Below are 45,552 nucleotides of genomic sequence, written 5' to 3'. Positions count from 1 at the left end.
TACTATGGCAATTATAGACATAGTCGCAGATATAAAGAACACTATTTTCATAAAATTTTCAATGGATTTAGACTTCATATATTTCACCTTCATTTCTATTTTTGATGATTTAAATTTTGAAATCAATATAGCCTAGTTAACTAGGCTATATTGATTGAAAGGGAGAGTGTCTTATTTAATTTCACTCCAATTAGTGGTTTCACCTATATAAATTGATTTTATATCATCGATACTTAAATCTTCTACAGGGTTATTATTATTCACTATAACTGCAATTCCATCTAAAGCTATGACTACAGGATTTAATTCAGCAAGTTCTGAATCCTTCAGTTCTCTTGAAGCCATACCAATATCAGCAGTGCCTTCCATTGCAGATTGCATTCCAGCTGAAGAACCAGTAGATTGAACTTCTATGGATACGCCTGAGTTTAATTCTTGATATGCTTCAACTAATTTTTCCATTAAAGGAGATATAGAAGTGGAACCTGCTATAACTAAAGTACCTTCTTCTGTGCCATTGCTTTCATAATTTGAGGCTTGAGTATCTACTTGCACATACCCTTCTTTTGTAACAATATCTTGTCCTTCAGAGCTAAGTATGAAATTAAGAAAGTCTTGAGCTAATGGATTTAAATCCCCCTTATATGCTAAATTGAATGGCCTTGCTACTTCATAAGAGTTATTTAATATATTTTCAGCAGTAGCTTCTACTCCATTTACTTTTACTGCTTTTACAGTGTCATTCAATGAACCAAGAGAAATATATCCTATACTATATTCATCACCAGCCACTGTAGTCATAACTGCGTTGGTACCATTTTGTACAATTGCCTCAGAATAAGTTCTATCCTCCTCATTTCCATTTGCATCTTTCTCTAGTATTCCTACAATTTCAATAAAGGCTCCCCTAGTTCCAGATCCTTCTTCCCTAGTAACTACATTGATAATTTTACCAGTATCAAAACCGTCTCCATTGCTAGAATCAGATTCAATAGTATTGCCATTACTACTATCGTTCGTACAACCAGCTAATATAACCATTACCATAATAACGATTAAAAATATACTCATAAATTTTTTCATAAATTAATTACCTACCTTTCTTTTACAAATTTTATCTTTAATATAAGCATATCTGGGAAATGTAAAATCTGTAGTATCCCAAATGTAAAATCTATGTAAAATAAATATTATAATTTTATTTTGAATAAATTTTTTGAAATCGAATCAATAGTCAATTTTCTATTGCATAAAAATTACATTAATGATATAATTCTATAGATATATCCTTGCTCTATATATAATAGAGCCGTTAGTCCAGAAGGAGGTGAAAGATATGAGAAAATATGAAGGTGTTCTTATCTTTGTACCAAGTCTTGAAGATGAGGCAAGAAACCAGTTATTCGACAGATTGAAAGGTATCATAGAATCAAATGGTACTATTTCAAATGTAGATGAATGGGGAGTTAGAAAACTAGCTTATGAAATCAATGATATATCAGAAGGATATTATATAGTAGTTAATTTTGAAACTACCCCAGAAACTGTAGAAGAGCTAGACAGAGTATGTAAGATTTCCGACAGTATAATGAGACATATGATAATAAGAGAAGATGAATAGAATTTAAGGTGGTGTTTTGGTTGAATAATGTTGTGTTAATTGGAAGGCTTACGAGAGATCCGGAATTAAGGTATATTCCCAATACAGGAACTCCAGTATCGACTTTTAGTTTAGCTGTAGACAAACAGCTATCTAAAGAAAAAAAACAAGAAATGGAAGCAAAAGGACAACCAACAGCCGATTTTATAAATATTGTCGTATGGGGAAAACAAGCGGAAAACTGTGCAAATTATCTAGCAAAAGGAAGACTTACTGCTGTTCAGGGAAGAATTCAATCTAGATCCTATGATGCTAAGGATGGTACTAGAAGGTATGTAACTGAAGTTGTAGCAGAAAGAGTACAGTTTCTAGAATGGGGAAATGAAAACAATACCAATTTTGGTAGTTCAGATTCTGACTTTTCAGGAATAGATGGTTTTGAGCCAATTGATGACGATAATATTCCATTCTAAGAAGGAGGGAAAAGACGGTGCAAAGAAGATTTAAACCAAGAAAAAGAGTTTGTAATTTTTGTGTAGATAAAGTTGAACACATAGATTATAAAGATATTAACAAATTGAAAAAATATGTTACTGAAAGAGGAAAAATTCTTCCTAGAAGAATCTCTGGTAACTGCGCAAAGCATCAAAGAGAGCTAACAAGAGCTATAAAACGAGCAAGACAAATAGCACTACTACCATATAGTGCAGATTAAGAGAGGAATAACCTCTCTTTTTTGTTTGACATATAATATTATACTCTGTATTATTTTAATAAGACTAATTTTAATAAACAATTATTTAGATGGTCATTATGATTAAAAGGGTGAAAATATGGACGAGAAAAAAGAGATGGATATAATAAAAAACTTAAGAACTATAGAATGGTTAAAAGGTGAAATATTGGCTTCTGTTGCAAGTTTATATCAATTATTAGCTAAAGGAGAAGATGACACCAAAGATGATTTGGAAGATTTAATTTCCAATATAATGTTATTGTCTTTTTTATTAAGTAAAAGATTGGGAATAAACTATGAAGATATAATTTCTAATCTAAAAGATAAGGTAAAATTAAATATATTAGAAGGACATAAAATTGAGAAATGGTATGGAGATTTGAGCGAATTAATGGAGTTTATAAGAACTAAATAGGAACGAGGTGGAAGATTTGAAAATAGATCCAAAAAGGAAGGTTATGGAAACAATATTTGCTATAGCAGTATCAACAATACTAATGTTAATAGGAATATATTATTTGCCTTGGGCTATTTTCCTATATCCTATTCTCTTCGTTATATTAGGGGTTAGGTATGGAATGAATTATGCTATATTGGCTTTGATAGTATCAACTTTTTCTATTGGGTTGATGGTAGACATGATATCAGGTATATTTATATTAATAGCATTTGCCCCTTTGAGCATATCATTAATCCATACCATGAAGATGAGGAAAAATTCGTTAGTGGTTTTGTCCGTTTCAGCTATAGTATTTCTCATTTCAGTTGTTTTCATAATGAGTATAATGAAGAATATGACTGGTGTAAGCATTATCAATCAATTAGAAGATGCTTTTAATCAAGTAATAAATTATAGAATAGAAATATTAAAAGATACAGGTTTAACAAAGAATGAAATTTTAGAGGTTAAGGATTTTTTAGAAAATCAGTCTGAGTATATTCTTTTAATTACACCGTCTATAGTAATGGTATTTTCTTTAGTAATAGCATACTTGAATTATTTGTTATCTTCTTTATCTCTTAGAAAGCTAGGTTACGGGATAGTATCTATTCCTAAATTTTCAAGATTTAAATTACCCAATAATATTCTGTTAGGGACTGCAATTATGTTTTTAGGTGCATTCATAATAAAAAAATTACAATTATTTTATTATGAAACCATATTAATAAATATAACTGTAATTATTTCTTTTCTATTTCTCATTCAGGGTTTAGCAGTTATAGATTACAAACTAATTAAGAGGAATCTAAAGACTATTCCGAGAATACTTATTGGCGGATTGTTAATCATACCCTTTGGAGGGTTTCTACCCTTTGTTGGAGTGCTGGATACCATATTTGACTTGAGAAAATTTAGGAAATCTATTTAATTTCCACTAGGAGGATAACTATGGATAATAATAATTTGTTTAAGTGGAAAGATGGAAAGACTTATTTAATAATGATAGGGGGGCTTATAGCTATAATTGCCTATTATCAACCTATATTAGCATTATTATTGACTATAGCCTTAGCATATTTAATCTATCAATATATTATTACCCTTAGGGATAAGGAAAGGGAATGGACTAAATATATTGAAGGATTGTCAGAAGAATTTGATTCAGCTACTAAACATGCTGTTTTTAATATGCCTTTTCCTTTGGTCATGCTTGAAATGGATGGTACTATATCTTGGTATAATACTAGATTCAAGGATATGATGGAAGACGAGGATATCTTAAATGAGAATATAGAGGATTTATTACCGAAAATAAAGATAGAAGATATTTTAAAAAACACAAAGAAAGAGCCTTTGAATATAGAATATAATAATAAATATTATGAGGTCCATTATAATATAGTTGATGGGAAAAAATCTATTAGCACAAAAGGTAATGTTATAATGTTATACTGGGTTAACAAAACTGAGCAAGCCCTTCTTTATAATAAATATAGAGGGGAAAAGATGGCAGTTTGTTTAGCATATATAGATAATTATGACGAGGTAAAAAGTACTACTCCCGAGATAAATAGACCTTTGGTGTTAGCGGAAATAGACAAAACTATAAATGCCTATGCTACCATGAACAATGGATTGGTACGGAAATATGAAAATGATAAATATATACTCATATTTGAAAATAAAAATTTGCAACAGATTCAAAGCAGAAAATTTGATTTATTAGATCAAATTAGAGAGATAGATGAGGGTAACACAATATCTATAACTTTAAGTATGGGTGTAGGAGTAAATGGAAAGAATCCAAATGAAAACTACGAATATGCTAGATCAGCCATAGATATTGCTTTAGGTAGGGGTGGAGATCAAGCTGTTGTAAAGGAAAATAATAATCTAAGTTTCTATGGAGGCAAGACCAAAGCCATAGAAAAGAGAAATAAAGTTAGATCTAGGGTTATATCCCATGCTCTAATGCAGCTTATTGACCAATCAGACCAAGTATTTGTAATGGGCCATAAAAACCCAGATATGGATTCTTTCGGTGCTAGTATAGGGATAATTAGAGCTGTAAAAAACAGAAATAAAAAAGCATATTTTGTTTTAGGAGGGACAAATCCATCTATTAAAAACATATACGATAGAATGCAAGAAGAACAACCGGAATATTTGGATTTAGTATTGGAACCAGAAGAAGCTATAAACATGGTAGATAGGTCCTCTCTATTGGTGGTAGTAGACAATCATAAACCTAGCTTTACAGAGGTTCCAGAGCTTTTAAATTTAACGGATAAGGTGGTCCTAATAGATCATCACAGAAGAGGTGCTGAGTTTATTAAAGATACAGTTTTGACCTATTTAGAACCTTATGCATCATCAACATGTGAGCTAGTTACAGAAATACTTTACTATATGTCAGATAAGATGGAGATGACAAAATTTGAAGCAGATGCATTATTAGCTGGAATAACTGTGGATACTAAGAATTTTACATTCCAAACAGGCGTAAGAACCTTTGAAGCTGCATCTATACTGAAAAGGGCAGGTGCTGATACTACTAGCGTAAGACAACTTTTTAGAGATGATTTTGACACATTTTTGCATAAAGCAGAAGTGGTTAAAAATTCTAAAATTGTATTTGAAAAAGTTGCTATTGGTAAATTAGAAAGGGATATGGAAGATTCCATATTAATAGCAGCTCAATCTGCCAATGATCTATTGAATATAAATGGGGTAGAAGCCACTTTCGTTCTAACTTTATGGGGAGGGAAAGTTCATATTAGTGGTAGATCTTTAGGTAATATTTCTGTTCAACTGATACTCGAGAAGCTAGGCGGAGGAGGTCACTTAACTAGTGCTGGTACTCAAATAGAAGGTAGAACTCTAGAACAAGTTGAAGATATGCTGGTTGAAGCTATAGATGAATATTTAAAGGAAGGTGAAGAAGAATGAAAGTAATTTTATTAAAAGATGTCAAAGGATTAGGAAAAGCAGGAGAACTGGTTAATGCTAAGGACGGATATGCAAGAAATTTTTTGTTTCCAAGAAACTTAGCTATTGAGGCAACACCTGCAAATATGAAGAAATGGGAAGAAAGGAAGAAGGTTGAAGAAGCAAAAGAAAAAGCAGAATATGAGAAAGCTCTTAAATTAAAAGAAAAGATTGAAGGCCTAACAATTGAGTTAAAGGGAAAGGCAGGGGAAGGAGGTAAACTCTTTGGTTCAATTACATCTAAGGATATTTCTCAAGCATTGAAAAAACAACATAAAATTGATATTGATAGAAGAAAGATAGAAATGAAAGATAATATTAAGTCCATAGGTGTAACTACAGTTGAAGTTAGAGTTTATCCCGAAATTTCTGCTAGTCTAAAAATAGAAGTAATAGAAGGATAATGGGGTGATTTAAATAGAAGCATATGCATTGGGAAAAATCCCACCTCATAGTTTAGAAGCAGAACAATCGGTTTTAGGAGCTATGATATTAAATAAAGAAGCTATAAATACAGCAATAGAGCAGCTTCATCCTGATGATTTTTATAAAGAGGCAAATAAAGAAATTTTTCAAGCTATAATAGAATTATTCAATAGGAATGAGCCGGTAGATATTATTACTTTATCAGAAGAACTAAGGAAAAGAGGTACCTTAGAAAGTTTAGGAGGAGTTACCTACCTTGCTGAATTATCAGGAGGAGTGGCTATAACTTCAAATGTAAAATACTATTGCGATATAGTAGAGGAAAAGTCCATACTGAGACGGTTGATAAAGTCCTGTGATGATATAATGGCAAAGAGCTATGAAGGTAGCGAAGAAGTTAATAGTATCATTGAAGAAGCAGAAAAAAACATATTTGATATTACACAAGGCCGCCATAGAGAGGGGTTTGCCCCCATAAAACAAGTGTTATTAGACAGTTTTACAAAGATTGAGGAAATGGCAGCCCATCAGGGTGAATTAACGGGACTTACTACTGGGTTTATTGATATAGACCAGAAATTATCTGGAATGCAAAGTTCAGATCTTATACTTTTGGCAGCAAGACCTTCCATGGGAAAAACTGCCTTAGGAATAAATATAGCCACCAATTCAGCTATTAAAGCAGATGCCAGTGTAGCTATATTTTCTTTAGAAATGTCTAAAGAACAATTAGTTCAAAGAATGATAAGCTCAGTATCCCATGTAGACCTACAAAAGATAATTAGTGGAAAATTAGATGAAGATGAATGGATTAGAATAATAGATGCCATGGGTCCTTTGTCCCAAGCTAAAATATTTATAGATGATACTGCCGGAATATCATTAACAGAGATGAAGGCAAAATGTAGAAGGTTAAAAATTGAAAAAGGCCTAGATTTAGTTGTTATAGACTATTTGCAGCTGATGCAGTCTGATGGTAGACAAGAAAATAGACAACAAGAGATTTCTGCTATATCCAGAGGACTTAAAGCTTTGGCAAAGGAAATGGATTGTCCTGTAATAGCCTTGTCACAACTTTCCCGTGCACCAGAGCTCCGTTCTGACCATAGGCCTATTCTTTCAGACTTAAGGGAATCTGGAGCTATAGAGCAAGATGCTGACGTAGTACTTTTCCTATATAGGGATGAATACTACCATGAAGATTCGGATAAGAAAAATATTGGAGAAGTAATAATTGCAAAGCATAGAAATGGGCCAACTGGAATTGTAGAGCTAGTGTGGAAAAAAGAATTTACTAAATTCTTAAACAAGGAGAATATAAGGGGATAGTTAATTAACAGTAAGTTTGGGTAAATATACTACTACAAGAATTATACTGAGTAGTAGGGAGGTTTATTATATGGACGACAAGATTTTAACTATAAATGATAGTGTAAAATGGGTCGGCATATTGGATCCGGGCTTAATAACCTTTGACGTAGTTATGGAAACAAAATATGGTACCACTTACAATTCCTATTTTATTGATGCAGATAAAAAAACTATTATAGAAACATCTAAAGAGCCTTTTAAAGAAGTATATTTAGACAAAATAAAAAGGGTAGTAGATTTTGAGGACATAGAGTATATAGTTTTAAACCATACAGAACCAGATCATTCAGGTAATTTAACTCATTTATTAGATCTAGCAATTAATGCTACAGTAGTTGGAAGTAGGTCTGCTATAAACTTCTTAAAAAATATGGTAGATAAGGAATTTAAGTATATGATAGTTTCCCATGGAGATAAATTAAACCTTGGGAACAAAACCCTTAAATTCATATCTGCTCCATTTTTACACTGGCCGGACACTATGTTTACCTATCTTGAAGAAGACAACATATTATTTACATGTGATGTATTTGGATGTCACTATTGTGACGAAAGAATGTTTGATGATATAGTAGATAATTTTGATGACGCTTTTGAATACTATTTTAGAGTAATACTAAAGCCCTTTAGTAACTATATGTTAGAAGCAATAGACAAAATAAAGGACTTAGATATTAAAACTATTTGTCCAGGCCATGGGCCTATATTACGTTCCAATTGGCAAAAATATGTAGACTGGTCTAAAAAAATGGCAGAAGATACAGAAGAAAGGGCTGAGAAACATAAAGTATTTATGCCCTATGTATCCGCCTATGGAAATACTGGGAAAATAGGAGAAAAGATAGCAGAAGGTATAAAGATGGCAGGAGATATTGATGTAGAACTAATGGATATAGAGTTAGTTGATGTAAGTAGTTTAGAAGAAAAGATAGATAAAAGCACTGCTATAATAATTGGCTCTCCAACTATTAACCAAAATACTTTAAGACCAATATACGATTTATTCGCAGTAATAAATCCTATTAGAAATAGGGGTAAATTAGCAGGAGCTTACGGTTCCTATGGATGGAGCGGAGAAGCCGTAAAAATTATACAAGAAAACCTTAAAAATTTAAAATTGAAAGTATATGATAATGGTTTAAAGTGTTGCTTTATACCTTTTGAGGATTCCTTCAATGAGGCTATAGAATATGGAAAAGCCTTTGGGGAAAAATTATTAGAAAATAGTAGATAAAAAATATACTTCGAAGAAGATTAACCTTCTTCGAAGTATTAATTTCTCACACTTACAAATGGAAAGAGGAGTTTTATATGGAGATAATAGGGAAAAGGATAAAAATGGCTCCTTTAAAATTGGAGGATGTCTATTTCATGAGAATTTGGGGGACCCACGACAATCCTTTACTTTCTGACTATAATCTACCTTTTATAAGTGATGAAGAATTAACAGAATGGTATTACTATAAAACAGGAGATAAAAGCAGAAGGTACTATGGTGTATTCAATGAAGAAAATAGGTTTATCGGTTATATGGGTATTAAAAATATAAGGAGAATTTGGAAAGATGCAGTATTAGGAATAGTCTTCGATCCTAATTATGTAAACCAGGGTTATGGTACTGAAGCAATTACTACCTTTTTAGATTATTATTTTAAAGAAATGAAAATGAGAAAGTTGTTCTTAGAGGTAGCTCAATTTAATAAAAGGGCTTTACGATGTTATGAAAAAAGTGGATTTAAAATAATAGATAGATATTTAGATGAATTTTTTGATCAAAGAATCGATTTTAGGGATCCTTACTTCGTATCTGAAAAATCTTCTTTTGTAATAAAAAGGGGAAAGGTATATAATTATATTTACAAAATGAAGATAGATAAGAATACATATATAAAAATGGGGGAAAAAATAGATGGAGCAAAGGTTAAAGATAAAACTAGGACAATTATTGACTAGTTTGTCGTTTGCATTAGATGTAGCAGAAAATAGATATTTTAACCATTCTAGGAGGACCGCTTATATTGCTTATTGCATAGCTAAGGAGATGAATCTAAATGAAGATGATATAATTGATATATATTATACAGCTCTTATCCATGATATAGGTATGGCAGGTCATCTATCAAGTCACAGTGTAAGGGAAATTCATTTTCATGAGGATTTAAAAAAGGAGCATTGTATTAATGGTTATAAAATACTAGAAAAATTGCCATTGAAGGATAGAATAAAAGAATACATATTATATCACCATGAGGAATGGGAAGGAACAGGCCCCTTTGGGTTACAAGGTGATGAGATTCCTTTAGCTGCTCAAATAATCCATTTAGCAGATTATTTTGAACTATTTTTCCTAAGGAAAGTTGAAGACGAGATACAATTTAAGAACCTAGACAGTATACATAGATGGTTAAATATATATATAAACAAAATGTTTAGTAATGAAATATGTGAGGCTTTTTCCACCGTTTTATTAAAAGAGAAATTTTGGTTTGATCTAGTATCAACTAATACAGAGAAAGCAATTCAAATAATCGAACCAGGTAAAGATGTATTTATAGATATAGATGATTTACATAAAATATCAGAGGCTTTTTCTATGCTAATAGATGCTAAAAGTAAATTTACTTGTGAGCACTCAAAACAAATTTCTATCATTACTGGTAATTTTGCTACCTATTTAGGATATAATCCTTTAATGATAGAAAAATTAACTATTGCAGCAAATTTACACGATATTGGAAAATTTGTTGTCCCTTTAAATATACTAGAAAAACCAAGCAAATTAAATTTATCTGAATTTGAAATAATTAAATCCCATGTTTATTATACAAAACTAATATTGAAACAAATAAAAGGCTTAGAGGATATAGCAGAATGGGCTGGCAACCATCATGAAAAGCTAAATGGAAAAGGCTATCCTGAAAAGCTAGACGAAAGAACTTTGACCAAAGAGGATCAAATTATAACTTTGGCAGATATCTATCAAGCTTTAACGGAAGATAGACCTTATAGGAAGGGAATGAAACCAAAGGATGCTATATCCATAATGGAAGATATGGCCCATAGGGGAGAAATTTGTAATAATATGTTGTCCGATTTTAAACAGGTAGTATTATATTAGGGGTGGAAAGATGGATTTTATAATTGAAACTACGGATATTGATTTAGGGGATACACCTATTGAAAATATATTTATAAATGATTTTATGCCTATGGCCAATGGTACCTATGTAAAGGTATATTTATTAGGTTATAAATATGCCTATGATAAAGATAATAAAATTGAAGTAGACAATAAAACTATAGCTAAACATTTAGATATACCATTGTCCGATGTATTAAATGCATGGGATTTCTGGGAAAACAAGGGGATAATCGAAAAAATATGGATAGATAAAGATAGTAAGTTCGATTATAAGGTTAAATTTTTAAATTTAAAACAATTATATATAAAGAACAACTATAAACCAATAACAATGGGAGAAGAGATAGCCACAAAATCCTATACCTGTTCAGTTGAGGATTTAGTAGATGCTAATCAAATACCTGCTATAAATGAAATGTTTAATCAAATCGATTATATTATGAGAAGACAGTTAGTACCTAATGAAAAGCAAAAAGTGTTAGAATGGATATATAACTATAATATGAATCCAGACATAATAGTAAAAGCATTTTTTTATGGGGTAGAAAAAAAAGGCAAACGAAACATTAATTATATAGGAGGTATAATTAGAAACTGGTATGATCAAGGAATAACTAATGTAGAAGCTTTACAAGAGCATTTTAAGGAGACAAATCAAAAATATTCTAGATACGAACAGGTTATGAAATATTTAGGATATGGAAACAGATTACCTAGTGTAGGGGAAATGAAAGTTATAGATAAATGGTTTGAAGATTATAAGTTTACTATGGAAATAGTACTTAGAGGGTGTGAAAACTCTAAAAAGACTTCTAATCCTAGTATTAATTATATAGATGGAATCTTGACCTCCTGGCACCATAAAGGAATCAAAACTGTTGATGAAATAGAAGAAAAGGATAAGCCTTTGGAAAAGAAAGAACAAAGATATTATAAAACGGATAAAAGGCCAAGATCAACAAAAACTAAGTTTCATAATTTTGAACAGAGAACCTCTAATTATACTGCCGAACAATTAGAGGAGATTGCACGAAGAAAGCGAGAAGAATATTATTTTAAAACAAAAGGAGAAAGTAAGTGATGTATAATCAAATATTAAGGGATATTTTAATGGAGTATGAAAAGAAAAGGGATAGAGCAGTTTATGAACAGAAAATCAGGACTCAAAGGGTTTATAAAAAGGTTCCTCAGATAAGAAAAATAGATAGAGCTATATTAGAAACTGGGTTACTCATGTCTAAGGCAGTAATTGAAAATCCTGAGAACTATGAAGAAAATATTAAAAAAGTAAAAAAAGAAATAGAGAAATTAAAAATGGAAAAAGCTTATCTCCTTACGGAGAACAATATTCCTTTAGATTATCTAGACACTTACTATGAATGTGGCCAATGTAATGATACAGGTTATCTACCCAATGGAGATAAATGTAACTGTTTGAAACAAGCTCTTATTAGTCGTGCTTATAAAATGTCCAATATTGAGAATGTATTAAAGAAAGAAAATTTCCAGACTTTTAATATAAATATCTTTCCAGATGAGCCAATAGAAGATGAAACCATGACACCCAGGGAAAATATAGCAAATATTACCAGTATATGTGAAGGATTTGTTAGTAATTTTGATGAAAACAATGAGGAAAATTTACTATTCTATGGTTCTACCGGATTAGGAAAAACCTTTATGTGCAATTGTATCGCAAAAGCTTTATTAGATAAAAATAAAATTGTAATATACCAAACTGCTTTCAAAATACTAGAGATTATCGAAAAACGAAGATTTGGCAGAGAAATAGATAGATTTAATCATTGGGAATATGATTTATTATTTCAGGCAGATCTTTTAATTATAGATGATTTAGGAACTGAATTATCTAATGCCTTTACAAATGCAGAAATATTTAATATTGTAAATACAAGGTTAATAAATAATACTAAAACCATTATTTCTACCAATTTAACTCCAAAAGAAATTTCTGAGATATATACAGATAGGGTATTTTCTAGAATATTAGAAAGGTTTATACCTTTAAGATTTTTTGGACCAGATTTAAGATATTATAGGTGGGAAGCCAAGTAGAAGCGTCTATTGATTTCAATAGGCGTTTTTTTATTATAAAAGAATCTTATTATGTATAATTGTTATTTATTATACATGGTTCTATGGGCATGTTAGAATATAAACGAATGGATATTATTTTAACAATAAATTACAAATTAAAGGCTTATGCCAATTAAAAGGGGGATTATTGATGAAAAAGAGTCAGATATTTATCGGCATTTTAGTCTTAGTATTAATGATTATTTTTGGAGTTTATCAGTACTCAAAGAGTAGCAACCTAGCCTTATTTTTAATCACAGGGTTAGCATTAGGTTACATATTTACTAGATCTAGATATGGATTTGCAGGGGGTGTTAAAAAGCTCTACCTTACAGGAGATGGATCTTTGACAAAAGCATTATTGTTAATGTTTGCTCTTTCTATGATAGCTACTGCTGGAATTCATTTTGGAGCAGCTCAAGATGGTGCAGTCCCGGCATTTAAGGCAGCGGAGGGTGATGTAGTAATACCAGGCACTGGGTTTGTTAGAGTTGCAAGTCTTTCCACAATTATCGGAGGAATTTTATTTGGAATAGGAATGATATTTGGAGGTGGTTGTGCTTCAGGTACTTTGACCGACTCGGGAGAAGGTGAAGGAAGGGGTTGGATTGTATTACTATTTTTCTGCATTGGAGGAATCTTTGGGACAGCTATGGATTCATGGTGGAAAGAAAGCCTTTTTTCCAAAGTTGGAGTTAGAATATACTTACCAGATGTTTTTGGATATGTGGGAACTGTTGTAGTTTCTTTATTATTATTACTAATAATTTATATAATTACTAATAAGTATGAAGATAAGAGAAAAAAGGAAGGAACTCAAATAAAAGAAGTTTATGAAAATTGGCAAAAGCCTCTTCCACAACCTGAAGAGTATAAATTTTTTAGCAAGGAAACCTATCATAAATTATTTGTGGAAAGATGGTCCTTCTATACAGGGGCAGTTTTGACAGCTTTAATATTTGTATTTATTATTAATACAACGGGAACAAGTTGGGGAGTTTCTGGCCCATATACATTGTGGGGTGTATGGCTTTTTCATAAAATAGGAATAGATTTTGGATCTATTTCTGGGTTTAAGGGAATTGTGGATACAGTAAATAATGGACTTTTAAATCATCCAGTTACAATAAGAAATATAGGTATGATATTTGGCTCTGCTATAGCATTATTGCTAGCTGGTAATTTTAAATTCAATTTTAAAATGAAACTAAAAGATGTAGCTTTTTATGCTTTAGGTGGTTTATTAATGGGATATGGAGCCAAAGTAGCTGGAGGTTGTAATGCTGGCGCCCTTTACTCAGGTTTAAGCAATTTTTCTCTTTCAGGTTGGTTTTTCTTGGTAGCTATGACCATAGGAGGAATTATTGGATCTAAAATATTTAAGAAAGTATTTATGAAATTAGAAAAAGAAATAGAAGCTTAAATATATAAAAGATGGTGATAATCACCATCTTTTATATATTTAATAACAGAAGCATCTTTTGCTAGAAGTGATAAATTTCTTAAATATCTTTTCGTAGCCTGTAAATTCATAGTTTTTCCTATAAGCTAAATAATAGCTAAACTTTGAATCAAAATCTTTAATATTGATTTTTTTTAAATTACCTCTTCTTAAATCTTGCTTTACTACAATATTAGGTAAAAAAGCAAAACCTTTTCCAGAAGAAACTGCAGATTTAATAGATTCTGGAGAGTTAAAAGATAGAACAATATTTAAATTATCGATATCTATTAAATGTTTTGCTAATATATTAGATAATAAAAACCTATTAGTTGAGTTTTCTTCCCTTAGGATTAAGGGGATATCCATCATATCATCTATAGTTATATTGTCAAAATCTGTTTTAGGACCTCCTACTAGTACTAGTTCATCAGAATGTATCGGGATAGTAGCAATACTTTCAAAAACATAAGAACCAGTAATTATACCTATATTAGCTTCATGAGATAATAATTTTTCTATAACTGTAGTAGAATTATATACTTCTAAGCGAACATTTACATCTGTATATATTTCTTTAAAAGTATACAGGCTACAAGGTAGTACATACTCTCCTAAACTTTTACAAGCTACAATAAAAAGGGTTTTCTTTGTTTTTTCTAAATCCTTTATGGATTTTTTAATATTTTTTTGTATGGAAAGCATGGTAGTAGCATGTTCAAATACTATCTTTCCTTCTTCAGTAAGCTCTACCCCTTTATTACTTCTTGTTAATAGTTGAGCCCCTACCTCATCTTCTAGATTTTGGATTTGCATACTTAACCCTGGTTGGGTAAGGTGTAGCTGCTTTGCTGCTTTAGATATGCTGTTACATTTTACAGTAACATAAAAGGATTTTAAATAATCTAAGTTCATTATTTTCCCACCCCAATATTATTTTTTAAGTGTAAGATTATGGGAGAAATTAGTATATAAAAAAAGGTTATCATGTATAATGACTATTTATTAGATAAAATGCTATTTATGCATTAATATATAAAGTAAGTTAATTAAATATCTAACTATTTAATAAGCTTATAAAGTAGGCTTGTATATATTATATCATATATTAAAATAAAGTTTTAAATATTCAATAAATATTTAAAATACAAGACAAAATATTTTAGCGTTTAACCAATTTAAGTTATTAGTAAAATGTAAAGATTAAGGGGGAATTTTATATGGTAAAAAAACCTAAGAGAGTTTTAGTAATTGGCGGTGTAGCAGGTGGTGCTTCTGCAGCAGCTAGGATTCGGAGACTAGATGAAGAATGTGAAATAATAATGTTTGAAAGAGGACCTCATGTATCCTTTTCAAATTGTGCATTACCTTTCCATTTAAGTGGTTTAATTAAGGACCATGAAGATTTAGTTTTAATGAAACCAGACGACTTCTATAATCAGTACAGAATTGATGCAAGAGTATATAATGAAGTTATTGATATCGATAGACAAAATAAGGAAGTAAAGGTAAGAAATATAGTAACAGGGGAGGAATATACTGAGTCTTATGATAAGCTTATTCTTTCTCCAGGAGCAAATCCTATAGTTCCACCTTTTGAAGGAATGGATGAAGTAAATGTATTCACCATTAGAAATGTAGTGGACATAGCTAAATTGAATGTATTTATAAAAGAAAACCATTCTAATGATGTGACGGTAATAGGTGGAGGATTTATTGGAATCGAAGCAGCGGAAAATTTAAAGTTGGCTGGATATAATGTAACTATTGTTGAAGCTATGCCTCAAATAATGAGACCTTTTGACTATGATATGGTGCAGATATTACATAAAGAATTAATAGATAACGGAATAGAATTAATAGTTAACGATAAGGTTGAAAGGTTTGAAAAAGATACTGTTGTCTTAGAATCGGGTAGAAAAATTCATGCTGAAGCAGTAGTAATGGCTATAGGTGTAAGTCCAGAAACTACTTTAGCCAAAAAAGCTGGTTTAGAATTAGGGAAAACTGGTGCCATAGCTGTGAATCAAAACTTTAGAACTTCTGACCCTGATATATACGCTGTAGGAGATGCTATTGAAGTATACAATAGGCTTCTTCATACCCAAAGTAAATTAGCTTTAGCAGGGCCTGCCCAAAAGCAGGCTAGGGCAGCAGCAGACCATATCTACGGAAGACCGGTAAACAATACAGGGGTAATAGGATCTTCTGTAATAAAGGTATTCAATTATAATGGTGCATCTACTGGTTTAACAGAAGGTTTGATTAAAGCTACTAATATGCAGATAGATTATGATACGGTAATGATAATACCAAATGATAAGGTAGGTATAATGCCAGATAGCGAACCTTTACATTTCAAACTCATATTTGAAGTTCCTACAGGAAGAGTATTAGGGGCTCAGGCCATAGGCAAAGGTAATGTAGATAAGAGGATAGATGTTATTGCTACCTTAATAAAGTTTAACGGTACCTTAGAAGATTTAAAGGATTTAGAACTATGCTATGCACCACCATTTGGAACTGCTAGAGATGTGGTAAATTTTGCAGCACTAGTGGGTTTAAATATACTTCATAGCTGTTTTAAACAAGTTCATGTAGATGAAGTAAGGGATCTTGTAGAAAGTGGAGCTTATATAATAGATGTAAGAGAAAAAGAAGAGTTTGAAAAAGGACATATAATTAATGCTGTAAACATACCTTTAGGTGAAATAAGAGATAGGATAGATGAAATTCCAAAAGATAGGCCTGTTTATTTACACTGTAGATCAGGGCAAAGGTCCTATAATGCAGTTATGGCATTGCAACATCTAGGTTTTGACAATGTATATAATGTATCAGGAAGCTTTATGGGCTTATCTTTCTTTGAATATTATAATGATAAAGTAACGGGAAGGAAACCAATAGTGACTGAATATAATTTTGAATAATTTAGAGTATATAATGATAACCTTTGTTAAAGGCTATGCAGAAATATTTAATATTTCTGCATAACCTATTTTATCAAATGGAAAAGGTGAAATAAAAATGAAATCAAATTTGAGTAAATTAGATGTGTTCTCAATAGTTTTAGGTTCTATAATTGGTTGGGGTTCTTTTATGTTGCCTGGAACTAAGTTTTTGAAAGAGGCAGGAGTAATAAATACAACTATAGGACTAATCTTAGGTGCATTGTTTATAATAATAATCCAAAGTTCCTATCATATTATGCTAGAAAATCATAATGATGAAGGAGGAGAATTTTCCTTCACTTATAAATACTGTGGTAGAAATCATGGATTTATAGTTGGCTGGTTTTTGTTATTGGCTTATCTAACTATAATCCCCCTAAATGGCACTGCTTTTCCACTAGTAATAAGAAAAATATTTGGAGATATTTTTCAATTTGGATATTTGTATAGTATCGCAGGATATGAAGTTTATATTGGAGAAGTTCTTATATCTAGTCTAATAGTCATATTATTTTCCTATATCAATATTAAGGGAATAAAGGAATCTGCAAGAGTACAAAATATAATTGCTCTAACCTTGGTTTCACTAGTATTTATTGTATTTATTGCCATGTTTATAAAGGTAGATAGGGCAAATTTCTTAAGGAATTATATATATGATTATAAATTTAATTTAGGAGAAGTATTAAAAATATTTGCTATAACTCCATTTGCTTTTGTAGGATTTGATAATATACCTCAGATTTGTAAAGAATTCAATTTTGGTGCTAAAAAAGCTTCCTTGATAGCAATAGCATCTGTATCTATTGGAAGCCTAATATATTCTATACTCAATATGACTACAGGTTTAGTCTATTCTCCAGAAGAAGCAGTTAATCTTGATTGGGCATTAGGTGCAGGGGTTTTAACTGTTTTAGGCAGGATCGGATTTCTTTTACTAGTCATAGCCTTAACAGCAGCAGTAACATCAGGTATTAATGGTTTTATGATATCTACTAGCAAATTAATGGGTGCTATATCTAATCACCATATGGTACCTAAAAAATATGCCTATGTAAATAAAAATGGTGTATTTAAAAATGCAATTCTATTTGCAACAGTTATAAGTTTGATAGCTCCTTGGTTTGGGAGAGAAGTTATCCTATGGATAGTGGATATGTCTTCCTTAGGAGCAGCCATAGCTTACTTTTATGTATGTTTCATAGCTTTTAGACTTGGTAAAACTAGATTTAAAAGGGCAATGTCCTTACTAGGTATAGTAGCTTCCTTATTAACAGTAGCACTATTGTTAGTACCCACATCTCCTGCGGCTTTAGGTGCAGAGTCAAGGATTGCCTTAATTCTTTGGGTAGCCTTAGGAATTATTTTCTACATGAAGGTAATTTCTGGATATAAAGTCGAATCCTCTAAGGACAGTATATAATTTCAATAAAAAAGCTGTAGAATATTCTACAGCTTTTTCTTATGGTGACCCTACCGGGACTCGAACCCGGGTTACCGCCGTGAAAGGGCGGTGTCTTAACCGCTTGACCATAGGGCCATTATTTAGGACAAGTCGAATTTTATTTTACTATATAAAATAGGGTTTGTCAACCTTTTATGGTAAAATAATAGTATGACTATATACACTAGGGAAGGAGAATATTAATGGATGCAGGACAAAGAAGAGAAAAAATTCTAAACAAACTAAATAAAAGCATAAAACCTGTAAAGGGTACAGAACTTTCTAAAGAGTTTAATGTGAGTAGACAAGTAATAGTTCAGGATATTGCCTTATTAAGAGCTAGAGGAGAAGATATACTAGCTACACCTCAGGGATATATAATACCTAGAGCTTATAAAGAGAATAAGCTGACTAAAAAAATAGTATGTAAACACGAAGGTTATGATGAAATAGAAGATGAATTGAAAACTATAGTGGATTTAGGCGGTAAAATAGTAGATGTAATAGTAGAACATCCTTTATATGGAGAAATAAAAAGTCCTCTGGAAATTAGTTCTAGATTAGATTTAAAGGAATTTATGGATAATATAAGAAAGACAAAAGCAGAACCTTTATCCTCCCTTACTGAAGGTATCCACATTCATACTATAGAAGTAGATGATGAAAAGAGTTTGGAAAAAATAAGAAAAGCTCTTATTAAGAAAAAATACTTGATAAATGGAGACTAAGGTGATATATTTGTATAGTAAGCTGACAAGACAGGAGTCTTTACAGTGTATATAAAATGGAAAAGGAGTGGCTAGATTGGAAAACAAAAAAACAGAAGTAAAAGGGAGAATTAAAAATTATTTTGTTAAAATATTTAATGGAATGGCTTTAGGTCTTTTTTCTTCTTTATTAATTGGTCTTATAATAAAACAATTAGGTACTCTTTTGAATATTGAATTGATGGTTCGTTTTGGTCAAATTGCCCAAATGCTTATGGGACCAGCTATTGGAGCAGGCGTTGCATATAGTGTAGGTGCTCCACCCTTAGCTATATTTGCTTCTGTTGTAACTGGAGCTATTGGAGCAGGAACAGTTACCTTTCAAGAGGGTGTTGCAATGGTAAAGGTTGGGGAACCAGTTGGTGCTCTAGTTGCTTCTCTTATAGGAGCTGAGTTTTCAAAAATAATTAAAGGCAAGACTAAGGTAGATATCGTTTTGGTACCATTGGCGACTATTTTAGTTGGAGGGCTAGCAGGAAACTATATAGGACCCGTTATGAGCTCTTTTATGACTATAATAGGAAGCGTCATTAATAGAGCTACTGAATTACATCCTTTCCCTATGGGTATAATCGTATCTGTATTAATGGGTATAATTTTGACATTACCGATTAGTAGTGCAGCTTTAGCCATTTCTTTAGGACTTAGTGGTTTAGCTGCAGGGGCAAGTACTGTTGGCTGTTCTGCTCAGATGATAGGTTTTGCAATTTCTTCTTTTAGAGAGAATGGATTTGGTGGATTTATTGCACAAGGAATAGGGACTTCCATGCTACAAATTTCAAATATTATTAAGAATCCTAAGATATGGATACCCCCTATTATAACCTCTGCTATTCTTGGCCCTGTTTCCACAATTCTTTTTAAAATGGAAAGTAATATGATTGGGGCAGGAATGGGGACTAGTGGCCTTGTAGGTCAGTTTGCAACCATAGAGGTAATGGGTTCAGGAGGGAAAGTTTTAATTGGAGTACTTTTACTCCATTTTGTTTTGCCTGGAATTTTATCTTTTACAATATCAGAATGGATGAGAAAAGCTGGACATATAAAAGAAGGAGATATGAAATTATAAATTATAATTAAATGTTATAAATTTTTATAGACGGGTATATAGTAGTTAGTCAAAAAAATTATATTTTTGGCAATCTCCCACAAAAGACAAAATTATAATAAACAAAAGATAAGGCTAAAGTAAAATAGCACTAACATTAGATAATGTTAGTGCTATTTTACTTAGTTTCACCTTGATTTTAATCTTTTATCTAATTTTGTAAACATTGTTCTATATTCTGCCTTAATTCCTACTAAAGTACTAATTATCATATTAGATTCCCTTGAAATTTCAATTAGTTAAGGACTTTTCAATATAAGATACTGTTCTATAGTTTTCAATTCAATAAATCCGCTTCTATAATGTATTTTACAGTTTTTTAATTGAATCTTTAAGATGAATAAAATAATTGGAACTTAAAATACAGAGTATTGACTCATCCAAAAAAATAGGATATAATACTACAAAGTAAATATATTTACTTTTAATAAATATAATGAAATAATTTCAAGGGGGTGCAAAGGGTAGAATTTTTAAACGATTTACATATAAATATTGTACAAGCAATTAATATGGTTATGAAGCTTCCTGAAAGACAAATTCATTTTTTTGAAGAAATTAGAAAAAGAAATATAGAAAAACCAAAGGATTATGAATTGATGCTTTCTTATGGTTTTCTAAGATATTATGAAATTACCCATATCATTCAGGGGGAAGATTTAGCAAATACAGGTATACTTGATGTAGTTAAAATCTATGATGAAATATTAGAGATTAGACCAAACGATTGGTTTGTCCGTTTATTAAAAATCTTGTTATATATTAAGTTGCCACAAAAGATGAGAAAAGAAGAGGATTTTAAAACTACGATTAGGTGGATGCTAGAAGCACAAAGTAAATCGATTAAAAAGGAATCATATTTTATATTGCCCTATATCTATTATTCGGAATATTGGTACGAAAAAAAAGATATGGCTCTTGCCAAAAAGTATTTGGACGATGGATTAAAACAAGTGCCACTAAAACCAATTAATTATCTTTATTTCAACCCTCACATCTTTATACCAATAAAAGAATTCTATTATTGCCTTTATAGATCTGAAGATTTTGAATTAGCCAAATCAATTAAGACAATCAGTTCCATATACTTTCCATTAGAATCAAAAGCCATGAACCAGTTTAGTAATTCTATATTATAAATTTTATGCAAACTTAAATACTCTAAAAATTTAGTTAACTACAATATACTAGAATATTTGATATTGATAAAATCCATAGGATTTATTTATGGAAATGAAGATGTTACTTTTTTATGAAATGGAAGGAAGGATATTAAATGAGAATTCGCCAGGCATTAAAAAACATACCTAAGGTTCTATCTATAGAGGTTACTACGAGATGTAATCTGGACTGTGTCTATTGTACGAGAAAGGCTCAACAAGTTGGGAATATAGATATATCAGAGGAGTTAATACAACAGATTGATAAGGAGATTGACAAATTCGATAGAATTATTATTTGTGGTATTGGTGAAAGTTTTTTATATCCGGAGATTTATAAAATAATTGAAGAGTTTAAAGAACAGAAGTTTTGTATAGTTACTAATGGTACGGTACCCATTGATTTTGAAAAACTAAACAAGAATTATAATGTCGAAATGCTGATATTCTCCGTAGATGCTATTGATAAAGAAAAAATAAATAGAATAAGCAGAAATTATAATTTTGGAAATTTAATTAAGAACTTTGAAGAATATGAACTCTATTATAGAAAAACAAGGAGAAGGATTCAACGGGTACTAAACTGTACATTGAATGAATACAATACCTGCCAGGTTCTTAAATTAGTTGGTTTTGCTGCTCGGTATAAATTTGACACTATTCACTTTTCACTGCCAAGGGGAAAAGAGGCATATATTAAGGAAAACCAGGAGGAATTAAAAGACATTCTTTCAATGGCATCAAAAAAAGCCACTGAAAATGGTATATATTTTGTTGATCCTTTTGAAACATGTTGTATCTATTTAAAATGGATTACTCCCTATATTTCTATAAATGGCGATATCTTTCCATGTTCTGAAACCTTATATACTAATAAGAAACTAGGAAATCTATTTAATCAAAAATTTAGTGAAATTTGGACCTCTAATGAATATAAAGAATTTCAAACTGGTGCAGCTTGTGTAGATTGTAAATTCCTTTCAAATTGTAGATTAGAATTTAGTTAATAAATATAAAGGGAAGGAGATTTTCTATGTTAGAGAATTCAAAGGGGTTTAGTAAGGGGCTAAGTCAAAATGAACTTATGAAAATAATAACTTCTAGCGTTTACATAAGTATTACAAACAGATGTAATGCTGCTTGTCGCCACTGTATCGTAATGAATGATGATATAGATCTAATTGATGCAGATTATGAAGATGTAATTAACTGGATTGAGCAATTAAATGATTCTGGCATTAAAGCTGTGCATTTGGTTGGTGGAGAACCATTTATTGTAAGGAAAGAACTCAACTCCTATGTAAGAAAACTAGGGGAGTTAGGGATGTATGCAGGTGTCGTTACCAATGGTTTATGGGCAAAAACCGTTGAAGAAGGAATTGCTGTATTAGAAGAGATGCCTGATTTAATGGGATTGATTATTAGCTCTGATAAATATCATTTAGAGTATATTGATGCACAAATAGTAAAAAATGCTATAGAAGCAGGCCTAGCTACTGGTAAGTTTGTTAATGTCAATGTAACCTATGTGGAAAGTGAAGAAGTTAAAGTAATTAATGAATTATATAAAGAGTATCGTAATAGGATTTTAATACATCCTGTAAAGGCTATGCCTTTTGATGGGGAGGATTCAAAAAAGATAAAGCGTTCCAAGCTTTTCAAAAATCCACGGCGAATTGCAAATTATTGTGGAATAGGGAATTACTTTATAGATGTTGATGGGAAAATGGATGCCTGTTGTCAAGCTGCCCGTTCCAAAGAAACTCAATATCTTCATTTAGGAAATATAAATGAAGAAAGACTATCGGACATGCTTAAGAAGTTTAAAGAAAAAGAAGTATATAAGTATATTCATAAATACGGACCTAAGGGTATAGCCCAATTATTCTTAGAAAGTCCATATGCTAAAGAATTAAAAGAAAGGGAGTTTACCAGTGATTGTGAAATATGCTGTGAACTGTTGGATAACCCTAGTATGTACGACTATTTCATAACCCAGGTAATGAAAAGGGTTGACTGATTATGAATAATTCTAAATATAATAAGGGATTTATTGAAAAATATATTGAACCAGTTAGGAAGATTGCCAGCAATATGCCTCAAACTGTTTCAATAGAAGTAACTACCCGTTGTCAATTAGATTGTACTTATTGTACCAGGGATAAGAATAATCCAAAAGATTTAACTCTTGAAAATTTAGATAGATTATTAGAACACCTAAAGGGGATCAAAAAAATTGTAATATGTGGTATGGGGGAATCCTTCTGTTTTCCAAATCTTTATGAAGCAATCTTCAAACTAAAGTCATTCAAAATATCCATAATTACCAATGGAGCCGTTCCTATTAACTATGACAAATTAAATCGTGAAGGAAATGTAGAATTATTAGTTTTTTCAATAGATGCCACAACAGAAGAAAAAATGGAATCTATTTGTAGATCTTATAATTTTAAAGTTTTAGAAAATAATATAACAAATTTAAGAAAATATCCCAATATAATAGGAATAATCAATACAACTATAAATGAAAGTAATATAGATGAAATTCCCAAACTAGTTGAGCTGGCATGGAAATACAATTTACAGGCAGTAAATTATGAACTACCAATTGGAGATGAAGAATTTGTTTTAAAAAATAAAAGTTTAATAAGAAAACGAATAAGACAAGCAGCTGAATCTGCTAAAAAATATAATATAATTTTTAACAATTTTTATCGTCTAAACTGCAATGCAAATGGTAGTATAATTCCTAATATTAGAATTAATGGAGATATGTTCTCCTGTTGTAATGGCATGAATCAAAACAAAAAGATAGGTAATATCTATGAGAAATATTTTGATGATATCTGGAGGGATAGGGCAGTATCATTACTCCATAGCCAAGATTTTTGTTTAGAATGCAAGCTTACCAAAAATTTAATGAGCATAGTTGAATAAATACTAAAAAGAGGAGATTTGAAAAATGAAGGCAATAAGTGTACATTTAACGGATCAGTGCAACAACTCCTGTATCTTTTGTGTAGTAAATTCCCATAAGGATAGACGGGAAGGAGTAAATAAAAAGGTTTTATATAAATTTTTAGAGGAAAATTCAAACAAGGGGTACGAATCTGTCAATATTCATGGTGGTGAAGCAACTGTACTAGAGGATTTTGAAGAAATTCTTATAAAAATTAAAGAACTAGGCTATAAAGAAGTAAGCCTACAGACAAATGGCCGAAAACTAGCTGATTACCAATATGCTAAGAGATTGTATGATTATGGTGTAAAATTATTTGTAATATCTTTACATGGGAAGGATGAGACACAACATGATTTTGTGACACAAGAGCCAGGTAGTTTCAATGAAACCATAGAAGGTATTCGAAATGTAAAATCCCTTGGTGGGAAGGTTCGTACTAATACCGTTGTTTATAAAGGGAATGTAGATAGTTTAGTTGATATTGCCCGATTAATTATAAAATGTGAAGTTGACCATATAAATATTTCTGCCATGCATCCAGTAGGTAAGGCATATCAAAATTTCCATAGGGTAACTCCACAATATTCAGCTATTATGCCTGAAGTTTTTAGGATGGTAGATGAATGTGTTGCTATGAATAAGATAGTTACTTTAGAAGGATTTCCACCTTGTATGGTTAAGGGATATGAAAAGTATCAGATACAATGGGATGATATCCATTTTAAGTTACTTTTTCATAATTTCATTATTGAAGATTATGCAGATTTTATGGAAGAAGAAACTAAGCGTCAAGGAGATGTGTGTAAGGCTTGTATATATAGAAAGACCTGCGGTGGTGTTTATAAGGAGTATCTTGAATTTTATGGTTGGGATGAATTTTATGCTATTGGGGATTAAAAGGAGTAAAGTTTATGGTTATACTTTTTATAGTCACTAGCTTTTGGGCATATGGAGAGATTACTATTGCATGTGAATTTGCTCTTCGTGTAAAAAATGCTGGATATAAACCATATTTTTTAATTCCACCTTCTCATGACAATATAATTAAAAGGTATGGATTCAACTATACTACATTAATACCAAGGCATGGGAAAATAAATAGGATATTACTAGTAGATTTAGAGCACAGATTAAATCCGCAATTAATAATATTGGCTGACTTTTTAAATTACAATTTTTGTGAGAGGCACTATGGATTAACACCTGAAGATTTATCCATCTTCTCAGGCAAGCTTGGGACTTTTGATAACTTTGATTGGGCAATTACATCAAATAAGATGGATACATATGGATTTAAAGCAAAAAAGTTTGGAGAAATAGATATTAGGCGATATGGATTTAGCCTATGTCCTTGCCCTATTGTTAATCCAAAGAATGGAATACGTGAAAATACTTATCATTATAGCCTAACTAATAATTTATTACCCTACAAAGAAGATGCTACAGATAAATGGAAACAAAAACTTGGATTACCAACTAACAAAAAGCTAATTTTATTTACCCATGCTACTTGGCAAGAATCCTATAAACAGTATCCAGATGTTGATGCTTTTGTTAAAGCCAGCAATAAGGTTTTCTATTATGTAATGAAACAACTAGCTAAAGATCATACCGTATTGTGTATTGGAGCTAAAGGTTATTTTTCCCAACTAGAAGAAGATGAGATTATGTATAAAGAACCATTATTACCAGAAATTTTTGATCAACATTTACTTGCTACAGATCTTTTTATATCAAGAAATATTGTGTCAACTTCCTTAGCTAGAGCAGTTTTATCAGGAATACCATCTGTTAATTTTGAGAACTCTATTTATTTTTCAAAAAAAAGACCTTTAAGCATGGAAAAAATACCATTTGAACTTACAGGTTATACAAAAAATATAATTGGAAAGCTAGACAGAAGTTATCCCTATAGGATGTTTCCAGTGGGGTGGTATAAGTTTTTATCACCAGTAATTAAGAATAATCCATATGTAAACACATTTATTTCTATTGAGCAGTTTGATACCATAATAGCAGTTGAAACAATTAACCGGTTAGTAGAAAACCAATCTATAAGAGATTCATTAAAGCAAAAAACATTAGAATATAGAGATATGATAAGTGAGTTACCTAATGTTGAAAAAATAATTGAAGATTTAATATTAAAATGAAATCTAATAGAATTTATGAATGTAATTTCCTTATATTATTATAGTGGTTATATATGGATTAAGTAAGGAGGTTTTACGATTGATAAAAAAAGTAACGTTTTTATTAGCACCTAGTGAAAAGGGAATTCAATTTGAAAATTATACATATCTTCCACCATTAAGTTTAGGTACCCTAGGGGGATATCTGAAGCAAAAGGGTTTTGATGTCCAGTTATATGATCTAAATATCAACTCTTTCCATGCCTATAAGGAGCCAAAAGATAAATTTAATTTTATATATCATAAAGATATAATTTTGTCCTATATTAATGGAGATACCCATTCAGAAATAGAGCAGTTTGCTGAATATATTTTAAGAGAAATTTCATTTGACGATTCTAATATAGTTGGTATCTCATGTGGTGCAGATTTTTCTTTTTTCCAGCTTCATAGTGCTTTTATAATAGGCAAGTATATTGAAAGAAAATACAATATACCCGTTGTTATAGGTGGTAATAATATAAGTTATATAACAATTTTTAAAGATACCTTTAAGGAACTTATTGAAACAGTACTTAATAATTTTAAATATGTAATAAAGGGACCTGGTGCAGTAGTTATGGAAGAATTGATTCATATATTAAACAAGACAAGCAATAAATCTATTTATGATTTAAATGGTTTAATTTATATAAAGAATGGAGAAATTTATGAAAATCCAGAACAAGAACCATGTGTTATTAGGCCTAATTGGTTAAATTTAAATATGGAACCATACTACTCATTCATAAAAAGGTCCAATGATGATACTAAGAAAGATTTGAATTCTGAAAAAGAAAACGACATACATTTGTTTAAATGGCCTTTCTATCTAAGTCAATATGTTAACAATGTAAGAAAGAAACAAAACAACCCTGAATATACAACAAAATTAGTATTACCATATATTTTTAATTATCGTTGTCCATATGCATGTGCCTTTTGTTCAGAAAGCGATGAAGTTAGAAAAAAGGTGATCATAGGGGATGTTAATAAGGTAATAGAAGATATTTCTTATCTAATGGAGAAGTATGATACCAACTATTTTTATTTTTTTAATAACGCAACTAATGCTTCTGGTAAATTCATAGACGAATTTTGTAAACAGATAATTAATAAAAATATTAATATTAAATGGTCAGATTGTGCTCGCTTTAACAATATGACTTTTGAAAGGTTAAAACTCATAAAAGAGGCAGGCTGCCGTAAACTTGTTTTTGGTTTTGAAACAGCCAGCCAAAAACTAATTGATTTAGTGGATAAAAAGATTGATCTTTCCCATGGAGAACAGGTTATGAAATGGTGTAATGAGCTTGGAATTTTAGTTGATTTGGAAGTAATAATAGGATTACCTCAAGAACGGGATGAAGACTTTGAAGCAACTATTAAATATATAAATAAAAATAAGGAATATATTAATTATATGACAATAAATGAATTTTTTGTTGTACCCAATAGTAAGATTGGACGTTATCCAAAAAATTATGGAATCGAGTTAGTTCCGACTCTAATTACTTATGATAAGATGCTTAAAAGAAATTTGAACAATTTTATATCTTCAAAATCTAGCTATCAAGGAAATTTTAAAATATATAAATATAATGAGATCAATGGAAGAAATTACAGGGAAGTTGCAGAAAAAAACAGAATATATCTAAAGAAAATCAATGGTTTACAAAATAAAGAATTTGATGAAGTTGAGTATGTTTACAGAATTATAGAGGGACTATTCTAAATAAGTGGAAGGAGGGAAGTCATAGGGAGTTTATTGATATAACTAAAAGCTAAATTAAATTAACCAATAAAAATAAGAAAAGGGGATGTTAATTATGTCAAAAGAAAAAAATTTAAAAGGAATGAATGAAAATAATTCTGAAATAAAAATGGTAATATTAAGACTTTTATCAGATGCAGATTTTAAGGAAGAATTAATAGAAGACCCAGATAAGGCATTAGAAGGCTATGAGTTAAGCGAAGTTCAAAAAATACTAATTAAATCTCTAAGCCCTGAGGATATAGAAAATTTAACTCCTGAAAACATAGAAGAATACTTCTCAGCAGATGCAGCAGTTTATACACCTGATGAGACCGTTGATTTAGATGAATATGATACCTTCGAAGATGATGATTTTTTTGATGAAGAATAGGTGGTTTCAATGAGGTATATTACTAAAAAAGACGAGGAATTAATCAAAACCATCAATTTAATGATTAATATGCCCATAGATGTTGAAAAAAATTTCAAGCAACTTAAAGATTATTATGACAAAAATCCTAATGATCCTGATGCTGCCTTCAGTTTTGGTTTTTATAATTTTTTGGTGACTTCTAAAATTGTTGATTCTAATATTAGTGCAGAGAAAATAGAATTAATTATTGATGCTTATAACCATGCGCTTAAAGTTGAGCCTGGTTTCTGGCTGGTTAAAATGTTCAAATCCATACTTTTGTTAGCCTTACCAGAGATTATGCAAGATGAGAATGAACTAGTAAAGACTCTAGAAGATATGATTAATTCCCAAAATACAGCAAAGGAAAAAAAACCATATTTTATAGTGCCCTATATTATCTATGCTGACTATAAATTTTCTAGAAATGATCCAAAGAAAGCCCTGGCTTTAATTGAAGAAGCTGAGAAAAATGCAATACAAGAATCGGTAAATTTTAGATATTTAAATGATTATTTTAGAAAACCATTAAAAGATTTTTCAAATCGCTTAATGAGATCTGGTGAGGATTTGGCAGCGACAAAGGTTAAGACATTGAACCATATATGTTTTCCAATACAATAAAATTTAATTATTTGATAGAAATGGGATGATTATGAAAAAAATATTATTTGTCACACTGGGACATTTATCATCAGGTGAATTCACTATTGCTTTTGAATTTTGCAAAGGATTACCAAAAGAGGAATTTGATATTTGCTTTTTAACTTCCTCTAAAGGCGCAAAGTATCTGGAAGAAAATAAAATTAAGCATGTTGTACTAGAACAATCTATTAATGGCTCAGATACAGATGACAAGATTAGAAACAGAAAGATTACTGATAAGCTAATGAAGGATTTTCGTCCTGATTATGTTATAGCTTCTGATGTATATACATTATGGTATTCTTACACTTGGACTGGTTTAAACATGGAGGTTTTTAAAACTTATGGAGTACCTTTTGGGAGTTTTGATAGTTATGAATTTAATTCAACAAATTTTGTCCAAGATTATTATGGAGGGTATAAAGCTACAATTCCTGATTATATTAATCAATGTGATTTTGTTATCCGTTACTGTCCAATAAACAAGGTTCAAAAGGCAGATAAAAGAGTTAAATTCACATATTTATATAATCAGAAATTAACAATTACCAAAGAAGAAAGAATGAATTTTAATCGTATTTTTAAGCCAAAGGGAGAAAAAGTCATTTTTATCGCTAATTCTAATTGGGAAACCTTAAATGTTAATAGGCTGCCAGCATTAACAAATTTACTTTATTGGATTCCTCGTATAATTATTAATTATATTTTACAGCTAGATGAGAAAATAAACATTATTCATGTTGGTCCCAAAAGCTGGGGGAATATAGAAATAAATGAGAATATCAAATATCATCATTTTAAGTTTCTAAAACCAGATGAATTCAATACATTTTTAAGTGGTTCTGATATATTTTTAACGACCAACATTATTTCATCAACTCTAGCAAAATCAGTATATGCAACAGTCCCAGCAGTTGTACTTCAAAATGATAAGTTGGTAAATTTTACTAGATTGTCAGAGCAGCTAAAGAAAATGCCTTCTTGGTATCAGGAGATGGCGAATGATGTAAAGATAGCTTATCCATTTAGGTTATTTCCTTTTGGTTGGTATAGCTTTTTAAAAAAATTATTAGATAACAATGAATATGCGGATACATTTTTACAGACTTCAATTTTTCAAATAAATAAGACAATCAATATATTAAGGTCCTATTTATATGACAAGTATGCCTATACTCAACTACAGCATAAGCAAAGTTTGTACGTAGATAAGATTATTCAATTACCCTCACCTAAAGAAGTTGTTGAGTCATTAGGGGATTTATAATGCTTTACTTTTAATGAAGGAGGAACAAAATGTTTACAGATTTTACAAAAATATTAGAAGCACCTTTTGTAGCACAAAGCCAATTTAGAGCTAAAGAGCAAATAAAGTTCAAGATAAAAATGGAGAATTATTATCTTAACTCTTTAGGTAGAGTATATAAGTTACAAAAATTAAATTCTGAATATATGCGAACAATCGAAGCAATATATGAAGATGCAATCATGTATGTTTCATATACATGGCATAATGCTAGATTTGAAAATAGGATGCCAAAGAAAGAATCTCAAAAAACGGAATGGACTTTTATAAAGGATAAGACTTTTCAATCACATATTATCTTATCCAATGAGAAATTGGAAGGACTTAACACTAGAACTAATTTAAATATTAGCAGAGAAGATCATAAAAACTGTCTTCAATCCATAGAAAAAGAATATAGTTTATTTCCCAAATTACCATCTAGCTATTTAGTAGTTATGCAGACCTTTGATATTCTAGCTTTTGAAACCTATTTGTCATATATTCATTCCTATAATTTTACTAATAATGGATGGGAACTAGATAAGTGGATTAAAATTCAGCCACAAGAGTTAGAGCATATGGAATCGACAAATATAGGTCTCGGCATGTATTCTAATAACTCTTTCTTTAAAAATGGAAAATTCAATTTAAAATTTACTGGGTATGGGAAAGCCCACAATAAATATTGTGCTATTTTTGACTATTACTGTGACTATTCTCAGGTTAAGATGCAGGACAAAGATAATCCCAATGTTCAAAGGAATGGAACATCTTATTATCATGGTCAAATATGGATCAATTTAAGCACCGGAGATCTAGAGAGAGGAACCATGCAAGAAAGTTATATAGCTTTACAGGAGGGATTATCAAAAAAACCAATCAACATTAGAAGGAAAGTTTTATGTGAAACCATAGAAGGTGAGGAAGCTAATAGTGAAAACTAAAAATGATTTTTATAAAAATCCACCAGAAATGGCTCTATTTGAGATAACAACAAGATGTAATTTAGCATGTAGCTATTGTGTTGCCCGTAGTTTGGTAAAGCATCCATCTGATTTACCTATGGAAAAAATACAAGAGTTAAAGAAGTCTTTAGATTTTTTTGAATATATAGCTTTTTGTGGATTAGGAGAGTCACTAATCCATGAAAATTTCTATCAAATCTTAGGAATATTTAAGGATAAAAAGGTTGTAATAGTGACTAATGGCTCAATACCAATTGATTATCATCGTTTAACAGTCTATGACAATGTTGATGCAATATCTTTTTCAGTAGATGGAGCTACAGAAGAAAATATGAAACAAATATCTAGTAATTATAGATTTGATATACTATTGAAAAATTTAGAAAATGCTTCTAAATATGGAGTAAATATTGCCTTTAATACTACCATTACAAAAGAAAATATAGACCAAATAGAAGATTTACAGGAAATGGTTATAAAATATAAAGTTAACCGTTTTAAGGTTGGTTTACCTTTAGGTAAAGAAAAATGGGTAAGAAAGAATTTTAATTGGCTCCAAAAGGTGTTAAAAAAACTTGAAAAAAGAATGAAAATAATGGGAGTTGATTATGAGGGGCCCTTTGAGGTAAAGTGTAGCTTTAATAATGCACCTATTGCAGTAGTATCTAAAAATGGCAATATATATCCTTGTTGTGATTATTTTTGCAGTCGGCCATTGGCTGGGAACCTTTACTACAGTAACTTTGAAACATTATGGAAGAAATCTTCCTATGATAAATTTAGGACCGGTGAATTTTGTAATACCTGTAAACAATATCACAATTCTAAAGAACTAATTGATTTATACACTAAAGAATAGATTGTAATATTATGAAAGATTAAAATATCTATTATTAAAGTCAATGTTGAAACATGATAAAATAACAAAATCTATTATATAGGGGGGTAAAAACTTGATCACTCTTAAGAATGTAGTGAAAACTTATAACCACAAAAATGTTGTAGATGATATATCCTTTACAATTGAAAAAGGGGAGCTATTTGGATTCTTGGGTCCTAATGGAGCTGGTAAAACCACAACAATAAAAATGATTATTGGATTGCTAGAGCCAAATCAAGGAGAAATATGGGTCAATGGCATTGATGTATTAAAGAATAAAAAACTAATTTATGAAGATATTGGCGTTGTTTTTGAATTACCAAACCTCTATATGAGAGCGTCAATAAAAAATAATCTAAAGATATTTGCAGAGTTGTACGGCTTGAAAGATGATCGCATCAATGAAGTTATGGAAGATCTACAGCTATGTGATAAGCAAGATGTGAAGGTGGAAAAATTATCTAAAGGATGGAAACAGAGAGTATTAATAGGAAGAGCTTTGCTACATAAACCCAAAGTTCTTATACTAGATGAACCAACAAGTGGTCTAGATCCAAATACAGCTAGTTTGATTCGTCAATATATTAAAAAACTTAATGAACAGGGAACAACAGTAGTTTTAACTACTCATGATATGCATGAGGCCGATGAATTAAGTCATCGTGTTGGAATTATGCATAATGGAAAGCTTGTAGCAATTGGAAAACCCACAGAACTAAAGTCCAAGTATTTAAGAGAGGAAATCGAAATAAAATATGTAGACAATGATAGTGTTGCAATTAAAAGGTTGGAATCTGGAGCCACAGAAACTGAAAAATTAATATCTCAATTAACTAGTCAAGGGAAATTGATTAGTATGAATACAAGTGGAAATTCACTAGCGGACGTTTTTGCAGTATTAACAGGGAGGGAATTAAGTTGAGGAATACACTAATACTTATAAAACACGAAATTATTAACCTTTTGAGGAACCCAGCAATATTAGCAGTAGTTTTATTGCCAATATTTATGTCTAAGATTATTACAGCAACAATGAAAATGGCTGATCAAGAATTTTTACTTCTATCAATTTGGATCCTATTTGCACAGGTAATGGTTGGTATCATGTTAACGGGACCTAATTTAATTGAAGAAAGGGAAGCAAAAACCATTGATGCTCTATTATGTTCTCCATTAAACTTTGCTCAAATCATTTTTGCTAAAGGATTTGCTATTTTAGTACTTTCCATGTTCTCCCAAATTGCTGTGTATTTAATCAATGAAGGTTTTAATAGTAGTGTTTTTTCATTATTAATACCTATGTTAGTTGGTGGGATTATATTTGTTCAAATAGGAGCTATAATTGGTTTAAAGATAGAATCTTCTCAAAGTGGTTCTGCTATATCTTCAATAGTTATGGTAAGTCTTTTTTTAATAGTTTCAGTATATAAGCTTTTACCAGAATGGACCCATAAGCTATTTGTATTAATACCTAGCATTGGGGTAACAGAGGTTTTAAATAGTCTAATGACATATAATGAGTTTTTAATATATCAAGGATCCATTGTTCTAGTATGGGTAATAATCTTTTTTCTATGGCTTACTAATATCGGAAGAAAATGGACCCATTAGAAGTTTATCATAATTAATTACCCATAATAACTTTTCAATGAGCATAAAAACACAAAGGAGTGTATTGCCATGAAATCTATTATAGGATATATTCCGGCAGGTGGAAAAGGCAAGAGAATGAAACCTTTTAAATTAAGTAAAGAGTTAATACCAGTTGATATACCGAAAGAAGATGGTAGCCATGTGGTTCTATTAATAGAGAATGCAATTCAAACATTAGCATATGGTGGAATTAAAGATATTATTTTTACTGTAAACAATGAAAAAGATGCGTTAGTAAAATGTACCAATAACTATTATGTGGGAAAAATGAAAATAAATAGTGCTTATGTTTACCAAGATAACAAAAAGAAAGAGTATGGTCTTCCCTATGCAATAGCTGGAGCTGCACCATTTTTAAAAGGACGTACAGTTTTCATGAAGTTTCCCGATACTATAGTCTATCCCTATGACTGCTTTAAAGAGCTATATAAGTTCCATATGAGAAAAGCCTCAGACCTAACACTTGGAATATTTCCTACAGATCATCCTGAAAGACTTGGACCTGTAATAGTAGATATTGAAGGGAAAGTCAAAAGAATAGAAGACAAGCCTAAAAACCCTTCAATTAAAAATACATGGAATATTATTATTTGGGAAGATAACTTTCTCAATTTAGTAATAGACACAGTGGAAAATGCCCGTAGAATTGGGAATATAGATGAAGAATTAATTTTATCTGATATTTTTCAAAGAAGTATCCAAGAAAACTTAAGGGTATACGGCCATACTTTTGAAAATGGGTTTTGCTATGATATATCTTGTATTGAAGATGTTAAATATCTATGGAATGGCAAAGAAAATAACATGCCTTAATGAGAAAGATATAATATACATTTATTAGATAAATCCATTTATAAAATCTGAAAGTAGGTGAAAAATTGAGATGTTTAAATATTAAAGATCAAGAAATGTACAATGCAATTCGATTACTAGTTAGATTAGACAAGGGAGAAGATGTATTTTCATCACTACTTGATGCATCTGAAAATCATCAAAAAGACGCTGATTATTGGTTCTATAGGGCATTACATATTAGCGAAATGCTTAGTAAGATAGGATCTCAGATGGAAATATTTGATTACTACGAAGAAATTTTGAATAGTTGTGATAAGGCTATAAGCATAAATTCCAAGCATTGGCCTGCCTACTTTTTGCGTTCTCTCTTTAGTGTATTAATACAAAAAGAGATGGAAAGCGAAGATGAAACGATTCATTATTTACTTCCTTGTTTCCGTACACCGGAAGAATTAGAAGATGAAGCAAAAGCTATGATCGAAATCCAAAAAACAGAGAAACCTCAATCTTTTTTCATAATGCCTTATTGCATACTAGCCTTGATTAATTTAGATAATGGCAAGGATGAAAATGCAATAGAATGGCTTAAAAAAGGCTTAGCTAAAATTAAGCCCAGTCCAGTATTGTATCTTTCATCACTTTTACAAATACCTTTTTTACAATTATACAATAGATTAAAAATCAAGGATGAAAAGATAACACAAGAGCTAAATCAATATTTCCATACTATGTTTTCCGTAAATATTGATAAGGTAAAAATAAGTTAGTACATTAGGAGTGATAAAGCCATGGGAGAAATACAAAGAAAGGCTCTAGAACACTTATGGCAATTTGGAGCTAGCCGGAAGAAGGTATTAGATTCAGGGGGACCTATAGTATTTGAGAAAGGTGAAGGTTGTTACTTAATTGACGTAGATGGTAAGAGGTATATAGATGGATTATCAGGAGCATGGGTGGTCAATTCAGGCCATAGGCAACCTGATATTATTAAGGGGATTGTAAATCAGTATGATGATTTAGAATATGCTTTATCATCAGAAGGATTTACAAACACAAAAGCAATAGAATTAGCTGAAAAACTAAGTGTTATATTACCTGGACATATGGATAGGGTTTATTTTACTTGCGGTGGATCAGAAGCCGTAGAGATAGCCTTAAGGTTTGCAAGAATATATCATAAAATGACAGGAAATAGAAAAAAAGACAAAATCATAGCAAGACATGGTTCCTATCATGGAAGTACCCTATTTGCTTTATCCGTTTCTGGTTATGATATTATTAGTAAATCTTTTGGACCTACACCTGAAGGCATTGTGAAGACTACGCATCCCTATTGTTATCGATGTGAATATGAACCTGATCGGTGTGGATATATATGTGCAGATGATTTAGAAAAAATAATTCTTGAAAATGGAGCTGAAACCGTTGCTGCATTTATAGCGGAACCTATTTCTGCAAACTCAGGAGTAGCTATACCTCCTAAAGAATATTGGCAAAAAATCAGGTCTATTTGCGATAAATATAATGTTCTACTAATAATTGACGAAGTATTAACAGGCTTTGGGAGAACGGGTAAGTTATTTGGAATTGAAAATTTTCAAGTAGAGCCAGATATTATTACTATGTCAAAAGGTCTAACTTCAGGTTATGCTCCTTTAGGTGCTGTAGCTATGAAGAAAAGCATTAGCAATAGAATACCAGACAATGCATTTTTGCCTCAAGGATTTACTTATTCAGGACATCCTGTAAGTTGTGCTGCTGCATTAGCCAATATAAAATTTATGATTGATCATAAATTACCTGAAAATGCTAAAGCAATGGGTAATCTTCTTATAGATGGAATAAATAAAAGGTTAGACGGAAATCCATACATAGGGGATATTCGTGGAATAGGCCTTTTAATCTGTATAGAAATAGATTCATCAAAAATGAATAGAGAAGTTCAAAATTTCTTGTCGGAATATTTCTTGAAAAAGGGCCTATATACCAGAGTGATTAAGGAATACATCCATATTGCTCCACCCTTAATTATCAATTCTAATGAAGTGGAAAAAATAATCCATATTGTTGTCTCTGGCATTGAAGAATTAAGTAAAAAATACCAGTAGTACTTCTTGTATCAATATTAGGAAAGGGGGGTAGCTTAAGTGGATATACCAAGTGATGTTATGGGTATTTATCTAACCGATATATGTAACTATAAATGTATATTTTGTTCTGTAGATAACCCATCTAAAAAAGGTGAAAGCATAATATTAGAAGATATATTTAAAATATTAGATATGAATAAAACAAATAATTATGAAGGTGTAGCACTTTGGGGAGGAGAACCTACAGTTAGAAAAGACTTTTTTGAGATCTTAGAGAAGATAAAGTCCTATAATTTTAGCAGAGTAATTATTGAAACCAATGGTTCTAATCTATCAGATACTGAATTTTTGAAAAGAACATTAGATAATGGAGTAAATTATTTCATTATATCAATACATGGAGCCAGTTCAGAGGTACAAGATAGTATATCTTTGGTGGATGGAAGCTTTGATAAGATAATTAAAACAATAAAGAATTTGAAGAAGAATAATATGCCCGTTAGAACCAACACAGTAGTTAATAAGCTAAACTATCATCAGTTACCAGAAATAGTAGAGATGTTAATCGAATTAGATGTAGACCATATCAATATTTCCGCCTTAAGAAATATAGGAACAGCTGCTAGAAATATGAAGATGGTAACGCCAACTTTTACTGAAGTAGATGAGTATGTTGCGGAGGCTTTTGAAAAGGTGCTTGGAGCAAAGAAAGGATTGACCTTCGATGTTTTTCCATTCTGTAGAATTAAAGGTTATGAGAATTATCAGCTAAAATGGTCAAATTACAAAATGTTTTATGGAGATAAAGTAGTTGATGACTTCTCAGAGTTTACGAATAAATTAAAGACAAAGGGAAAAGTATGTAGAAAATGCAATTATATTGAGGAATGCGGTGGTGTTTTTAGAGGATATATTGATCTATATGGATGGGATGAGTTTGGTTATTAAAGAATTCAATATGAAACTCTTACTTAAGGGGGTATAGAAATCGAAAAGGACAAAGATTTTTATAAAAAATTTGCAAAGTCTTTTAGTTCAGTCTATATAAGTATAACTGATAAATGCAATATTAAATGTAGACATTGTTCAGAGAGAGATGGAACTGTGTTACCTGATCCAGATCCACAGGAAATTATAAATTGGATATCCATGATAGCAAATTCCCGTGAATCAAAACATATTGTCTTTGTTGGAGGAGAGCCTTTTTTACAAAAAAGTTTAAGAACTTATATATATCATGGAAGTAAGGTAGGTTTAATAACAACAGTAGTTACCAATGGTTATTGGGCTTCAACAGAAGAGAAGGCTGAAGATATATTAAAAAGCTTTCCAGGATTAAATTGTATAATTGCTAGCTCAGATATATATCATCTTGAATTCATTGATAAAGAAATTATCTATAATTTAGTTAGAGCCTGTTTAAAATTAGGTATTGCAATTACAATCAATATAACAGCTGCTAGCAAAGAAGAAGGAGAAAGAATTGAAAAGATATATAAACATTTCAAAAAGGATAATGTTCACATTGTGGTTTCACCAATGTTTCCTTGGGGTGCAGCTACTAAATTAACAATTGAAAAGTTTAAATATCTAAACGATTTAAACTTATTGCCTAATTATTGTGAAATAAGGGATCACCACATTGATAGTGCAGGAAGGGTTTATTCCTGTTGTAATGCAACTTTAGGTAATAAAACGGGTTTTTTATTTTTAGGAAACTTGAAGAAAGAATCATATGATACAATTATTGCAAATAGGGATTCTAATCCACTATTTAATTTTATAGACCGTTGGGGACCACAAGGTCTAGGCAAACTTATTTCTGAAAGTCCTTTTATTGATGAATTAAAAGATATTGAATTCACCCATAGTTGTCATTTATGCAGCCTAATACTTAATGATGAAAATATATATAAATATATATTAAAAATATTAGGATATAAAGAACAAGCCAAAACCAGCTGCATTTTATAGCAATTATTACAAAAATTATCATAGATAATAATTTTATCTATAAATAATTGATAATTTTTTGAAAATGTGATATACTACTTATTAAAATTCATATAGTGCTATGAAGGGACCTAGTAGATAATGAAGTCTTCTTAGAGAGCCAATGGTAGGTGGAAATTGGTAAGGCTAGTTATTGAATCCAGCCCTGAGCTTTTTAATACCAAGAGTGAACCAAAAGGTTAACTAGGGTGGCAACGCGGGAATACTCTCGTCCCTAACTATTTAGGGATTGAGAGTTTTTTTAATTAATAATGATTGGAGGCGATAGATATGTTGGACATTAGAAGAATTAGAAAAAATCCAGAAGAAGTGGTAAAAGCCTTAGAAAAGAGGCATGGAGATTATCCTATTGACAAAGTATTAGAACTAGATGAAAAAAGGAGAAGTCTATTAGCTGAAGTTGAAGGAATGAAGTCTAAACAGAACTCTGTATCAAAGGAAATTCCAAAACTAAAGAAGGAGGGCAAAGACCCCTCAGCCCTATTGACAGAAATGAAAGAATTATCATCTAAAATAAAAGAAATGGATGCAGAAGTGAAGGATATAGATTTAGAATTGAAGGATTTGTTACTCCATATTCCAAATACTCCTCATGAGTCAGTTATAGAGGGTAAGACAGATGAAGACAATATAGAAATTCGAAAATGGGGAGAACCTACAAATTTTGATTTTGAACCAAAAGCCCACTGGGATATAGGTTCTGATCTAGATATTTTAGATTTTGAAAGGGCTTCTAAACTAACTGGAGCTAGGTTTTCCTTATTTAAGGGAGCTGGAGCATTACTTGAGAGAGCTCTAATCAACTTTATGATTGATATGCATACGACGGACCATGGATATACTGAAGTTTCAACTCCATTTATGGTAAATAGGGATAGTATGATAGGTACTGGTCAATTACCTAAATTTGAAGAGGATATGTTCTATATTCCAAGTAAAGATTATTTTCTAGTACCAACTGCAGAAGTACCCCTTACCAATATATATAGGGATGAGATATTAGAAGAAGATATGCTTCCTATATATTTTACTGCATATACACCCTGTTTTAGACAAGAAGCAGGTTCTGCTGGAAGGGATACTAGAGGTTTAATAAGGAATCATCAATTTGACAAAGTAGAATTAGTCAAGTTTTCTTTACCAGAGGACTCTTACGATGAATTAGAAAAACTTACAAATAATGCAGAGGAAATTTTACAAAGATTAGGATTACCTTATAGGGTAGTAATGCTTAGCACAGGAGATTTAGGATTTTCGTCAGCAAAAACTTACGATTTAGAGGTATGGATGCCTAGCTATGGTAGATATGTGGAAATTTCGTCCTGTAGTAATTTTCAAGACTATCAGGCTAGACGAGCCAATTTAAGATATCGAAGGAAAGACAATAATAAGGTAGAGTATGTTCATACACTAAATGGTTCTGGGTTGGCAGTAGGTAGGACATTAGCAGCTTTATTGGAAAACTATCAACAAGAAGATGGTAGCATAATAATTCCAGAAGCATTAAGACCATATGCTAAAAATTTAGAACGAATAGGAAGATAAAGTCAATAAAATAGATTATGATCATAAAAGAACTCTTTTTTATAAGAGTTCTTTTTTTATTCTATAGGATTCTAATCTTATTATATAGGTTATAATATTTCATTTAAAATATAGAATATAATAGAAAAGGAATATACTTGGAGGTGGAAATTTGAGAATTAAAAAGGGCATATCTATCATATTAATATTTGCCTTAATCGTCAGTTTATCTGGTTGTTCAGGGAGTCCTACCCAGATTCCAACTTTAGTAGTAGAGGATTATAATGGTATTGATTTAAATGAGATAGATCATTATAATATAAAGGTAGATTTTGATCCAGTTAATAGGGTTTATTCAGCCCATCAAAAGGTAACATATGTGAATAATACGGGAAAAGATTTAGATAAAGTATTTTTTCATCTCTACCCTAATGCTTATAAGTCTACAGAAACAGCTCCGATACTATTTGATGGGCAAAACTTATCCAAAGATAAGTTCATACCAGGCCATATGGAGATAGAAAAAATAAAAATAGGGAAAAAAGAAATAGATTATAGGATAGGTGGAATAGGAGATACCATCTTAAAATTGAATTTACCAAGCATTTTAAAGTCCAGAGAAAAAGTCGAAATAGAAATTAAATTTAATGTTAAACTTCCGATGAATGTGGATAGATTTGGATTTGGAGAAAATGTATATAATTTTGGCAATTGGTATCCAATAGCCTGTGTATATGATGAATCAGGGTGGAACCTTGATCCTTATTATAGTCTAGGAGATCCCTTCTATAGTAATATTAGTAGTTATCATATAACCATTACTGTGCCTAAAGATATAATAGTTGCAGCTAGCGGCAATATTCTTTCTGAAAAGGTAAAAGGCAATAAAAAGATCTATGAAATTGAAGGAAAACTGATTAGGGATTTTGCCTGGGTAGCTAGTCCTAATTTTTTAACAAAGGAATCCCATATAGGAGATACTATAATCAGAGTTTATGCTCTAGAAGATAAACCTAATATAGCAGATTATGCTTTAGAAGTGGGGAAGGATAGTATAAAAATATTCAATGAACTATTTGGTAAATACCCCTATGGAGTCTATTCTATAGTGATGACTGAATTTCCTACTGGTATGGAATATCCAGGTATTGTCTTTATAAGCAAAGATTATTATAGTCCAAATTTTAAAGATCCTTTAGAAAAAGTAATAGTTCATGAAACAGCTCATCAGTGGTGGTATGGTGTTGTTGGCAATGATCAAATAGATGAAGCTTGGTTAGACGAATCTTTAGCCACCTATTCTGAGGTAATATACATTAATAATAAATATGGGGAAAAGGAAGGCCGAAACTACTATAATTATACCTGTAAAATACCTTATGAATATGGGAAAGAATATATAGTCTCTGATGCTATAGTCAAATCATTAGCTGATTTCAAAGGATGGGATGATTATGGATTATTGGTATATGTTAAAGGGGCTATTTTTCTAAATAATATAAAAGAGGAATTTGGAATGGAAACATTATACGACATATTAAGTAAGTATTATAATAAATATAAGTTTTATAATGGAACAACAGAAGACTTTATAAAAATTTGTGAAGAAGTAACAAATACATCTTTTAAGGATAAAACTAATATATGGCTCTATGGTAAATAAAAACGGAGGGTTCATTACCCTCCATTTTAGTCTTAATATCTCTTACCGCCAAATCCGCCAAATAGTATTACTAATAGCAGGAAGAAAAATAGTAAACTAGAATCGTCACCATCCCAGAAACCGCCTCTTCTCTGTAGATCAGTCATGTTAAAACCTCCTTTTAATAATCTTGTATTTAGCCTAATATATTATATAGATAGGAGGTTATAATTGTTACTCTTTTATATTCATTAAAAGCCAATAATAAATAAAAAAAGGGGAAAATCGTTATGAAAAAAGTTTTCAAAGGAATTATTTTATCTTTATTATTTATATTAATATTAAACTCCATAGTTGTAGCTTCTGTTGGTATTGAAGAAGAAGTAAGGGCTTATCTATTAGGAGATTATGAAACAGGAGAAATACTGGAGGAATACAATATTATAGAACCTATAGAAATTGCTAGTATAAGTAAATTAATGTCCTATTTAATAGTTATGGAACATGTTGAAAGGGGTTTAATATCATTAGATGATAAAGTCTATATAGATGAAGATGTACCTAATATAAAGGGATCCAGCTTAAAATTAGAGGTAGGAGAGGTATTTACTGTAGATGAACTATTAAAAGCAGCCCTAGTAGTTTCTGCTAACGATGCTGTCTATGCTTTAGCCAAATATGTGGCTGGAACAGAAGAAGCTTTTGTCCAAATAATGAACGATGAAGCTATAAAAATTGGATTAGACAGTGCTTTTTTTGTAAATTCTACTGGTTTACCAGAAGGAGACTTTCAAAATAAGATGAGTACTGAAGATATATTTAAACTATCTAGATATATAATAAATAGATATCCAGAAGTATTATCTATAACTACTATACCATATATAGAATTGGTTGATAGAGATTATAAAGAAGAAAACACTAACCCATTATTAAATGAAATAAAAGGTATTGATGGGCTAAAGACAGGATTTACAAATAAAGCAGGTCATTGTCTAGTATCAACTATTAATATTGAAGGAGATTATATAGAAACTGAAGATTTAAGATTAATTTCTATAGTAATGGGAACTAAAAGTGAAGAGAAAAGGAAAGAAATAAGTGAGAAATTAGTTCTATATGGACTTAAGAATTATTCTAAAAAAATATTAGCCAATGAAAATGCTCCTATCGGCATGGTTTATATGCCTAAGAGCAAAGATAAAGAAATAGAGATATACCCTTCTAAAAAGTTTAGTAAAATTATTAATAATGGAAACCATATAGACAAGGATGTATTAATAGATGAGAATTTAAAGTTACCACTAAAACCCATGGATAAAGTCGGGAAATTAATTTTATCCATCAATGGTGAAATATTGGATGAAATAGACTTGATAGTTCATAAAGGTGTAAAAAAAGAAAATTTAATTATTAGGATTTTGAGAAGTATAAAAGTTTTCTTTATCAGTATATTTAATAAACTCTATTCAGCATATCAATAAAACCTAATGGAATCTAGGTATAAACTTGCAGCTTGGCTATATTGACAACTGCAAAAAAATGTTGTAAAATATATTAACGTGAGTACTCGATGTGCATCCGTAGCTCAGAAGGATAGAGCAGCGCCCTCCTAAGGCGTGTGTCGGGGGTTCGACTCCTCTCGGGTGCACCATATTTTATTTGGTGATCATTTATGGATGAAATATATATGGGTTTAGCATTAGAAGAAGCATGCAAAGCCTTTAGCACCTATGAAGTACCAGTAGGTGCTGTTATTGTTCATGATGGTAAGGTAATAAGCAAAGGATATAACAAGAGGGAGACATTGAAAGATCCTACTGCACATGCTGAAATAATTGCTATTAGAGAAGCCAGCAATTATTTAGGCGGATGGCGATTAGTAGGCTGTACCATGTATGTTACTTTAGAGCCTTGTAGCATGTGTGCAGGGGCCATAATAAACTCTAGAATAGAACGCTTAGTAATAGGGGCAAAAGATTCTAAAAGAGGTTGCTGTGGCTCTGTAATCAATTTATTAGATAACCCTTATTTTAATCATAAAGTAGAAGTAGAGTTTGGAATATTAGAAGATAAATGTAGTAGTATACTTACCAGTTTTTTTAAACAAATAAGAAGTAAGTGATCTAATATATTTTGTTTTATTTCTAACATTACATTTCAAAAATTCCGGAGAGATGTCCGAGAGGTTGAAGGTGGTGGTCTCGAAAACCACTGTACAGGCTATCCTGTACCGAGGGTTCGAATCCCTCTCTCTCCGCCATATCTATTATCTAACCTAGCCTTTGGCTAGGTTTTACTATTTTCTATATTTTCAGAAAGCAGAAAGAAACTCCAATAAGTTTGTTAATATTTTGACTATTCCGAATATTCCTTGACATTTCCCGATAAAAAGGTTATATTCTTAATAATCAAAAAATTAAAATATAAAGGGGGAATATTAATGGATAACAGAGTTAAGCAAGGCGAAGTCAAGAGAGAAGGCTTCGCAAGTAGCTTTGGTTTATTAGCCGCAGCTATAGGCTCTGCAGTAGGGCTAGGTAATATTTGGAGATTTCCCTATATTACTGGAGTATATGGAGGAGGAGCATTTTTAGTCGTTTATTTGTTATGTGTTGCAATAATAGGTATTCCTGTCATGATTGCTGAATTTATTATAGGTAGAGAAGGACAAAAAGATGCTATAGGGTCTTATCAGACTTTGGCACCTAAAAGCAAGTGGTATATTAGTGGAGTTCTTGGAGTAGGAGCGGCTTTTTTAATCTTATCATTTTACGGCGTTGTAGCTGGATGGACATTGGAATATATATTTAGTGCTATTGGCAATAAATTTGCAGGCCTTAGTGCTGGAGAAGTTGGAGATTATTTTACTGGATTCATTTCTGATCCTATTAGACCAATTATTTGGCAAATTATTTTTATGGCTATTACTGCCTATATAGTAGCTGCTGGTGTAGAAAAAGGAATTGAAAAGTATTCCAAGATATTAATACCTCTATTATTAGTATTAATAATAATATTGGATATTAGATCTGTTACTCTATCAGGAGGAATAGAAGGACTTGAATTTTTATTCAAACCAG

The 45,552-nt window shown here is 30.9% G+C and carries 44 protein-coding genes, 3 tRNA genes and 1 other annotated feature; of the genes, 44 read left to right on the top strand and 3 right to left on the bottom strand.

The window, feature by feature from the left end:
* Positions 1-171 precede the first annotated feature (171 nt).
* Entirely contained in the window at positions 172-1,083 is a 912-nt protein-coding gene (locus C3E89_RS05630) for a substrate-binding domain-containing protein (protein ID WP_236911494.1), read from the bottom strand.
* A 253-nt stretch (positions 1,084-1,336) separates the two neighbouring features.
* On the opposite strand from C3E89_RS05630, the gene rpsF reads away from it, so the two are divergent.
* The 14 genes from rpsF to C3E89_RS05560 all read left to right on the top strand — a co-directional run bounded on the left by rpsF (position 1,337) and on the right by C3E89_RS05560 (position 14,225).
* Positions 1,337-1,621, top strand: a complete 285-nt coding sequence (gene rpsF / locus C3E89_RS05625; RefSeq protein WP_236911493.1) for a 30S ribosomal protein S6 — start codon at positions 1,337-1,339, stop codon at positions 1,619-1,621.
* A 20-nt stretch (positions 1,622-1,641) separates the two neighbouring features.
* The gene (locus C3E89_RS05620; protein ID WP_236911492.1) at positions 1,642-2,073 is read left to right on the top strand and encodes a single-stranded DNA-binding protein; all 432 of its coding nucleotides are present in this window, start codon (positions 1,642-1,644) and stop codon (positions 2,071-2,073) included.
* 17 nt (positions 2,074-2,090) lie between these two features.
* Positions 2,091-2,315: a 30S ribosomal protein S18 gene (gene rpsR / locus C3E89_RS05615; RefSeq protein ID WP_236911491.1), complete on the top strand. Its 225-nt coding sequence runs from the start codon at positions 2,091-2,093 to the stop codon at positions 2,313-2,315.
* A gap of 118 nt (positions 2,316-2,433) precedes the next feature.
* Positions 2,434-2,751 carry a MazG-like family protein gene (locus C3E89_RS05610; protein WP_236911490.1) on the top strand — a complete coding sequence of 106 codons (318 nt, stop codon included), beginning with the start codon at positions 2,434-2,436 and terminating at the stop codon, positions 2,749-2,751.
* A 16-nt stretch (positions 2,752-2,767) separates the two neighbouring features.
* Positions 2,768-3,706, top strand: coding sequence for a DUF2232 domain-containing protein (locus tag C3E89_RS05605; RefSeq protein ID WP_236911489.1), 939 nt, complete (start codon positions 2,768-2,770; stop codon positions 3,704-3,706).
* A gap of 20 nt (positions 3,707-3,726) precedes the next feature.
* Complete coding sequence (locus C3E89_RS05600) at positions 3,727-5,727, top strand: DHH family phosphoesterase (protein WP_236911488.1); 2,001 nt, start codon at positions 3,727-3,729, stop codon at positions 5,725-5,727.
* Positions 5,724-6,170 carry a 50S ribosomal protein L9 gene (gene rplI / locus C3E89_RS05595; RefSeq protein ID WP_236911487.1) on the top strand — a complete coding sequence of 149 codons (447 nt, stop codon included), beginning with the start codon at positions 5,724-5,726 and terminating at the stop codon, positions 6,168-6,170. Before C3E89_RS05600 ends, rplI begins: the two co-directional genes overlap by 4 nt.
* Before the next feature lie 13 nt (positions 6,171-6,183).
* Positions 6,184-7,521: a replicative DNA helicase gene (dnaB, locus tag C3E89_RS05590; protein ID WP_236913443.1), complete on the top strand. Its 1,338-nt coding sequence runs from the start codon at positions 6,184-6,186 to the stop codon at positions 7,519-7,521.
* A 70-nt stretch (positions 7,522-7,591) separates the two neighbouring features.
* Positions 7,592-8,797, top strand: coding sequence for an FprA family A-type flavoprotein (locus tag C3E89_RS05585; RefSeq protein ID WP_236911486.1), 1,206 nt, complete (start codon positions 7,592-7,594; stop codon positions 8,795-8,797).
* Between the two features lie 77 nt (positions 8,798-8,874).
* Positions 8,875-9,516 (top strand): GNAT family N-acetyltransferase, encoded by a 642-nt coding sequence (locus C3E89_RS05580; RefSeq protein WP_236911485.1) that lies wholly within the window; start codon positions 8,875-8,877, stop codon positions 9,514-9,516.
* On the top strand, positions 9,473-10,681 hold the full coding sequence (locus C3E89_RS05575) for an HD-GYP domain-containing protein (protein WP_236911484.1): 1,209 nt from the start codon (positions 9,473-9,475) through the stop codon (positions 10,679-10,681). Before C3E89_RS05580 ends, C3E89_RS05575 begins: the two co-directional genes overlap by 44 nt.
* Positions 10,682-10,691: 10 nt before the next feature.
* Positions 10,692-11,786, top strand: coding sequence for a DnaD domain-containing protein (locus tag C3E89_RS05570; RefSeq protein WP_236911483.1), 1,095 nt, complete (start codon positions 10,692-10,694; stop codon positions 11,784-11,786).
* The gene (locus C3E89_RS05565) at positions 11,786-12,781 is read left to right on the top strand and encodes an ATP-binding protein (protein WP_236911482.1); all 996 of its coding nucleotides are present in this window, start codon (positions 11,786-11,788) and stop codon (positions 12,779-12,781) included. Before C3E89_RS05570 ends, C3E89_RS05565 begins: the two co-directional genes overlap by 1 nt.
* Before the next feature lie 172 nt (positions 12,782-12,953).
* Positions 12,954-14,225: a YeeE/YedE family protein gene (locus tag C3E89_RS05560; RefSeq protein ID WP_236911481.1), complete on the top strand. Its 1,272-nt coding sequence runs from the start codon at positions 12,954-12,956 to the stop codon at positions 14,223-14,225.
* 39 nt (positions 14,226-14,264) lie between these two features.
* On the opposite strand, the gene C3E89_RS05555 is transcribed toward C3E89_RS05560, so the two are convergent.
* Positions 14,265-15,158, bottom strand: a complete 894-nt coding sequence (locus C3E89_RS05555) for a LysR family transcriptional regulator (protein ID WP_236911480.1) — start codon at positions 15,156-15,158, stop codon at positions 14,265-14,267.
* A gap of 305 nt (positions 15,159-15,463) precedes the next feature.
* Here C3E89_RS05555 and C3E89_RS05550 point away from each other — a divergent pair, with 305 nt between their 5' ends.
* Both C3E89_RS05550 and C3E89_RS05545 read left to right on the top strand, forming a co-directional pair.
* Positions 15,464-17,173: an FAD-dependent oxidoreductase gene (locus C3E89_RS05550; protein ID WP_236911479.1), complete on the top strand. Its 1,710-nt coding sequence runs from the start codon at positions 15,464-15,466 to the stop codon at positions 17,171-17,173.
* Positions 17,174-17,270: 97 nt separating this feature from the next.
* Positions 17,271-18,617, top strand: coding sequence for an APC family permease (locus tag C3E89_RS05545; RefSeq protein WP_236911478.1), 1,347 nt, complete (start codon positions 17,271-17,273; stop codon positions 18,615-18,617).
* A gap of 42 nt (positions 18,618-18,659) precedes the next feature.
* Here the strand turns inward: C3E89_RS05545 and C3E89_RS05540 are convergent.
* Positions 18,660-18,734, bottom strand: a tRNA-Glu gene (locus C3E89_RS05540).
* Positions 18,735-18,841: 107 nt separating this feature from the next.
* On the opposite strand from C3E89_RS05540, the gene C3E89_RS05535 reads away from it, so the two are divergent.
* The 28 genes from C3E89_RS05535 to C3E89_RS05400 form a co-directional block, all read left to right on the top strand.
* Positions 18,842-19,366: a transcription repressor NadR gene (locus C3E89_RS05535; RefSeq protein ID WP_236911477.1), complete on the top strand. Its 525-nt coding sequence runs from the start codon at positions 18,842-18,844 to the stop codon at positions 19,364-19,366.
* 67 nt (positions 19,367-19,433) lie between these two features.
* Positions 19,434-20,474 (top strand): PTS transporter subunit IIC, encoded by a 1,041-nt coding sequence (locus C3E89_RS05530; RefSeq protein WP_442870589.1) that lies wholly within the window; start codon positions 19,434-19,436, stop codon positions 20,472-20,474.
* Positions 20,475-20,968: 494 nt separating this feature from the next.
* Positions 20,969-21,652, top strand: coding sequence for a hypothetical protein (locus C3E89_RS05525; RefSeq protein WP_236911476.1), 684 nt, complete (start codon positions 20,969-20,971; stop codon positions 21,650-21,652).
* Positions 21,653-21,789: 137 nt separating this feature from the next.
* Entirely contained in the window at positions 21,790-22,680 is an 891-nt protein-coding gene (locus C3E89_RS05520; RefSeq protein ID WP_236911475.1) for a radical SAM/SPASM domain-containing protein, read from the top strand.
* A gap of 26 nt (positions 22,681-22,706) precedes the next feature.
* On the top strand, positions 22,707-23,693 hold the full coding sequence (locus C3E89_RS05515; RefSeq protein WP_236911474.1) for a radical SAM protein: 987 nt from the start codon (positions 22,707-22,709) through the stop codon (positions 23,691-23,693).
* Positions 23,694-23,695: 2 nt separating this feature from the next.
* Positions 23,696-24,610, top strand: coding sequence for a radical SAM protein (locus tag C3E89_RS05510; RefSeq protein ID WP_236911473.1), 915 nt, complete (start codon positions 23,696-23,698; stop codon positions 24,608-24,610).
* A 25-nt stretch (positions 24,611-24,635) separates the two neighbouring features.
* Positions 24,636-25,532, top strand: coding sequence for a radical SAM protein (locus tag C3E89_RS05505; RefSeq protein WP_236911472.1), 897 nt, complete (start codon positions 24,636-24,638; stop codon positions 25,530-25,532).
* 14 nt (positions 25,533-25,546) lie between these two features.
* The gene (locus C3E89_RS05500; protein WP_236911471.1) at positions 25,547-26,788 is read left to right on the top strand and encodes a DUF6365 family protein; all 1,242 of its coding nucleotides are present in this window, start codon (positions 25,547-25,549) and stop codon (positions 26,786-26,788) included.
* A gap of 79 nt (positions 26,789-26,867) precedes the next feature.
* Positions 26,868-28,541, top strand: a complete 1,674-nt coding sequence (locus C3E89_RS05495; RefSeq protein ID WP_236911470.1) for a B12-binding domain-containing radical SAM protein — start codon at positions 26,868-26,870, stop codon at positions 28,539-28,541.
* Between the two features lie 94 nt (positions 28,542-28,635).
* Positions 28,636-28,953, top strand: coding sequence for an Os1348 family NHLP clan protein (locus C3E89_RS05490; RefSeq protein WP_236911469.1), 318 nt, complete (start codon positions 28,636-28,638; stop codon positions 28,951-28,953).
* 9 nt (positions 28,954-28,962) lie between these two features.
* Entirely contained in the window at positions 28,963-29,598 is a 636-nt protein-coding gene (locus tag C3E89_RS05485) for a hypothetical protein (RefSeq protein WP_236911468.1), read from the top strand.
* A 31-nt stretch (positions 29,599-29,629) separates the two neighbouring features.
* Positions 29,630-30,886, top strand: a complete 1,257-nt coding sequence (locus C3E89_RS05480) for a DUF6365 family protein (RefSeq protein WP_236911467.1) — start codon at positions 29,630-29,632, stop codon at positions 30,884-30,886.
* Between the two features lie 29 nt (positions 30,887-30,915).
* Positions 30,916-31,851: a hypothetical protein gene (locus C3E89_RS05475; protein ID WP_236911466.1), complete on the top strand. Its 936-nt coding sequence runs from the start codon at positions 30,916-30,918 to the stop codon at positions 31,849-31,851.
* A complete protein-coding gene (locus C3E89_RS05470) occupies positions 31,841-32,731 on the top strand; it encodes a radical SAM/SPASM domain-containing protein (RefSeq protein ID WP_236911465.1) in 891 nt (296 codons plus the stop codon). The genes C3E89_RS05475 and C3E89_RS05470 overlap by 11 nt, the downstream gene beginning before the upstream one ends.
* Positions 32,732-32,825: 94 nt before the next feature.
* Positions 32,826-33,674 carry an ABC transporter ATP-binding protein gene (locus C3E89_RS05465; protein WP_236911464.1) on the top strand — a complete coding sequence of 283 codons (849 nt, stop codon included), beginning with the start codon at positions 32,826-32,828 and terminating at the stop codon, positions 33,672-33,674.
* Entirely contained in the window at positions 33,671-34,363 is a 693-nt protein-coding gene (locus C3E89_RS05460; RefSeq protein WP_236911463.1) for an ABC transporter permease, read from the top strand. Before C3E89_RS05465 ends, C3E89_RS05460 begins: the two co-directional genes overlap by 4 nt.
* Positions 34,364-34,432: 69 nt before the next feature.
* Positions 34,433-35,218, top strand: coding sequence for a sugar phosphate nucleotidyltransferase (locus tag C3E89_RS05455; RefSeq protein ID WP_236911462.1), 786 nt, complete (start codon positions 34,433-34,435; stop codon positions 35,216-35,218).
* Between the two features lie 65 nt (positions 35,219-35,283).
* Positions 35,284-35,967, top strand: a complete 684-nt coding sequence (locus tag C3E89_RS05450; protein WP_236911461.1) for a hypothetical protein — start codon at positions 35,284-35,286, stop codon at positions 35,965-35,967.
* A 21-nt stretch (positions 35,968-35,988) separates the two neighbouring features.
* Positions 35,989-37,308, top strand: a complete 1,320-nt coding sequence (locus tag C3E89_RS05445; RefSeq protein ID WP_236911460.1) for an aminotransferase family protein — start codon at positions 35,989-35,991, stop codon at positions 37,306-37,308.
* Between the two features lie 39 nt (positions 37,309-37,347).
* Positions 37,348-38,238, top strand: coding sequence for a radical SAM protein (locus C3E89_RS05440; RefSeq protein ID WP_236911459.1), 891 nt, complete (start codon positions 37,348-37,350; stop codon positions 38,236-38,238).
* Positions 38,239-38,271: 33 nt separating this feature from the next.
* Positions 38,272-39,264, top strand: coding sequence for a radical SAM protein (locus C3E89_RS05435; protein ID WP_336512960.1), 993 nt, complete (start codon positions 38,272-38,274; stop codon positions 39,262-39,264).
* Between the two features lie 91 nt (positions 39,265-39,355).
* Positions 39,356-39,522: a binding site (T-box leader), on the top strand.
* Positions 39,523-39,573: 51 nt separating this feature from the next.
* Positions 39,574-40,848: a serine--tRNA ligase gene (serS, locus tag C3E89_RS05430; RefSeq protein ID WP_236911457.1), complete on the top strand. Its 1,275-nt coding sequence runs from the start codon at positions 39,574-39,576 to the stop codon at positions 40,846-40,848.
* Positions 40,849-40,999: 151 nt separating this feature from the next.
* The gene (locus tag C3E89_RS05425) at positions 41,000-42,490 is read left to right on the top strand and encodes a M1 family metallopeptidase (RefSeq protein ID WP_236911456.1); all 1,491 of its coding nucleotides are present in this window, start codon (positions 41,000-41,002) and stop codon (positions 42,488-42,490) included.
* Between the two features lie 269 nt (positions 42,491-42,759).
* A complete protein-coding gene (locus tag C3E89_RS05420; protein ID WP_236911455.1) occupies positions 42,760-43,953 on the top strand; it encodes a D-alanyl-D-alanine carboxypeptidase family protein in 1,194 nt (397 codons plus the stop codon).
* A gap of 93 nt (positions 43,954-44,046) precedes the next feature.
* Positions 44,047-44,123: transfer RNA gene (locus C3E89_RS05415), tRNA-Arg, on the top strand.
* 21 nt (positions 44,124-44,144) lie between these two features.
* Positions 44,145-44,594: a tRNA adenosine(34) deaminase TadA gene (tadA, locus tag C3E89_RS05410; RefSeq protein WP_236911454.1), complete on the top strand. Its 450-nt coding sequence runs from the start codon at positions 44,145-44,147 to the stop codon at positions 44,592-44,594.
* 46 nt (positions 44,595-44,640) lie between these two features.
* Positions 44,641-44,732, top strand: a tRNA-Ser gene (locus tag C3E89_RS05405).
* Between the two features lie 180 nt (positions 44,733-44,912).
* Positions 44,913-45,552 (top strand): sodium-dependent transporter (locus C3E89_RS05400; protein ID WP_236911453.1); only part of this gene is annotated, 640 nt, incomplete at its 3' end.

The organism is Clostridium sp. Cult1 (genome assembly GCF_021655095.1).
Classification (GTDB): Bacteria; Bacillota; Clostridia; order Tissierellales; family Tepidimicrobiaceae; genus Schnuerera.
Note: the sequence above shows the minus strand (reverse complement) of the source record. Positions and strands in the feature narration are given on the sequence as shown.

Bases quoted from the DNA above. Each gene is read 5' to 3' on its own strand.
- C3E89_RS05630 (WP_236911494.1), bottom strand. From the start codon at position 1,083: ATGAAAAAATTTATGAGTATATTTTTAATCGTTATTATGGTAATGGTT.
- rpsF (WP_236911493.1), top strand. From the start codon at position 1,337: ATGAGAAAATATGAAGGTGTTCTTATCTTTGTACCAAGTCTTGAAGAT.
- C3E89_RS05610 (WP_236911490.1), top strand. From the start codon at position 2,434: ATGGACGAGAAAAAAGAGATGGATATAATAAAAAACTTAAGAACTATA.
- C3E89_RS05600 (WP_236911488.1), top strand. From the start codon at position 3,727: ATGGATAATAATAATTTGTTTAAGTGGAAAGATGGAAAGACTTATTTA.
- rplI (WP_236911487.1), top strand. From the start codon at position 5,724: ATGAAAGTAATTTTATTAAAAGATGTCAAAGGATTAGGAAAAGCAGGA.
- C3E89_RS05585 (WP_236911486.1), top strand. From the start codon at position 7,592: ATGGACGACAAGATTTTAACTATAAATGATAGTGTAAAATGGGTCGGC.
- C3E89_RS05580 (WP_236911485.1), top strand. From the start codon at position 8,875: ATGGAGATAATAGGGAAAAGGATAAAAATGGCTCCTTTAAAATTGGAG.
- C3E89_RS05575 (WP_236911484.1), top strand. From the start codon at position 9,473: ATGGAGCAAAGGTTAAAGATAAAACTAGGACAATTATTGACTAGTTTG.
- C3E89_RS05570 (WP_236911483.1), top strand. From the start codon at position 10,692: ATGGATTTTATAATTGAAACTACGGATATTGATTTAGGGGATACACCT.
- C3E89_RS05565 (WP_236911482.1), top strand. From the start codon at position 11,786: ATGTATAATCAAATATTAAGGGATATTTTAATGGAGTATGAAAAGAAA.
- C3E89_RS05560 (WP_236911481.1), top strand. From the start codon at position 12,954: ATGAAAAAGAGTCAGATATTTATCGGCATTTTAGTCTTAGTATTAATG.
- C3E89_RS05555 (WP_236911480.1), bottom strand. From the start codon at position 15,158: ATGAACTTAGATTATTTAAAATCCTTTTATGTTACTGTAAAATGTAAC.
- C3E89_RS05550 (WP_236911479.1), top strand. From the start codon at position 15,464: ATGGTAAAAAAACCTAAGAGAGTTTTAGTAATTGGCGGTGTAGCAGGT.
- C3E89_RS05545 (WP_236911478.1), top strand. From the start codon at position 17,271: ATGAAATCAAATTTGAGTAAATTAGATGTGTTCTCAATAGTTTTAGGT.
- C3E89_RS05535 (WP_236911477.1), top strand. From the start codon at position 18,842: ATGGATGCAGGACAAAGAAGAGAAAAAATTCTAAACAAACTAAATAAA.
- C3E89_RS05520 (WP_236911475.1), top strand. From the start codon at position 21,790: ATGAGAATTCGCCAGGCATTAAAAAACATACCTAAGGTTCTATCTATA.
- C3E89_RS05515 (WP_236911474.1), top strand. From the start codon at position 22,707: ATGTTAGAGAATTCAAAGGGGTTTAGTAAGGGGCTAAGTCAAAATGAA.
- C3E89_RS05510 (WP_236911473.1), top strand. From the start codon at position 23,696: ATGAATAATTCTAAATATAATAAGGGATTTATTGAAAAATATATTGAA.
- C3E89_RS05505 (WP_236911472.1), top strand. From the start codon at position 24,636: ATGAAGGCAATAAGTGTACATTTAACGGATCAGTGCAACAACTCCTGT.
- C3E89_RS05500 (WP_236911471.1), top strand. From the start codon at position 25,547: ATGGTTATACTTTTTATAGTCACTAGCTTTTGGGCATATGGAGAGATT.
- C3E89_RS05490 (WP_236911469.1), top strand. From the start codon at position 28,636: ATGTCAAAAGAAAAAAATTTAAAAGGAATGAATGAAAATAATTCTGAA.
- C3E89_RS05485 (WP_236911468.1), top strand. From the start codon at position 28,963: ATGAGGTATATTACTAAAAAAGACGAGGAATTAATCAAAACCATCAAT.
- C3E89_RS05480 (WP_236911467.1), top strand. From the start codon at position 29,630: ATGAAAAAAATATTATTTGTCACACTGGGACATTTATCATCAGGTGAA.
- C3E89_RS05475 (WP_236911466.1), top strand. From the start codon at position 30,916: ATGTTTACAGATTTTACAAAAATATTAGAAGCACCTTTTGTAGCACAA.
- C3E89_RS05455 (WP_236911462.1), top strand. From the start codon at position 34,433: ATGAAATCTATTATAGGATATATTCCGGCAGGTGGAAAAGGCAAGAGA.
- C3E89_RS05445 (WP_236911460.1), top strand. From the start codon at position 35,989: ATGGGAGAAATACAAAGAAAGGCTCTAGAACACTTATGGCAATTTGGA.
- serS (WP_236911457.1), top strand. From the start codon at position 39,574: ATGTTGGACATTAGAAGAATTAGAAAAAATCCAGAAGAAGTGGTAAAA.
- C3E89_RS05420 (WP_236911455.1), top strand. From the start codon at position 42,760: ATGAAAAAAGTTTTCAAAGGAATTATTTTATCTTTATTATTTATATTA.
- tadA (WP_236911454.1), top strand. From the start codon at position 44,145: ATGGATGAAATATATATGGGTTTAGCATTAGAAGAAGCATGCAAAGCC.